Origin of the sequence: Microcoleus sp. M2_D5 (assembly GCF_036701935.1) — a bacterium.
In the GTDB taxonomy this organism is placed as follows: domain Bacteria; phylum Cyanobacteriota; class Cyanobacteriia; order Cyanobacteriales; family Microcoleaceae; genus Microcoleus.
In genome coordinates, this window is record NZ_JAUBRP010000005.1 from 11,930 (window position 1) to 69,600 (window position 57,671).

General features: G+C 45.9%; 48 protein-coding genes, 2 tRNA genes and 1 pseudogene (1 of these 51 cut by a window edge). 19 read left to right on the forward strand and 32 right to left on the reverse strand.

Annotated elements, in window-relative coordinates:
• Window positions 1-328: 328 nt before the first annotated feature.
• Window positions 329-826: a pentapeptide repeat-containing protein gene (locus tag QUA50_RS03250; RefSeq protein ID WP_333260233.1), complete on the reverse strand. Its 498-nt coding sequence runs from the start codon at window positions 824-826 to the stop codon at window positions 329-331.
• 109 nt (window positions 827-935) lie between these two features.
• On the opposite strand from QUA50_RS03250, the gene QUA50_RS03255 reads away from it, so the two are divergent.
• Window positions 936-1,304, forward strand: a complete 369-nt coding sequence (locus QUA50_RS03255; RefSeq protein WP_333260230.1) for a phage holin family protein — start codon at window positions 936-938, stop codon at window positions 1,302-1,304.
• Window positions 1,305-1,308: 4 nt separating this feature from the next.
• Here the strand turns inward: QUA50_RS03255 and QUA50_RS03260 are convergent, their stop codons facing one another.
• Window positions 1,309-2,184, reverse strand: a complete 876-nt coding sequence (locus QUA50_RS03260; protein WP_333260227.1) for a cobalamin biosynthesis protein — start codon at window positions 2,182-2,184, stop codon at window positions 1,309-1,311.
• A gap of 120 nt (window positions 2,185-2,304) precedes the next feature.
• Between QUA50_RS03260 and QUA50_RS03265 the strand changes: the two genes are divergently transcribed.
• Entirely contained in the window at window positions 2,305-2,667 is a 363-nt protein-coding gene (locus tag QUA50_RS03265) for a hypothetical protein (protein ID WP_333260225.1), read from the forward strand.
• Window positions 2,668-2,735: 68 nt separating this feature from the next.
• On the opposite strand, the pseudogene QUA50_RS03270 reads toward QUA50_RS03265, so the two are convergent.
• Window positions 2,736-2,915 (reverse strand): annotated as a pseudogene (locus QUA50_RS03270) (TetR/AcrR family transcriptional regulator); the annotation flags it as partial.
• Window positions 2,916-2,990: 75 nt separating this feature from the next.
• On the opposite strand from QUA50_RS03270, the gene QUA50_RS03275 reads away from it, so the two are divergent.
• The gene (locus tag QUA50_RS03275; RefSeq protein WP_333260222.1) at window positions 2,991-3,353 is read left to right on the forward strand and encodes a hypothetical protein; all 363 of its coding nucleotides are present in this window, start codon (window positions 2,991-2,993) and stop codon (window positions 3,351-3,353) included.
• An 88-nt stretch (window positions 3,354-3,441) separates the two neighbouring features.
• Here the strand turns inward: QUA50_RS03275 and QUA50_RS03280 are convergent, their stop codons facing one another.
• Entirely contained in the window at window positions 3,442-4,059 is a 618-nt protein-coding gene (locus tag QUA50_RS03280; protein WP_333260219.1) for a helix-turn-helix domain-containing protein, read from the reverse strand.
• A gap of 387 nt (window positions 4,060-4,446) precedes the next feature.
• Here QUA50_RS03280 and QUA50_RS03285 point away from each other — a divergent pair, with 387 nt between their 5' ends.
• A complete protein-coding gene (locus QUA50_RS03285; protein ID WP_333260216.1) occupies window positions 4,447-6,042 on the forward strand; it encodes a pitrilysin family protein in 1,596 nt (531 codons plus the stop codon).
• A gap of 179 nt (window positions 6,043-6,221) precedes the next feature.
• Complete coding sequence (locus QUA50_RS03290; protein WP_333260213.1) at window positions 6,222-7,703, forward strand: pitrilysin family protein; 1,482 nt, start codon at window positions 6,222-6,224, stop codon at window positions 7,701-7,703.
• 80 nt (window positions 7,704-7,783) lie between these two features.
• Here QUA50_RS03290 and asnS read toward each other — a convergent pair whose 3' ends face one another.
• Together asnS and QUA50_RS03300 are read right to left on the reverse strand one after the other, a co-directional pair.
• Window positions 7,784-9,175, reverse strand: coding sequence for an asparagine--tRNA ligase (gene asnS, locus QUA50_RS03295; protein WP_333260210.1), 1,392 nt, complete (start codon window positions 9,173-9,175; stop codon window positions 7,784-7,786).
• 119 nt (window positions 9,176-9,294) lie between these two features.
• On the reverse strand, window positions 9,295-9,660 hold the full coding sequence (locus QUA50_RS03300) for a DUF2203 domain-containing protein (protein WP_333260208.1): 366 nt from the start codon (window positions 9,658-9,660) through the stop codon (window positions 9,295-9,297).
• Window positions 9,661-9,778: 118 nt separating this feature from the next.
• Here QUA50_RS03300 and QUA50_RS03305 point away from each other — a divergent pair, with 118 nt between their 5' ends.
• Entirely contained in the window at window positions 9,779-10,054 is a 276-nt protein-coding gene (locus tag QUA50_RS03305; protein WP_333260201.1) for a DUF6439 family protein, read from the forward strand.
• 246 nt (window positions 10,055-10,300) lie between these two features.
• On the opposite strand, the gene QUA50_RS03310 is transcribed toward QUA50_RS03305, so the two are convergent.
• The gene (locus tag QUA50_RS03310; protein WP_333260198.1) at window positions 10,301-10,789 is read right to left on the reverse strand and encodes an anti-sigma regulatory factor; all 489 of its coding nucleotides are present in this window, start codon (window positions 10,787-10,789) and stop codon (window positions 10,301-10,303) included.
• 696 nt (window positions 10,790-11,485) lie between these two features.
• On the opposite strand from QUA50_RS03310, the gene QUA50_RS03315 reads away from it, so the two are divergent.
• The gene (locus QUA50_RS03315; protein ID WP_333260196.1) at window positions 11,486-12,397 is read left to right on the forward strand and encodes an alpha/beta fold hydrolase; all 912 of its coding nucleotides are present in this window, start codon (window positions 11,486-11,488) and stop codon (window positions 12,395-12,397) included.
• 327 nt (window positions 12,398-12,724) lie between these two features.
• Window positions 12,725-13,711 carry an aldo/keto reductase gene (locus tag QUA50_RS03320; protein ID WP_333260193.1) on the forward strand — a complete coding sequence of 329 codons (987 nt, stop codon included), beginning with the start codon at window positions 12,725-12,727 and terminating at the stop codon, window positions 13,709-13,711.
• 351 nt (window positions 13,712-14,062) lie between these two features.
• Here the strand turns inward: QUA50_RS03320 and QUA50_RS03325 are convergent, their stop codons facing one another.
• Window positions 14,063-14,203, reverse strand: a complete 141-nt coding sequence (locus tag QUA50_RS03325) for a hypothetical protein (protein ID WP_190736053.1) — start codon at window positions 14,201-14,203, stop codon at window positions 14,063-14,065.
• 108 nt (window positions 14,204-14,311) lie between these two features.
• Entirely contained in the window at window positions 14,312-16,003 is a 1,692-nt protein-coding gene (locus tag QUA50_RS03330; protein ID WP_333260265.1) for a transglutaminase family protein, read from the reverse strand.
• Window positions 16,004-16,425: 422 nt separating this feature from the next.
• Here QUA50_RS03330 and QUA50_RS03335 point away from each other — a divergent pair, with 422 nt between their 5' ends.
• From QUA50_RS03335 to QUA50_RS03345, 3 genes are all read left to right on the forward strand, one after another.
• Window positions 16,426-17,304: a DUF928 domain-containing protein gene (locus QUA50_RS03335; RefSeq protein ID WP_333260191.1), complete on the forward strand. Its 879-nt coding sequence runs from the start codon at window positions 16,426-16,428 to the stop codon at window positions 17,302-17,304.
• A 164-nt stretch (window positions 17,305-17,468) separates the two neighbouring features.
• The gene (locus QUA50_RS03340) at window positions 17,469-17,702 is read left to right on the forward strand and encodes a hypothetical protein (protein ID WP_333260188.1); all 234 of its coding nucleotides are present in this window, start codon (window positions 17,469-17,471) and stop codon (window positions 17,700-17,702) included.
• 33 nt (window positions 17,703-17,735) lie between these two features.
• Window positions 17,736-19,856 carry a ShlB/FhaC/HecB family hemolysin secretion/activation protein gene (locus QUA50_RS03345; protein WP_333260185.1) on the forward strand — a complete coding sequence of 707 codons (2,121 nt, stop codon included), beginning with the start codon at window positions 17,736-17,738 and terminating at the stop codon, window positions 19,854-19,856.
• Window positions 19,857-20,017: 161 nt separating this feature from the next.
• On the opposite strand, the gene QUA50_RS03350 is transcribed toward QUA50_RS03345, so the two are convergent.
• On the reverse strand, window positions 20,018-20,416 hold the full coding sequence (locus QUA50_RS03350) for an alr0857 family protein (RefSeq protein ID WP_333260182.1): 399 nt from the start codon (window positions 20,414-20,416) through the stop codon (window positions 20,018-20,020).
• Window positions 20,417-20,576: 160 nt separating this feature from the next.
• Complete coding sequence (locus QUA50_RS03355; protein ID WP_333260179.1) at window positions 20,577-21,092, reverse strand: HNH endonuclease; 516 nt, start codon at window positions 21,090-21,092, stop codon at window positions 20,577-20,579.
• 592 nt (window positions 21,093-21,684) lie between these two features.
• Between QUA50_RS03355 and QUA50_RS03360 the strand changes: the two genes are divergently transcribed.
• The gene (locus QUA50_RS03360) at window positions 21,685-22,020 is read left to right on the forward strand and encodes a ribbon-helix-helix domain-containing protein (protein ID WP_039886507.1); all 336 of its coding nucleotides are present in this window, start codon (window positions 21,685-21,687) and stop codon (window positions 22,018-22,020) included.
• Between the two features lie 366 nt (window positions 22,021-22,386).
• Entirely contained in the window at window positions 22,387-23,736 is a 1,350-nt protein-coding gene (locus QUA50_RS03365; RefSeq protein ID WP_333260175.1) for a D-alanyl-D-alanine carboxypeptidase, read from the forward strand.
• A 303-nt stretch (window positions 23,737-24,039) separates the two neighbouring features.
• On the opposite strand, the gene QUA50_RS03370 is transcribed toward QUA50_RS03365, so the two are convergent.
• Window positions 24,040-25,146 (reverse strand): N-acetylmuramoyl-L-alanine amidase-like domain-containing protein, encoded by a 1,107-nt coding sequence (locus tag QUA50_RS03370; RefSeq protein WP_333260173.1) that lies wholly within the window; start codon window positions 25,144-25,146, stop codon window positions 24,040-24,042.
• 179 nt (window positions 25,147-25,325) lie between these two features.
• Between QUA50_RS03370 and QUA50_RS03375 the strand changes: the two genes are divergently transcribed.
• A complete protein-coding gene (locus QUA50_RS03375) occupies window positions 25,326-26,603 on the forward strand; it encodes a serine hydrolase (protein WP_333260169.1) in 1,278 nt (425 codons plus the stop codon).
• Window positions 26,604-27,167: 564 nt separating this feature from the next.
• On the opposite strand, the gene QUA50_RS03380 is transcribed toward QUA50_RS03375, so the two are convergent.
• Together QUA50_RS03380 and QUA50_RS03385 are read right to left on the reverse strand one after the other, a co-directional pair.
• Window positions 27,168-27,239 (reverse strand) — tRNA-Gln (locus QUA50_RS03380).
• Between the two features lie 101 nt (window positions 27,240-27,340).
• The gene (locus QUA50_RS03385; RefSeq protein ID WP_333260166.1) at window positions 27,341-30,148 is read right to left on the reverse strand and encodes a GAF domain-containing protein; all 2,808 of its coding nucleotides are present in this window, start codon (window positions 30,146-30,148) and stop codon (window positions 27,341-27,343) included.
• A gap of 741 nt (window positions 30,149-30,889) precedes the next feature.
• On the opposite strand from QUA50_RS03385, the gene QUA50_RS03390 reads away from it, so the two are divergent.
• A complete protein-coding gene (locus tag QUA50_RS03390) occupies window positions 30,890-31,276 on the forward strand; it encodes a response regulator (protein WP_015175702.1) in 387 nt (128 codons plus the stop codon).
• A 148-nt stretch (window positions 31,277-31,424) separates the two neighbouring features.
• On the opposite strand, the gene cheB is transcribed toward QUA50_RS03390, so the two are convergent.
• The 9 genes from cheB to ldpA form a co-directional block, all read right to left on the reverse strand.
• On the reverse strand, window positions 31,425-32,510 hold the full coding sequence (gene cheB / locus QUA50_RS03395) for a chemotaxis-specific protein-glutamate methyltransferase CheB (protein ID WP_333260164.1): 1,086 nt from the start codon (window positions 32,508-32,510) through the stop codon (window positions 31,425-31,427).
• A 163-nt stretch (window positions 32,511-32,673) separates the two neighbouring features.
• Complete coding sequence (locus QUA50_RS03400; RefSeq protein ID WP_333260262.1) at window positions 32,674-35,169, reverse strand: hybrid sensor histidine kinase/response regulator; 2,496 nt, start codon at window positions 35,167-35,169, stop codon at window positions 32,674-32,676.
• A gap of 112 nt (window positions 35,170-35,281) precedes the next feature.
• A complete protein-coding gene (locus QUA50_RS03405; protein WP_333260161.1) occupies window positions 35,282-37,165 on the reverse strand; it encodes a methyl-accepting chemotaxis protein in 1,884 nt (627 codons plus the stop codon).
• 282 nt (window positions 37,166-37,447) lie between these two features.
• The gene (locus QUA50_RS03410) at window positions 37,448-37,579 is read right to left on the reverse strand and encodes a hypothetical protein (protein WP_333298482.1); all 132 of its coding nucleotides are present in this window, start codon (window positions 37,577-37,579) and stop codon (window positions 37,448-37,450) included.
• A gap of 14 nt (window positions 37,580-37,593) precedes the next feature.
• A complete protein-coding gene (locus QUA50_RS03415; RefSeq protein ID WP_333260157.1) occupies window positions 37,594-39,054 on the reverse strand; it encodes a methyl-accepting chemotaxis protein in 1,461 nt (486 codons plus the stop codon).
• Window positions 39,055-39,481: 427 nt separating this feature from the next.
• A complete protein-coding gene (locus tag QUA50_RS03420; protein ID WP_333260154.1) occupies window positions 39,482-40,612 on the reverse strand; it encodes a chemotaxis protein CheW in 1,131 nt (376 codons plus the stop codon).
• 3 nt (window positions 40,613-40,615) lie between these two features.
• Complete coding sequence (locus QUA50_RS03425; protein ID WP_333260151.1) at window positions 40,616-42,292, reverse strand: CheR family methyltransferase; 1,677 nt, start codon at window positions 42,290-42,292, stop codon at window positions 40,616-40,618.
• 389 nt (window positions 42,293-42,681) lie between these two features.
• Window positions 42,682-44,448, reverse strand: coding sequence for a R3H domain-containing nucleic acid-binding protein (locus QUA50_RS03430; RefSeq protein ID WP_333260149.1), 1,767 nt, complete (start codon window positions 44,446-44,448; stop codon window positions 42,682-42,684).
• Between the two features lie 103 nt (window positions 44,449-44,551).
• Entirely contained in the window at window positions 44,552-45,703 is a 1,152-nt protein-coding gene (gene ldpA, locus QUA50_RS03435; protein ID WP_333260145.1) for a circadian clock protein LdpA, read from the reverse strand.
• A gap of 306 nt (window positions 45,704-46,009) precedes the next feature.
• Between ldpA and QUA50_RS03440 the strand changes: the two genes are divergently transcribed.
• Window positions 46,010-46,213, forward strand: a complete 204-nt coding sequence (locus QUA50_RS03440) for a hypothetical protein (RefSeq protein WP_333260142.1) — start codon at window positions 46,010-46,012, stop codon at window positions 46,211-46,213.
• Between the two features lie 46 nt (window positions 46,214-46,259).
• Here the strand turns inward: QUA50_RS03440 and QUA50_RS03445 are convergent, their stop codons facing one another.
• On the reverse strand, window positions 46,260-47,582 hold the full coding sequence (locus QUA50_RS03445; RefSeq protein ID WP_333260139.1) for a four-carbon acid sugar kinase family protein: 1,323 nt from the start codon (window positions 47,580-47,582) through the stop codon (window positions 46,260-46,262).
• 233 nt (window positions 47,583-47,815) lie between these two features.
• Window positions 47,816-48,466 carry a hypothetical protein gene (locus QUA50_RS03450; protein ID WP_333260136.1) on the reverse strand — a complete coding sequence of 217 codons (651 nt, stop codon included), beginning with the start codon at window positions 48,464-48,466 and terminating at the stop codon, window positions 47,816-47,818.
• Window positions 48,467-48,562: 96 nt separating this feature from the next.
• On the opposite strand from QUA50_RS03450, the gene QUA50_RS03455 reads away from it, so the two are divergent.
• Window positions 48,563-49,732, forward strand: a complete 1,170-nt coding sequence (locus QUA50_RS03455; protein ID WP_333260133.1) for an IscS subfamily cysteine desulfurase — start codon at window positions 48,563-48,565, stop codon at window positions 49,730-49,732.
• A gap of 220 nt (window positions 49,733-49,952) precedes the next feature.
• On the opposite strand, the gene QUA50_RS03460 is transcribed toward QUA50_RS03455, so the two are convergent.
• Genes QUA50_RS03460 through QUA50_RS03470 form a run of 3 tightly spaced genes read right to left on the reverse strand, consistent with a single transcriptional unit; the run spans window position 49,953 to window position 51,883 of the window.
• Complete coding sequence (locus tag QUA50_RS03460; RefSeq protein WP_333260130.1) at window positions 49,953-50,102, reverse strand: hypothetical protein; 150 nt, start codon at window positions 50,100-50,102, stop codon at window positions 49,953-49,955.
• Window positions 50,089-51,093, reverse strand: coding sequence for a glycosyltransferase family 2 protein (locus QUA50_RS03465; RefSeq protein ID WP_333260127.1), 1,005 nt, complete (start codon window positions 51,091-51,093; stop codon window positions 50,089-50,091). Before QUA50_RS03465 ends, QUA50_RS03460 begins: the two co-directional genes overlap by 14 nt.
• Before the next feature lie 52 nt (window positions 51,094-51,145).
• Entirely contained in the window at window positions 51,146-51,883 is a 738-nt protein-coding gene (locus QUA50_RS03470; RefSeq protein ID WP_333260123.1) for a C40 family peptidase, read from the reverse strand.
• A gap of 92 nt (window positions 51,884-51,975) precedes the next feature.
• Here QUA50_RS03470 and QUA50_RS03475 point away from each other — a divergent pair, with 92 nt between their 5' ends.
• Complete coding sequence (locus tag QUA50_RS03475) at window positions 51,976-52,914, forward strand: serine hydrolase (protein WP_333260120.1); 939 nt, start codon at window positions 51,976-51,978, stop codon at window positions 52,912-52,914.
• A gap of 154 nt (window positions 52,915-53,068) precedes the next feature.
• Here QUA50_RS03475 and QUA50_RS03480 read toward each other — a convergent pair.
• The 4 genes from QUA50_RS03480 to alr all read right to left on the reverse strand — a co-directional run bounded on the left by QUA50_RS03480 (window position 53,069) and on the right by alr (window position 56,787).
• Window positions 53,069-53,157 (reverse strand) — tRNA-Ser (locus QUA50_RS03480).
• A 97-nt stretch (window positions 53,158-53,254) separates the two neighbouring features.
• On the reverse strand, window positions 53,255-54,394 hold the full coding sequence (locus tag QUA50_RS03485) for a patatin-like phospholipase family protein (RefSeq protein ID WP_333260116.1): 1,140 nt from the start codon (window positions 54,392-54,394) through the stop codon (window positions 53,255-53,257).
• Window positions 54,395-54,441: 47 nt separating this feature from the next.
• A complete protein-coding gene (locus QUA50_RS03490; protein ID WP_333260114.1) occupies window positions 54,442-55,290 on the reverse strand; it encodes a mechanosensitive ion channel family protein in 849 nt (282 codons plus the stop codon).
• A gap of 294 nt (window positions 55,291-55,584) precedes the next feature.
• Window positions 55,585-56,787: an alanine racemase gene (gene alr, locus QUA50_RS03495; RefSeq protein ID WP_333260111.1), complete on the reverse strand. Its 1,203-nt coding sequence runs from the start codon at window positions 56,785-56,787 to the stop codon at window positions 55,585-55,587.
• A 253-nt stretch (window positions 56,788-57,040) separates the two neighbouring features.
• On the opposite strand from alr, the gene QUA50_RS03500 reads away from it, so the two are divergent.
• Window positions 57,041-57,671, forward strand: partial view of a peptidoglycan-binding protein gene (locus QUA50_RS03500; protein ID WP_333260108.1) — the 5' portion only. 1,043 nt of this gene lie beyond the right edge of the window; only the first 631 of its 1,674 coding nucleotides appear in the window; it begins with the start codon at window positions 57,041-57,043; its stop codon lies beyond the right edge, outside the window.

The following is a 57,671-nucleotide window of genomic DNA, read 5'->3' on the forward strand; positions in this document are numbered from 1 at the left end:
CCTACAAAATATGGTTTCGTAGGGGCGGGTTCCACCAACCATAATCGCCCCAAACAAACAATCTCAAAAACCCGCCCCCACCCAACAAACAACCATCATTTAGATTGGGGAATTGAATGCAAATATCAGGTTAATGTGAATTCTTCGCGGTGTGGGAACGGGTCGATCTAAATTGCTGGTAATCGTTACATATTTTTAGTGGAACCCACCCCTACAAAATATGGTTTCGTAGGGGCGGGTTCCACCAACCATAATCGCCCCAAACAAACAATCTCAAAAACCCGCCCTCGCCCAACAAACAATCATCAGTAATTGACCGAAGATGATATCAGCGGCATCCCAAAGAATCGCGAGTAGAAATCCCTGTTTTAGAATTAATCCCGGTAGCCTTTGTGCACAATTCTTTAACTTGCGAGCCGTCCATAATTGCATCAGTAAAGTCAGCACCGGTGATATCAGCTCCATCAAAAGTAGAACGCAGCAAAATTGTTTCTGCTAATATTGCATCGCTTAAATCTGCCTTAGTAAATTTAACTTGATCTATCATGGCATTAGTTAAATTGGCTCCGTGCAAATTCGCCTCAGTCATCACCGAAGCGCTCATAATTGCTCCCCGCAAATCGGCATTAGAAAAATTAGTCAAGTCCATATTAGCGTTAGAAAACTCAGCGGCCCGCAGCATTTGACCGGAAAAATCGCGTCTTGTCAGTTCGGCGTTGCTAAAGGACAGCGGAGGAGCGTAATATTTAGATTGAGCCAGCGCAGGCCGCGGGAGGATGAAGATAGTTAGCGCGAATAGGAATGCCGCTAGTTGCCGGAGTTTCATAAGTCTGATATTCTTGCAAGGTGGGTATTTCGTAGTGTATCCCGAACTTGGGTCGATCGACTAAACAGTTACAATCTTAATAAATAGTAATGGAGATGGAAAAAAAGATATGCTAAGTTTTTTCTTAACTTGGATAGTAGCAGCGGTTTCGCTGGTCATTACCGCTAACATTGTACCAGGTATGGCGGTGGTTAGCTTTCCGGCGGCGATGCTGGCTGCTGTTGTTATCGGATTGGTGAACGCAGTTGTCAAACCGATTATTACATTGCTGACGCTTCCTTTGACCATTATTACTTTAGGTTTGTTTTTATTCGTTGTGAATGCAATTTCGCTTTCCCTGGCTTCCTGGTTAGCGAGTGTGTTCAGTATCGGCTTTGTGGTTAACGGTTTTTGGCCGGCTTTGGTGGGTTCCATTGTGTTGTCATTCGTTTCTGGGTTAATCGGTCGATTTGTGAATGCCAATACTTTGGCTCAGTAATACATTATCCCAGATACTCGATCGGGCAAACTGCAACCGCTACTGTTACCGCAGAACCCGCCCTCACCCCTCCTTGTGAAAGGGGGGGATTTTTAGCGCGAAATATTTGTTTAGGGACTAAAAGCCTTTGCTGGGCGGGCTCTATGCCCACCCCACAAGCAGATTCACTCTTTGTGGAACAGGCATCTTGCCTGTTGTTGAGAATGGTATGGGCGGGCTCTATGCCCACCCCACAAGCAGATTCACTCTTTGTGGAACAGGCATCTTGCCTGTTCTTGAGAATGGTACAAGATATCAGTTCGATCGCACAAAGTGCAGCAGCTTCTGCTACACTGGGCGTCCCGACTTGTTTGACTACAATATTTGAAGGATTGGGGACTTCTACGGAACTTAAAATGTCAGCCGCAAAGGTTTGTAACGGCCAATTTCGCGCTTGACAAAGTTCCAGCAAGCCGACTTCACCTGATTTAGTGTCTATTGTAGCAATACCTGCGATCGCACTTTCGGCTAAATGATAAGCACGGCATACTTGTTTAATCGCAGTTTCGATTAATTCTCGCCCTGTTCCGCGTTCGCAACCTATCCCTACCCACAACACTCTCGGATGCCACTGAACCTTTGGCAAAGCAGATTCCGGCGAAAATCTTCTCTGCGTGAAACTAATCCAAATTCGGGCTTTGATAGTTGATAAATTTTCACCCTCCCAATACAAAGAATGTTTTTCTGGCAGACTGTTTTGCCACAAAGTAGAACCAACTTCTTGAATTACTTCGACAGTTTCCCCTCTAGCAATAGCCGCCGCCACTCCTTTCCAGTCACCTTCGCCCCGCCTCCAACCGCGGGGAATCTCTAGCATATCTAAAGTAAATTCATCGCTCATTATTCAGTTATCTATTCTGTAGTTTCACTGCAATCGCCATGTAAAAAAAAAATTAACAATTTGTTTATTGAAATTTTTGGTATAATTGTAGCATAAACTACAAACAGCTCGATATTTAAGATGGTAAAACTAAATCAGTTACTGTTAGAGTTTGAAAGCAACATCAAATGGGAAGGAGTGACAAAAGAATGGATAGACCGCCGGGAAAGTTGGGTTAGCGATGTGGCAGCATCAGTTAACCTGACATATCTAGCAGAATTGCTAGTTGAACTGGAATATCACTTGAAGTGGGAATCGGTGGATATTCAGTGGCAACAGCGTCGAGACAGTTGGGTAGAAGAATGTCTTGGAGCATCGATTGTTCAAGAAGTATCAAGTTTATTGCTAGAACTTGAAACTAATACAAATTGGGAAGCGATGACCGATGAATGGCAGGAAAATCGCGACCAATGGGTACAGCAAATGAACAACTTTAATGAGTAGTTTCGAGGATTCAGAGCCTGTATATATGCGTTTTCAGACTATAAAATTTCCTCATGACTAATCACTAATTATTCATCTTTCTGCAAAACCCAATTCACAAAAATATCAGCGATTCCTTCAGCCATTTCCTGCATTTGCTGCCGAGAAGCATTCGGCTTCATAATCGTATTTTGACTGAAGGGCGCGACTGCAAACATTCCCAAAAATACCTGAGCCGTTTCCCAAAAAGCCTCAGCCACATAGCTCATTATAAAAAACCAACATTCTCCATCAATAAAATTTGTACAAAAATAGCACAAACTGCAAACAAGACAAAATTTAATATGGTAGAACTAAACCAATTACTGTTAGAGTTTCAAGCCCACCTAAACGGGGACGCAGTGACTGAAGAATGGAAAGAACGTCGCGACTGTTGGATGAGCGAGGTATCAGCAGCAAGTGACGAACAACACCTAGCAAAATTGCTAGTTGAATTAGAATCAAATTTTCAGCGAGAAGCGGTACAAAGTCTCTGGAAAATGATCCGTAAAAGTTGGGTAGAAGAATGTCATGTAGCATCGACTCTGGAAGAAGTATCAAGTCTATTGCTAGAACTTGAAAGCAATACAACCTGGGAAGTAGTGACGGATGAATGGCTGGATAATCGGGAGAAGTGGGTGCAAAAGATGTACGAGTTTATAGAGTAATTGGGGATTGGGGATGGGTGACGGGTTATTGGTTGTAACCAATAACCAATAACCAATAAATAACCAATAACTAATAACTAATGACTAATTATTGATCTTTCTGTAAAACCCCATTCAGAAAAATATCAGCAAGTCCTTCGGCCATTTCCTGCATTTCCTGCACAGAAGCATTCGGCTCCATAATCGTATTTTGACTGAAACCCGCGACTGCAAACATTCCTAAAAATACCTGAGCGACAATCTTCGGATTCATCTTCCGATAAACTCCTTTTTCCATCGCCGTTTCAAAAAAAGCCTCAGCCACATCACTCATTTTTCCGATGACTTCCAACTGAATTCTGTCGCGCAAATCCGGGTGAAACTGCGCCTCCAAAAAACACACCCGCATCATGTCGCTATTCTCCCGGATATTCAGCATCCGCCGCCGCATCACCTGAGCCACGGCTTTGTAACTGCCCATCTCGCTTAATTCAGTCAGCAAATCCGTCAGCAACTCCACCCATCCTTCCGTCGCCACCTCAATCAAAATCGCTTTTTTATTATCAAAATGCCGAAATAGCGTACCCTCTGCCACCCCAGCCGCTGCTGCTAAATCGCGAGTTGTCGTCCCGTCGTATCCGCTGCGGGCAAACAACCGCTGAGCGGCTTGTAAAATCCGCTTCTTGGTTTCTGTTTCAGAAGGAGGAGACTGATTAAAAATTCGCATGGCTTTGCAATCGGTAATTGGCGACTTGGAACTACGGGTTCGGGACTGAAAAACTAAATTATGTTAAGTTTTAAGTTGTGCGTGACTTTAATCTTAAACTGGAAGTGACGCAACATTTCGCTTATGGCCCTAAAAATCTTTATGCTTTTTAAGCATCTCTTGTTATTCGGCATAAACTTCTTGCCGTTTGACAATCCAAAATCTAAAATCTAAAATCTAAAATCCCATGACCCTTTTTGAGATTTGCTGTATCAGCCTAACATCTGGGGCGCAACAGATCGCTGATGCCTCCAAAAATCTTTATCCTGAGAAAAGAATCTCTGGCCGCCGAGCGCAAACATTTTTTGTTTGACAATCCAAAATCTAAAATCTAAAATCTAAAATCGAATGACCCCGCAGTTCCAAAAACCCCGTGAAGCGAAGCTATCCCCTAGGGAATCGCCCGTGAGCCAAACTCGATTCATTGCCTCCCTGCTGGCCGCTGTACTGCTGTGGTGGGGAGTTTCCCCCGAAATAGCCCTTGCCCGCCCCAACCCTGCTAGCGGCTCCCAAGCAGTCTCTGTTCAACCGTCGCTCGATCGAGTAATCAGCCAAGTCAGCGAATTTAAGCTCGACAACGGCATGAAATTCATCGTACTCGAAAGGCCCAGAGCGCCCGTAGCATCGTTTCTGATTCACGCCGATGTCGGCGGCGCAAACGAACCCGACGGCCAAACCGGAGTCGCTCACTATCTCGAACATTTAGCCTTCAAAGGCACGCCAAAAATCGGCACTACCGACTACCAAGCCGAAAAGCCGCTGCTAGAAAAACAAGACCAACTCTTCGAGCAAATGCAAGCAGCCAAGGCCAGCGGCAAAACTGAAGAAGTCGCCCAATTAAAAGCAGAATTTGACAAAGTTGAAGCCGAAGCGTCGCAATTTGTCAAGCGCAATGAACTGGGCAAAATAGTCGAACAAGCAGGCGGAGTCGGACTAAATGCCGCTACTTCCACCGACGCTACGATGTATTTTTACAGCCTGCCAGCTAATAAGTTAGAAATGTGGATGTCGCTGGAATCAGAGCGATTTCTAGAACCAGTATTTCGGGAATTTTACAAAGAAAAACAGGTAATTTTAGAAGAGCGCAGGCTGCGAACCGAGAATTCTCCGATCGGACAAATGGTTGAAGCTTTTGCCAACAAAGCTTTCTCTGTTCATCCCTACCGCCGCCCCGTAATTGGCTACACTGAAGACATTAAAAACCTCACCCGCAGCAACGTGCAGAAGTTTTTCGATACTCACTATGTCCCCAGCAAGCTGACTGTGGCGGTGGTAGGAGACGTGAAAGCTTCGGATGTGAAGCGACTCGCTCAAATTTATTTCGGCCGCTACAAGGCTTCACCAGCCCCTCCAGAATTGCAGATTGTCGAACCTCCCCAAACGCAAACTAAGGAAGTGACGCTGCAATTAAAAACGCAACCTTGGTATTTGGAAGGATACCACAAACCGGCGATGAATCATCCCGACAATGCGGTTTATGAAATGATTGGTTCTTTGCTCAGCGATGGCCGCACTTCTCGGCTCTACAAATCTTTGGTAGAACAACAGCAATTGGCGCTGGCTGCTCAAGGTTTCAGCGGTTATCCGGGGGAAAAGTATCCGAATTTGATGTTATTTTACGCTCAAACTGCTCCGGGCCGCACGGTTGATGAAGTAGCCTCCGCTTTGAGGAAGGAAATCGATCGCCTGAAAACTGAGCCGGTTTCTGATTTGGAATTGGAGCGAGTGAAAACTCAGGCGAGAGCCGATTTGTTGCGATCGCTCAATTCTAATATGGGCATGGCATTTTCGCTGGTGGACTATCAAGTAAACACCGGTTCGTGGCGAAATTTGTTTAAGGAATTGGATGCGATCGCGGCTGTTACTCCCGCTGACATTCAGCGTGTCTCTCAAGCAACTTTCCGCCCGGAAAATCGCACGATTGGTAAGCTTTTGCCGCTGTAATCAGAAGGTTCGGCAACGGATTCTGTAACGGATGTAACGGATGTCAGTTCGATGTCCGGCGGAAGAAGGAAGAAGGAAGAAGGAAGAGGGAATAAACACTCGTTTCCAGGCTCTGCCTGGGAACGCATATCGGCGAGGCTCTGCCTCGAATTGTCAACTTAGAAAACCTTGGAGAAAGAATGAAAAAAACTAAATTGAGACTGAAAAAAGTAAAGTTATTTCTGCTATCGCTGTGCTTTTTTACTGTTTCACTGGGCACGTTTAATTTGTTACCGTCCTTTGCGGCGGCACCCAAACACTACGACGAATTAACATTTCCCCCGCTGTCGGAAATTAAACTGCCTAAATATACTCGCTTCGAGCTGAAAAATGGTATCCGGGTGTATCTTATGGAAGACCGGGAACTCCCGTTAGTCGGGGGAACGGCGCTATTTCGCACGGGCGAGCGTTTTGAACCTGCCGATAAAATTGGATTGGGAGGTTTGACGGGAGAAGTGATGCGAACTGGCGGTACGAGCCGGCATACTGCTGATGAATTAAATCAGTTGCTAGAACAGCGAGCAGCTTCGGTAGAAACGGGGATTGATGTTGCTTCTGGTACGGCTAATTTTAGTGCTTTAGCTGAAGATTTGGAACCCGTGTTTGACTTATTTGCGGAAGTGATTCGGGAGCCAATATTTGCTCAGGAAAAGTTAGATTTAGCGAAGAACCAAACTCAAGGTGCGATCGCCCGCCGCAATGACGATCCTGACGATATTACCGGCCGCGAGTTTCAAAAGTTAGTTTATGGCGATCGCAGTCCTTACGCGCGCACGGTAGAATACAAAACCCTCGCCAATATTTCCCGCGACGATGTGGTGAGTTTCTATCAGAAATATTTCCATCCCAAGAATATGATTTTGGGTATTGCTGGCGATTTTGATACAGCTAAAATGCGATCGCAGATCGAGGAAAAATTCGGCAACTGGGAACCGAATCAAAGTGCAGAAGTGCCTGCACTACCAGCGGTATCGCCAGCAAAGGACGGCGGCATATTTTTGGTAAATCAGCCGCAATTAAGTCAAAGTTACGTGCAAATGGGACATTTGGGCGGAATGCTCAGCAGTCCAGATTACGGTGCTTTGGACGTGATGAACGGGGTTCTCAACGGTTTCGGCGGTCGTTTGTTTAATAACGTGCGATCGCGCCAAGGCTTAGCTTATTCAGTATACGCGGCTTGGAGTCCGAGATATGACTATCCGGGGGTGTTTGTCGCAGGAGGGCAAACGCGATCGGATGCCACCGTACCGTTTATCCAGGCAATTCGCGCCGAGATCGATCGTATCCGCACCGAACCAATTACCCCGGAAGAATTAGCTTTTGCTAAAGATTCCACCCTAAATTCTTTCATCTTCAAATTTGAAAATCCCAGTCAAACTTTGTCGCGATTAATTCGCTACGAATACTACGGTTATCCCGAAGATTTCATTTTTCGCTACCGCCGCAGCATCGAAGCAGCAACAATTGCCGACGTGCAGCGCGTAGCAAAGACTTACTTGAAACCGGAGAATCTGGTAACATTAGTAGTGGGAAATACGGAGGCAATTCAACCGCCGTTATCGAGTTTGGGAACTTCGGTCAAAGTGCAATCTGTTGATATCACAATTCCCTCGGCGACTTAATTTATTTGTGATTGTGAGTCGCAGGTGCGGGTAAGGACACGGCAATGCCGTGTCCCTCCTCTGTGCCGCACAATCCTCAACTAAAAATCAATACTCAAAGGCGCTCTCGGAAACGGAATCACATCCCGAATATTCCCCATTCCCGTCATAAACTGCACTAACCGCTCAAACCCCAAACCAAAGCCAGCATGAGGCACAGTACCGTAGCGGCGCAAATCCAAATACCACCACAATTCCTCCTTATTCATACCCTGCGCTTCCATGCGCCGCTCCAACACATCCAGCCTTTCTTCCCGCTGCGAACCGCCGATTATTTCCCCAATATTAGGAGCCAAAACATCCATTGCTCGCACCGTTTTTTCGTCCTCATTTAAACGCATATAAAATGCTTTAATTCCGACAGGATAGTCGCTGACAATTGTCGGCTTTTTAAACAACTCCTCAGCCAAATAACGCTCGTGTTCCGACTGCAAATCCAAGCCCCAACTTACCGGAAAATCAAACTTTTTGTCTGCTTTTTCCAAAAGTGCGATCGCCTCAGTATAAGTAATCCGCTCGAACTGATTATTAATGATATTTTCAGCAGTAGCCAAAACCGTTTTGTCAATGCGCTCGTTGAAAAACTCCATATCTTCCGGGCATTGTTCCAAAACGTATTTAAAAATATACTTTAAAAACGCCTCAGCCAAATCCATATCTCCCTGCAAATCGCAGAAAGCCATCTCCGGTTCAATCATCCAAAACTCAGCCAAATGCCGCGAAGTATTAGAATTTTCCGCTCGAAAAGTAGGGCCAAAAGTGTAAACATTGCCAAAAGCCATCGCCATAACTTCCGCTTCCAACTGGCCGCTAACTGTTAAATAGGCGCGCTTTCCAAAAAAATCTTTAGCATAATCAACCTCTTGCGAATCAGTGCGCGGCACATTCTTTAAATCAAAATTAGTAACAGCGAACATTTCCCCCGCACCTTCGCAGTCGCTAGCAGCAATAATCGGAGTATGAACCCACAAAAAACCGCGTTCTTGAAAAAATTGGTGTACCGCCGCCGAACAAGCATTGCGGACTCGAAAGACAGCACCGTGGGTGTTTGTGCGCGGGCGCAAATGCGCGATTGTCCGCAAAAATTCAAAGGAATGGCGCTTTTTTTGCAGCGGGTAAGTTTGCGGGTCTGCATCGCCGTAAACTTGTACTTGTGAAGCTTTCAACTCAATTCGCTGTCCTTTTGCTGGAGACGCTACCAGCACACCCGACACTTCTAAAGATGCACCTGTATTCAGTTGTTTCAGTACATTTTCAAAATCTGGCAAATCGGAATTTATGACTACTTGCAAGTTAGCCATCGCCGAACCGTCGTTAACTTCGACAAAGGCAAAATCTTTCAATTCGCGCTTAGTGCGAACCCAGCCTTGAACAGTTACAGTTTCGTCGGGTTCACCAGCGCGCAAAATTGCTGCAATTCGTTGATTTGTCATAATATCCACTCCTGTTTATTTAATATTTTGCACCATATTTCTCTCTTTTATCTTCCTCTGCGCCCTCTGCGCCCTCTGCGGTAAATAAAAAAATCCCAAATTCTAACTCCCAACATCCTTCAACCTGCATAGGATTTCAAAATCCAACCGATCAAAATGCCGAGTCCTCCAAAGCGAACTGCTTGCCAAAAAGGTTGTTTTATGCTTCCCCAAGAAAACAGGCTGCTTTCTAAATTCAACTCGATAGTTTCCAATTCTTGCTCAATTTCCCGCAATTCTTTTTTGAGTTGGGGCAAGGGATTTTGGCGTTTAGACTGGCGGATTTCTTCGCGCCGATGGCCGAGTTCTACTTGGCGCTGTCGATCGACCTGAATTTGAGTGTACCGTTCTTTGACTGCCGCGAGCGCTCGCTCAACTGCTGCGATCGCTTGAACAAACTCACTTTCTTGCTCTTCGGGATTTAACTCTGACGGCTGTTGAGGCATTTCGATCTGCAAATCTGACAATAATAATAAAAAAAACCGATTTCCAATTAAGTTGTTATTATATGCAGTATATTTTTAAAATTCTGAAACGGCAGCCAAATCCGTATAATTGCCAATTATGCTTGAAACTACACAAACAACCCAAACTGTCAACCTCAACGAGCTGAGCACGGTAGAACTAGCCCAAGCTCTAGCCGCGCGCCTCGCCATCCACGAAAAAGATTGGCACCGCCTCAAAGCCAACCGTTCCGCGCGGGCCGGAGAGCAAGCTGCGGCCGCTTTGGTCTTTTTGCTCAAAAAACAGCCAGAAGAAGCTCTCCCGCGCTTACAACAAGCTGCAGGATGGCTGGATCGATCGATATCTGCTCCTCCCTGTCCCACCCACGGCAAATGATTTTGAGTTTTGATTCTGGAGTTTTGGCTTGAGTAGTTGCTCAAAACTTAGACAATCGCGCCGCTCTATCGAGCAGCGCGATTGTGAGTTCAAAAGATTTATACTTTTTTAACTCAAAACTCACATTTTGCATTACGATCAGCTATCAATAGCCATAGCGTTCAAATTCTCACTGCAAACTTCTGTCCGGGAACGAAAAAATTTCCAGGTATAGCTGAGGTGAAAACTGCTGCTTTCATAGCGGTGCTAGCGCAACCCCGGCAGCCGATAGCGACTCGGAAGTTCTTTGCACAGCCGTAACTCGGTACCTTGAGAATTCCACTCAACCCGATCGAATATTTGGTAAAGAATAAACAACCCCCTACCGCATTCCTGTTCCACATGGGGCAGTCCAGAGTCATCTGCAACCTCCTCTGCGAGGAGATTGTCGCAATCATCGGTATAAAGGTTGCAACTGCAAGGAGCCTTAAAGCCAGAACCTTCATCCGATATCACCCACCAATATTGGTTTTGGACGATCGAAAAACGGACTCCAACAGTTTTACCGGGATCTAATTTGTTTCCATGCTTAGCAGCATTTACCAAAGCTTCTTGAAGCCCCAACCGCAATTGGGCTTGCCAGATTTCTGGCACCTCTGCTAGGAGCAGATCCAAAATAGGACAAAGGTATAGGGTAGAAGCGAAGCTAATAGTAATCCAATTGCGTCCGACGGGACGAGGTGAAATAGCAATCACTCAGAAAACTCCCTAACTTTCAGGTGGATAAAGTTCACACCCTGCATAGTTGGCTCCCTAGTATTCAAAATGCTAATTAATTGAGCGGCGCAGCTCTACTTATATCTTAGAGTATCCAAGCAATTAAGAACAGCAAACCACGTCACAAAATATTCAGCGATTCTGAGAAACTTCTGCAGAGAACCATCAGTAATTTTACTTATAAGTTCTCCCACCTGCGAAATTTTGATCTCAGCTTTTGCCAGCTAGCAACCAAACGACTAGCTGCATCTTCGAAGCCGTCAACACCTCTTGAACAAACGATCCCCACCTGGAAAAGCTCTCCAATAACTATAAAAAAGTCGATCCCTTCACCCTCGCCCATCAGGTTCGACCCTCGCAGCCCCTAGGCAAGCGCCATCGCCTAGAACTTGCTTTTGCCGCTAAACAGCAAAATCATCATACCTAGGTATGTTGCAGCCAAAACCCAATTTATTATCCAAAATGCGATCGGGTCAAATATCTCCCATTGCTGCGCCCCTCACAAAATCAATATTCGTTACAAAACTTATTAATTCTGAGTGCGTGAGAACCCGATATCTCAACTCGCCCAAATTGACCAATCCTTTGCTGGCGCAACTTCTGCTCCTTGGTAAAACTATATAAATCTGAATGTCGCGATACAATAGTTAAAGTAAATAATTATTTCTTTACACTATGCAAACAACCCCAGCCATCACCGCAGCCCCCATAGCTGGCACTTACTGGCAGTGGCGAGGGCATTCAGTATACTACGTTCGATCCAGCGATCGGCATCCAGAACGCCCTCCCCTGCTGTTAATTCACGGTTTTGGCGCTTCCACAGACCACTGGCGCAAAAATATCAGCGGCCTGAGCAAAGACTTTGAAGTGTGGGCGATCGACCTTTTGGGATTCGGGCGATCGGCAAAACCCGAATTACAGTACAGCGGCGACCTCTGGCGCGACCAACTCCACGACTTTATCACCAACATCATCGGCCGGCCCGCCGTACTAGCCGGCAACTCCCTCGGAGGCTACGCCGCCTTGTGTGTAGCAGCCGGACGCCCCGAATCAGCAGCCGGACTCATATTAATCAACAGCGCCGGCCCCTTCAGCGAACCGCAGCCCGCACCCGAAGCCCCGCCCTTGCAAAAAGCCATATCTGCGGTAGCTAAAACCTTATTTCAGCAAGATTGGGCAAGTTTTTTGCTGTTCCAGTACGTGCGCCAGCGATCGACAATTCGGAAAACCCTAGAAAAAGTTTATCTCGACCAAAGCGCCGTCACAGACCAATTAGTAGAAGAAATATACCTTCCCTCCTGCGATCCCGGTGCCCCCAAAGTATTCGCCTCCGTATTCCGAACACCCCAAGGCGAAAAAATTGACGTATTACTTAGTCAATTAACCTGCCCGTTGCTAATGCTGTGGGGAGAAGGCGATCCGTGGATGAATTCCACAGAAAGAAGCGCCAAATTTCGCAAACACTATCCGCAGTTAACAGAACACTTTATCAAAGCCGGTCACTGTCCTCACGACGAAGTACCAGAACAGATAAACGAACTGATTCGCGCATGGATAATTGACAAGGGCATAGGGCATGGGGCATAGGGCATGGGGTATGGGTTACTGGTTATTGGTTATTAGAACGAACAAGTAACATAGGACAAATAACCAATAATCAATAACCAATTACCAATGACTGATGACTAATGACTAACCCTCTGCTGTCACTTTCGGTAGAGATGATTATCCTACTCCTATTCTAATTAAAGTAGGGTGCGTCGCCGCCAGAATTCTGATTGTTGACGACTATCAATGAGCGACGCACCATACCGCTATACTCTCGCCAGAAGTGACAAAAGAGAGCTAATGACTGATGACTTCATTTAACTTTCGGGTTAATCTCAACTTACATATTCTGAGGAGACGGAAACAATGATCCGCAAAAAGACTCGCCGCAATTTTATATTGAGCAGTATAGCTGTTGCCAGCGGCATTGCAGGCGCTAAGGCGATCGAACAGCAGGATCGGGAAATCATAGCCGCACCCAATAACCAGGCGGCCGCCACAGTAAAAATGCCAGAACGACTGTTAGGCAACACCGGCGTGAAAGTGCCGATTTTCGGTTTGGGGGGGGCAGGACAAACACCGCTGTCGCAGCCGGGAAGAGAAGCAGAAGCAGCGGTGCAAATTGAACGGGCGATCGAACTAGGCATTAGCTATTTTGACACGGCGGCCGACTACGGGCCCAGCGAAGAAAACTTAGGCAAAGTTTTGCCACCATATCGAGATCGCCTATTCCTAGCCACAAAAACCGCCGCCAGAGACAGAGACGGCGCGTGGAGAGACTTAGAGCGATCGCTCAAAAGATTGAAAACCGATCGGCTAGACTTGTGGCAACTCCACCACGTCTCATTCCAAACAGAATTAGACCAAATTTTCAGTACCAAAGGAGCAATAAAAGCGATCGAAGAAGCCAAACAGCAAAAAATAATTCGTTTTTCCGGCATCACCGGACACCACGAACCAGCCATCATTGCTGCAGGCTTGGAGCGCTATCCTTTCGACACAACATTAATCTGCCTCAACGCCGCCGAAAAACATCACCCGCGCTCCTTTGTTACCAGCGCTTTACCAGTGGCCAAAGCCAAAAACATCGGCGTCATAGCCATGAAAATACCAGCTTACGGCAAATTATTTCAGAACGGTGTTTTAGATGGAATGCACCAAGCAATGGGCTACACGCTTTCACTTCCCGGCGTGCACTGCTGCGTCATCGCCGCCGAGTCAGTAAAGCAATTAGAAGAAAACTTAAAAGTCGCCCAAGCATTCAAACCCCTGAACCCAACAGAAATGGCAGCACTTGAAAAACGCACCGCCGCCGCTTGGCAAGAAAATACATTTTTCCGACAGTGGACTTAAGATATCAACTCCAAAATTCCCTTTTTCATCTGTGTTTATTTTAGTGTTTTTATTGTGTCGCGGGCGTCCCGCCCGCGGTCTCAAATCCACGCTTCCTCGGAATTATTCATCACTCTTATCTCCCTCTGTCTTCTCTGCGTTCTCTGTGGTTAAATCCTTCCGATCCAACCGGAAACGATATGAATCATAGTTTTGTATGAAAACTCAAGTCCTCACTACGAACCTACAACGTTTATGTTACCAAACTTGATATCATCTGCGGTGAAAATACCTCAAATCACAAAACAAGGCGAGCGGGTTGGCTCGCCTTGTTTTTTATCATAAAAAATGCACTTTGTCAACAGCAAAGAGCTACTTTTTTTTCCGTTTAGCCTTATCTAACCGCCTGCGATCGCGCCACTCAACAGAAGTCAAATAAGCGACCCCGCCAGTCACCGTCACCAGTAGTACAAAGGCCACTAAAACGAGAAAATTAGCAATCGAAAATTCCACAACCCCTCTTCCTCTGATTTTACATTTTATACCTTCGATTTTAGAGGAAAAATGTTAACAATTAACAGTTGAATTTAGACGGCTAACTGTTAACTGTTAACACTCCCTTCAAACTGCTGGCAACTCTGACAAAATGGTAAACCTCACATGATTAATTGCCAGACTTCCCACGGAAACCTCTTCCTTATTTAAAGGAAGACCGCCGCTAGTGAGACTTTGAAACCGAATTCCTTTGCCAATTTCTACGTGATACCAAGCCAAACCCATAAAAAATCGCAACGGATAAGGGCCTCTGTCTTGAATATCATCAGGATTAGATTCCATCGGCACCCAGCCAAAACCCGGAATGTAAAATTCCAGCCAAACGTGATTGAAATCCGGCTCTAGCGACACACCTTTTCTGTCACCAAAAGCGGGGCACTTGTAGCGGCCGATAGTGCGGCAAGCAATTCCGTTTAACCTAGCCAAAGCTAACAAAAGTCCCACGTATTCGCCGCAGGAACCGATACCGCGACGCAGCACAATATCGGGAGTGTCAATGTGAGGTCTAATTCCGTAAGAAAGTTGATCGTAAACAAAATTACGAATGCTCAGCAATTGCCTGAGAATGTTAGTTTCCGAGCCAATGGCAGCCACAGCAGCCGATCGCACAATCTCCGTATCCATCGCCAAATTGTCATTATCCACCAAATACTTAGCTGCAAACTCCGGCGACAGCTTCGGAATCTTTTCGACATCCCTAGGTGACAACTGATACTTAATCGATCGAACTTCTAACAAAGCCTTCCAGCCAAAAATTCGGCGTTCCCCCTTAAGCAGGCGATCGAACTTAAACACCGCCACCCGTTCCCCTTCTTGAATTTCCTCAGTAAAAGGCATTCCAATCGGCGTAATTTTCCTAACCTTTTGCCGGTGAGTTTGCGAAGGCAAAGCAATCCGCCACTCCAAATTTTCGATTTCTACCTCATCGAGAGGAGACAGTTCCTCCACATAAGACATTTCCATCAAAAAACCGTTTGACAAAGCGTAGCGATCGGCTTCATTGTAGTGAAAAGACAAAGGCTGAATAAAAGTGCGATCGCGCTTCGTCAACTGAAAAGGATCTTCCGAATTCGGGTCATCCCGGATGTAAAGTTCATCCCCGGCATAAGCCACGTACAGAACCTCCTCCCCGGTTTCGGAATCCTTGTGAAAAGCCAAACCAGAAGGCGACTCAAACGGAGTCAAAACGCTAAATTTAATGTCTCCAGTTCCCCGTTCCAAACAGTAAACAGTTTGCTCAGTCTTGTCGCAAACCCAAATTTCCTCATCCCGGACTGTGATATTTTCTACCCCAATACCGGGGGCGTAAAACCGAGTAATTTCTCTACCATTTTTCAGGTCAAAAACCAAAATAGAGCTCAATCTCTGGCAAGTCACATAAAGCGTAGATTTCCAAACAGCAATCCCGTCAGCAGCATAAGAAAGCGAAACAAAATGTTCCGGTTTGAGTTCAGCGATCGCCCCGTCCCGAACTGCGCCCCGACAGCAACAAATATCCTCATCCCGCGCAAACCAGAGAGTATCTTCCGAAATAGCCAGCCCCGTTGCGCCGGCAAACTTAGCCGTTTGATAAGGATTCAAAACAGTAGTGTTGTCACTTTCTCGATCGATCTCCAATAGCAGCCCTTCGGCGCGATCGACAGCGAACAACCTATTTCCTAAAAAAGCAATGCCGTGCAGTGCCAAGACTCCGATGGGTCTGACCATCCGCAGCCCCGAAGGCTGTTTGTCCGAGAGAACAGGTGAATCGAGATTCATGCTAAATTTCTTGCCGGTATTGTACACAAAAACTGATTTGTAACTTGTAGCCGATCGCTTGAGGTTCACCAGCAAAATTGCCGAGTTTCCTGATATCCAGGACTGACGCATCAACCAGGTGTTTTTACCAAAAGACGCGTTGTAGCCTCTTGCTAGAGTTAAAACATCCCGAATATTAGTCTTTGTCAAAGTTGGGTTTAACAAGCTCAACCCAACCTGCAGCAGTGAATGGAAGTAAGTATAACTACTAAGCTACCACTGACAAACGCGACAGAGAATTCTATGTTGATCGGAGCGACCCAAATAATCGTATCTGCCTGAAGATATAAATTAAGTACAACAGATTACTATATCGGTCAAAACCTTGGATAGAATAAAACCGTGCGATAAAGTTCCTAGGTTCATCAGAAGGCAGGTTCGTCATGGCTTTGAAGTCTGCTCTAAATATCGGTGCTCTTTCCTTAATTCTGTCTTTAAAGGCACTGGCCGCCGGTAGTTTTTTAATACCAGCAGAGGCTCTCAACAGCCCCGCAAACATTCCCGCAAACATTGTCCAGAGCCCATCCAGACCGCAGCTACCCCTCAACTGGCAAACAGTTCAACCCGTCCAAGCAAGCGGAAGTAGACCGAACAGCGAGCAATTGGGAGCCGCCTGGAATAGCTTTCAACCGCCACAGGACGGAGTACCCGGAAGGCGGGAAGGGGGAGGAACCCGCGGCTTAGAATGCCCCACGGCCACCACTGCCTTAACTGCCTTGATTCCCCAATCAACTATGGGGCAAACCATATCAGCAAAGCCAACATTTTTCTACTACCTTCCCGTAGCCCTAGACAAAACAGTTCAGTTTGAGTTAGCAGACGAAAGGGACAAAACACTATACAAAAAAAGTTTTCGCATGGTAACTAGCCGTGCAGGTGTAGTTAGCGTCAGCCTCGACTCCGACGACAACTCGCCAGCCTTGGAAGTTGGCAAAAACTATCAATGGTACTTTACTATCAAATGCAACCCAAAAAATACAAAAGATGATGTTCTCGTTTCCGGGTGGATCAACCGCACCGCAGTCGCCCCAACCGTGAAAACAGAGTTGGATCGATCGTCCGATCTCACCAAGCTCAGCATCTTCGCCCAACAAAATCTCTGGTACGAGTACCTGGCAACTCTAGCTCAATTGCGTATCCAGTCTCCCAGCGATGCCAGTTTAGCGATCGAATGGTCAGCAGTTTTGAATTCAGTCGAACTCGGCAAAATAGCCCAAGAACCCCTAGTCACAAGTGAGTTAACACCCATCACAAGAAAATAATTCAACACCAGTTTCACGCAAAGAATGCAACGGTAGGCCCGTGCCCCAAACCCTGATAGCCATAAGTCAGTCGATTTTAGATTTTAGATTTTAGATTTTAGATTTACTTGCTGCATGGAATCTGGGAGCAGGAACAGGAGTCTAAAATTTTAGGATCTACACTGATGAGCATTCGGGGCACGGTATCCGTTTTTGGGCGAGTCATTGCCAAATCTCAAATCTCACATGGTATGAGGGGTGCAGCAAGTACGAAAAACTCGGTTTCGAGCGCGGTATTTGGCAGCGCCCCAGATGATTTTTGCCTGTTGGGGGTTGTTTGGTCGATCGTCCTAAAGAAATTAAAATTTTTGTACCGAGCAGCAGTTCAGACTTTTGGCATCTTGAAAGGCGGGCGGTGAAAATTTTGACGGTCAAATTTCTCCTAATACTAAATGATAAACTGGCATAGTCAAGCAGCCGACAAACTTATTTTAGAGAAATTATTAATTATGCGCCCGAATGCAAATATTGCACTATTTCGGTTGGGAATTTCACTTCTAACTGCGCTCCCGGTCGCTTGCTTTTATGCCAATAAAGCTATATCCCAAACTTCCGATATTTCTCAGTTGCCCCTCGCGGCTGACAACTCAGCAGATACGGGCAATCAAGTATTAGCACTGCAAAAACTGGAAATCAAGCAGGATGAAACAGCAACAAACTTAAATCCAATCCCCGATTTGAGCGAGACCAACCCTGAACCAGAAACACAATCGAACCGGGCACAGAACAGGCAAGATGCCTGTTCCACAAGCAGTTTGATTGATTGTGGTACGGGCCTGTTGCCCGTAGCAAAAAATCTGGTTGACAACGAGCCCCAATGTCAGAACCCGCTAGATTGCAATCATGTTTTAGCCCAGAACCAACCCTCGCTGCCTCCAAACCTGCCGCCGCCGCCGACGGAGCCCGATCCAAATCGCGATCGATTTCTGCAACCGGCCCCGCAGCCTTCCCCAGAACCTCCCCAAGTACCGCCCACAGTAGCGCCGCAGTCCCCGTCGCCAGTTCCCCCAACGCTGCCGAATACACCAATTGATGTGCAGAAAATTCAAGTTATTGGCAGCACAATTTTAAGCCAAGATGAAATTAATGCCTTAGTCAACCCGTTAGAAGGCCGTTCTAGCACCCTAGAACAGCTCAAACAAATCGCCGACAAAATTACCGAAATTTACCTCAATCGTGGCTACATCACTTCGAGAGCAATCTTGCCGCCCCAAACTATCACCGCAGGGGTAGTCCAAATTCAAGTGATTGAAGGCAAGCTAGCCCGAATTGAGGTAGAAGGAACTAAAAGATTGAATCCAAGTTACATCCGCAGCCGGATTCGACTCGGTGCCGGAATGCCTTTAAGCACAGCTTCCTTAGAAGACCAACTCCGGCTGCTGCGGGTCGATCCTTTATTTGACAATGTAGAAGCCAGTCTGCGGGCCGGGGATAATGAAGCCGAGAGCATTCTGATCGTCCGAGTCTCGGAAGCTAATCCATTTCAACCTAGTTTCAGCATTGACAATTACTCGCCTCCCAGTGTCGGTTCCCAAAGATTGGGAGTTAGTTTGCGGCATCGCAATATAACAGGAAATGGCGACGAACTGGCAGCAGCTTATTACCGATCGCTCGGCGATTCAGACGTGTTTGATTTCAGCTATCGCGTGCCGCTAAATGCGATGAACGGCACTTTGCAATTGAGGGCTGCACCGAATCGCAACAGTATCGTACAAGCACCTTTTGACACTTTTGACATTTCGGGAAAATCGCATTTATTTGAAGTTAGTTACCGCCAGCCGCTGCGGAGAACGCCGATCGAAGAATTTGCCTTATCTGCCGGTTTTACTTATCAGACAGGCAGAACTTTTCTCGAAGGCGAACCGTTTCCTTTTGGCACCGGCCCGGACTCCAATGGTGTCAGCACTACGAGTGCAATTAAGCTGGGACAGGACTACATTCGCCGCGACCCGCAGGGCGCTTGGGCCGTGCGATCGCAATTTACGATCGGCACTAGCTTGTTTGATGCTACTCAAAACGAAGGTTCCGATCCCGACGGACAATTTTTGAGTTGGCTGGGTCAAGTGCAGCGAGTACAGCGATTGAATGACAAACATTTATTAATTTTGCAGGCAGACTTGCAGTTGTCAGCTAATAGTTTGTTGCCTTCCCAGCAATTTGTAATTGGTGGCGGACAATCTTTGCGCGGCTACCGCCAAAATGTCCGTTCTGGCGATAACGGCCTCAGAGTTTCCATCGAAGATCGGATTACTTTGCAGCGCGATGCTTCGGGAAATCCCAAACTACAATTAGCTCCATTTTTGGATGCGGGTACGGTGTGGAACGTTGCGAACAATCCTAATAAATTAACAAATCAGACCTTTTTAGCAGGTTTAGGTTTGGGGGTAATTTGGGAACCGATACAGCGAGTAAACCTGCGCGTAGATTACGCTTTTCCTTTGGTGAGAATTAGCGATAAAGGCGACAATCTGCAAGATAACGGCATTTACTTCAACATAATTTATACACCCTAAAAAGAGCGATTTGCTGCTCTGCTACCCATACAAATTGTCTGTTATGGCAGAGGGGAGATGGGAAGAGTGGGGGAGTGGGAAATGAAGAAAATATTTCCTTCTTCCTTCTTCCCTCTTCCCTCTTCCCTCTTCCCTCTTTCCTCTTCCTTCCACATCCGATATTAATCGCCGACTTCCCCGACAACCTCCGCAGCAGCCTGAGTTTCCAGCCAGAGTTTGAGCAGCAAGAGCTCTGCCCGATCGCCCAAAACAGTCGCAAACACGCCCTGGGCCCCCTCAGACGCATCAGAAATCCACGTACCGCGCAGAGTCACTTCTACAAAGTCAGCATCAGCAACACAAAGGGCGATCGCATCATTGTCGTTTCGGCGCGCCTCAGATTCCAACAGAGACAGCGCCGGCAAATTCGCGGGCAGCAAAAATGCCGCAGTGCTCGGTTCGACGCTGATGCTTTGACCAACTCGCATAGCCAGCACAACTCGCAGCGCCACTAACTGTTCGGGAGATTGAGCCAAACGCTCTAGGTTAAAGCCCGTTTCAGTATAAGTCAACTTCAGCATATTGACAGCCCTAAATTTGGAATTGAAAGTTAAAAATTGGTAATTGAAAATTGGCGGTAGGGAATTGGGAATTGGGATTTAGGGCAGATTTTAGATGAGCATTACGCATCAATTTAAAATCTAAAATCTAAAATCTAAAATCTAAAATTCTTCCCATTCCCTATTCCCCAATTTGGTATTCGTGCCAAAACAGTTCGGCAAAAGCAACAGTGGGGTGTATGGGGGCTTTCGGCTTAGTTCGCAGAGGCATTCCAGCTTCTACGGGAGTTCGATCGCCCTTACGAGAATTGCACCGTTCGCAAGCAGTCACCACGTTGTCCCAAGTATGCGGGCCGCCCTTGGATCGAGGCATCACGTGATCCAGCGTCAAATGCCGGTTGCTACCGCAGTATTGGCAAGAATGAGCGTCGCGGCGCAGAACTTCCCGGCGATTCACCGGGGGCACTTTCCACAGGCGTTCCCTGTTGCCAAAAGTCAAGCGGATTTGTTCGGGTACGTGGATGCTGGTGCTGGGCGATCGCACCAGCCAGCCGTTGCCGATGCTAAAATCCAGAGGTTCAGCCTTGCCTGTTACCAAAAGTACGATCGCCCGTTTGATGTTGACACGGCTCATCGGTAGGTAATTCTGAGAAAATACCACCACAGATTGCCTCAATACATCAGTTACTACGGTCACGGCTTGTTCCTCCTCATTTGGATTTTGGATTTTAGATTTTAGATTTTAGATTTGGGATTTGGGATTTGGGATTTGGAATTTTCGGTGCAACGCCTGCATTGGCTACATCTGATTTTTTGCCAGTTCCCCAAGCGGATCGAATTTCTCAAATATCCAATCAAAATGCCCCCGCTTCTGTTACTTAGAAGCGGGGGCCAGAAAAACTGCTTTCATGCAAATTTTCATCTTGTCTTGGTACAGTAGTTTAGCTGTACCTCCCGCTTCGCGTCTCTCGATCTGGCTGTGCCACTTGCAGACCCTCCCGGTCTACCTCGTTGTAATTAATTTCTGCAATTTGTCCTAATCCACTATAACCAGGTTTAATTAGGCATCTGCCCGCCCACGAAGTCGCTGCCACAGTCGAAAAACCCGTGCTAAAGACGTGCCGTAACGACTCGGAGCGACCCGTGGGGCGATCGCACTTCAGTTGATAGGTGGAGTAGGTGGGGAGAAATTTCAAAGTCGGCAGAAGCTGGTTAAGAGGCTTTCAATCTAGCTGTAAACATACTACACTGATATTACACATATGTCCACCCGTCACGGAGAAAAAATTATGCATACCCTACCTAGAACCTCAACCACTGAAATGGAAGTCACCAGCATTCGACTCGAAAGAGAGCTCAAGGAGAGACTTAAAGAGCTCGCGGGGAATCAAGGCTATCAAGCTTTGATTCGAGATTTGCTCTGGAATTACGTGCAGCAGAAGTCTGGAGAGTATCGGCAGATGTTTTCTCGATCGGATATTCGAGCCAGCATTAATGCCACAGCACAGCAGGAGGAACGCTGCGCCCTTACAGGAGAGTTGATTCGACCGGGCGGGCCGATGTTATTAGGCCTGACAATGCACGGCGAAATGGTGCCGCTGAGTATAGGGAGTATGGCAGGATAAACGAGTTTATCGAGAATTTGTGAGAGCGATCGGCCTGGGGCCTTCACCCCAGGCGCGGAATATAAAATCCCGAAGCATTTCCAGGATATCTATTTAACTAACCGCTTGCGACGCGAAGTGCGCGAAGTCCGATCGGCTATCCAGGAGGCAGAAACCGGGTTTTTCTACGAAAATACTGCATCAAGGCATTGAATATGGCTAAAAAACCCGGTTTCTTTGGTATTGATTCGTAAGTCCTAATTGAGAAGAAGATAGGCAACTTTAGCGGTTCGGGAGTTTGGTAATACAGATCCGGAGGCTCGCCCGACGCGCGAGAAGAGTGCTAAACTTTCCATCGGGCGTGCCGAACAGACGATCGTACATTTGATGAAAAAAATTAACGTAATGCTGAAAAACCGTTACTTGACTGCCGCGAGTTCGATCGCCCTTCTCACAATTATTGCCGGATGCGCCGCTACTAAATCGCCGGAACTTGCATCTCCCTCTCCTGTAGCTGAATCCTCCCCGCCACCAGTTAAACCAAGTCAGCCTCAGCCCTTAATAGTCTCTGCTACCAATCCCGAAACCCCCACAAATACCAAAATCCAGCAATATCTCGACGGGTTGGCAGCCCAAGGTTTTCCCAAAGAAAACCAAGGCGTCTGGATGCAATCGGGCAATACTTTGCTAGCCAATCATCAAGGTACCGTTCCTCTGTCAGCCGCTTCTATTACCAAAGTAGCAACCTCTCTCGTAGCGCTGCAACAATTCGGGCCGGAACATCAATTTATTACCTTAATTGGTACAACGGGAAAAATTGAAAACGGCGTATTAAAAGGTGATTTAATTGTTCAGGGAAGCGAAGATCCGTTGTTTGTTTGGGAAGAGGCGATCGCCCTCGGTAACGCCTTAAGTCAAAAAGGCATCAAGCGAGTCACTGGCAATTTAATAATTGTCAATAAGTTTTACATGAACTTTGAACTCGATCCCCTCAAATCGGGAGAATTGCTCAAACAAGGATTGAACAGTCAAATCTGGCCCAGCGAAGCCGCCGCCCAGTATCAAACTCTGCCTCCAAATACGCCGAAACCCCAAATAGCAATTGAGGGTACTGTACAAGTTTTGCCAGCATCTCCCAACGATGTGCAGCCTTTAGTCAAACATTATTCTTTGCCCCTTGCTGAACTGATCAAAAAAATGAATCAGTACAGCAACAATCTCATGGCAGATATGCTAGCTGATACTGTCGGTGGCGCCCAAACAGTCGCGCAAAAAGCAGCCGCAGCAACCGGAGTTCCGCCCGCAGAAATTCAGCTCGTCAACGGTTCGGGATTGAGCGAAGAAAATCTCATTTCTCCTCGGGCTGCTTGCGCGTTGTTTATCGCTTTAGAACGCTATCTTCAACCTTACAGCATGACAGTTGCTGATGTCTTAACTGTAGTGGGGAAAGATAAAGGAATACTGTCAGAACGACCGCTTCCCCCATTAGCAGTAATCAAATCTGGTACGTTGGATAATGTTAGCGCTTTGGGCGGAGCTTTGCCAACTCAAAAACAAGAAACTGTGTGGTTTGTAATTATGAATGGAGGGGCCAATGTCGAGACATTTCGCACTCAGCAAGAGGTTTTGCTGAAAAGCTTTTTGAATGAGTGGGGAAGTGTTCAAGTTTCGCCGCCGGAATTAACGCCAAATCCTGCTAGAAGTAGTAAGGTATCTCGCAGCGAAATTGTCAATTGATTTGAGGCTTAGGAATGAGAATTAAATAACTTCCACTCTTAAAAGTGGGATGGGCGTCCCGCCCGTCCACTCATGACGGGCCCGACGCCCATCCCACAATAACAATTAAAATTATAAGTTATTTAATTCGCGATCCTTACGCATGGGGGCCCCGAAACCGGGTTTTTTACAAAAAGACGGGTGGCCACCCGCAAAGAAGGCAAAAAACCCGGTTTCTTTAGTTTGTAGCGTGCGTCAGCACAGAAGTTTTAAATTTTCAGCTAAAATAATGCAAGCTGATGCACCCTCGGAGTACAAACTAATTTAATTAGGGGTTTTCGCCCTAGCGACTACAATGCCGATCGCACTTTCGACTCTGCTAATATATCTCTGCAAGTCGTAAGCAACTGTCACTTCCCCAGCCGGCGAAGCGTGAATTAAACCCATATTGCCGTCAGGATTGCGGTAGACTAAACCTGTGTGGGTGACATCCAATCCTTTAACATCCGTGGCTACCGCTACAATATCCCCTGGTTTTAACTGAGAATAAACACTTTTTATGCGATTTGTGGGGATGTAATTAACAGTAGTTTTGGCTAAGTCTGCTTCTTGGCTGACTATGCACTGATAAGTTGCTTCGTCTTTGAGCATTTGCGGGTAACTGCTGCGGTGCTGACTCATGAAATTTAGTGTTTTATTCATGGGCACTCCGCCTAATTCAGCGGTAATATTTTCCACAGTTTGCCGTTTTTGATTGTCGTTAATCCATTCGGAAAAATAGTGCAATCGGCTGCAATAACCGTTCATTTTACCGTTTAAATAGCGCTGTTCTTCTATGCGATTTACAAAATTTTGATAGTTGTAATCTTGTACTGCTACGCCCCTGGCGATCGCCAAAACGGTTTCTACAAATAAAACGCAATCAAATTTATTCAAAGTTACGATCAACTTTTCTTCGCCGGATTTGTCCAGCAAGCCAGCGGCGTAGGGCTTCCCTAGGAAGTTATCGGCGATCGCCTGGACGATTTCTCCGATCGAGCGATCGTGCAAATTTTGTTGTTTTGCATACTGTACAACCTGTTCAAAACGTGCTATGTCTTCAGGCTGTGCAACGGTTTCTCTCTCGGTATTATTGGAGTCCGATCGTCTCGCCAGCACATTCAGCAATTCGGAATAGGAAATTTCTGCTAAATTGTTGAAGTCCCAAAACTGACTCGGGAAACTGGAAACAGTTTGCTTGTTTGTTACTTCCAGATTCTCGCTTTCTCGCGTCAAGGAAAACGCTACATCTGTTCCCTGTCCTGCTGTCTGTCGATCGACAACATATCCCCTAGCAGATTGAGACTGAAATGCCCAAACATCAGGTATCACAACATTATTCACGCTGGCGATCGCAAATCCCAAAACAGCCAGACTCCAAAAATTTTTCATGTTTTTCCAAGGATTTTGCTTCAACTCAGTGCTATCCTGAAAATTTTACAATTACTAGAATTCTCAATCAGCCTGGTAGACAGATAAAATTGGCAACAGCGGACTAGAGCGATACACTTGTCATTTAGATGCCGCCCTATTATAAACTGATCGTGCGAGTTTGATAGCACAAAACTGTAATGCAAGTAGAACGCCGACGCCGCCCACGCCCAATTCCCCCCCGACGCTCAATCGATCCGCGAGGCCCAGTCGGGCCGCGACGCCAAAGCAGCCAGCCTCCTGTCCAATCCCGTCGCCGAGTCAGGACGAAATTTGCTCGCTTAAAATACCGTAACATTCTGTGTTTAATTGCCGGGGCGATCGCAATCGGTTGGATTGTCACAATACCGTTCAGAATTCGCCGCGCCCCAGAACCGCCAGTCATCTTGGCTCAACAGCCCGTCTCGCCTCAAGAAACACTCTCGCCTCCGACAATTGAACCATCGGAAAATTTAGCCTATCGTCAAAGCGAGCCTACCTTTAGCTACAACATAAAAACACCTCCCAATCCAGTTTACTCTCAAGAATTGCAAGGGATTGTTGATGAAGCTGTGAAGATTGCAACCACCAAAGGAATGCCCGCAGAACGGCTATCAATTACCTTATTTGATGTCAGCAATTCCAAAAGTCACACCTTTGCCGGATATCAAAATCAAACTCTCAGATTTCCCGCTAGCGTTGCCAAGTTATTTTGGATGGCAGCGTTTTACTCGGCCATAGAAAAAGGGATCATTACGCAAAGAGAATCTGCCTTTAAAAACGACCTAGAACAAATGATTCGCGTCTCCAACAACGATGCAGCCAGCCGAATTTTAGACAAAATCACAGATACAAAATCCGGCGGCAGGCTCGCAGGAGAAGAGTTGCAAACCTGGCTGAAAAAGCGCACTCAAATTAACACATTTTTCCAGTCTGCCGGCTACAACGATCTTCGTATAAGCACCAAAAATTATCCCATATACTATTTAAGACAAGAAGGGCCAATCGGTCGTGACTTGCAATTGCGGGGCGATGCTTCTGTGCCGATTCGCAATCAAGTAACTACGGACCAAGCGGCGAGATTAATATATGAAATCTATACTAGGCAAGCCGTTTCCAGCGTCGCCAGCCGCAAAATGGCTTACTTGCTGACTAGAGACTTAGACCCCAAGGCATGGAAAAATGACCCTAGCAATTCGATAAAAGGATTTCTCGGCGAATCTTTACCAACTAATATTTATTTTGGTTCCAAAGTTGGCTATACTTCCAAATCCCGCAGCGAAGCGGCCTTTATCAGAACTTTAGACGATCGCGCGATTTATATCTTAGTTGTTTTCGCAGACGATCCGGCTTATGCCAAGGACGAAACAACATTTCCGGCCATTTCCCGATACGTTTTCGATCGGCTAAATGCTCGTGGGCCCAGCACTTTGCAGTGATATGGAGTAGGGCCTGTTGAGTGTTGACTGTTAGTCGAAAAACTGAATGATGGTTGATCTCAAATCCGGTAGCATCGGAATTATTCATCTCTCTGTTCTCTTCCTCTGTATTCTCGGCGTCAACAGCGGTTTAATCATTGCAATGCAACCGGATTTGATATGAGTGTTGAATGTTAACTCGATTTTATAGCAACCGTCAAGACGGTTAGGACGTTGTGAATGGGTGAAACGATTGATTTTATTCCTTCTTCCTTCTTCCTTCTGCTATACAATTCCGGCGCAGTCAGAAGTGCTCTTACGCACAAACAACGGTTTCTGCGAAAAATGGGAACTGGCAACCAAAAAAACCAATTTCTTGACCACACATCTAGGATTTTAGGTAAAACCCGCAGGAATCAACCCGGTTTCTGATATCCTATGATATTATTTCCGGTCGATTACCCCTAATAGGGTAGGGGCTCCCCTCACGAAAAATATCTGCCAACAATCTCCAATCTCAAAAACCCGCCCTTGGTCAGAATATAAACAATCAGTTAAACAATTGATTGACCGGACAGAATTTAACTGGGGCGAAAGGATTCGAACCTCTGAATGGCGGGACCAAAACCCGCTGCCTTACCACTTGGCGACGCCCCAACGTCTTAACCTTCACTATCTTAACATTCAAACACCGCAATCTGTCAAGCATTTTGACAATAAAATTTAAAAAATGTTTTTGGAACCGATCGCCCGCAGGTTTATTCTTTGAGCGCAGGGGGGCGAGCTACCGGGATTTCAATCCTGAAATCCGCTCCCTGTCCAGGTTCGGAGATACACTTCAAACTTCCTCCGTGTTTTTCCACCACTATTTGGTAGCTGATAGACAAGCCGAGCCCCGTACCCTTGCCTACAGGTTTAGTGGTAAAGAAAGGGTCAAACAAGTGGCATTTAGCTTTTTCGGGCAATCCGGGCCCGCTGTCTTGAATCCGAATCACCACAACTTGACCCCTCGACTTTCCTGACTCATCAGCCTCCGAGTCTGGGTTCACCACCGCCGTCGAGATTTTGATCGTCTTGGGTGGAGGCTGATTTTCCAAAGAGTCGATCGCATTTGCCAAAATATTCATAAATACTTGGTTGAGCTGTCCGGGATAGCACTCTACCTTCGGCAAGTCGCCGTAGTCTTTAATTACCTCAATTCCCGGCACTAGCCCGTTTGACTTCAAGCGGCTCTGCAAAATCAGCAGCGTGCTGTCAATCCCTTGGTGAATGTCCACCGGCTTCATCTCTGCTTCGTCGTGCCGCGCGAAGTTCCGCAGAGACAGGACAATTTGGCGGATGCGTTCAGTTCCCATCTCTATGGAAGACAGAATTTTTAGCAAATCCGGCACTATGAACTCAACATCGATTTCTTCGCTTTTGTCGAGAATTTCGGGACAAGGGTCGGGGTAGTGCTTTTGATACAAGTGCAGTAAATCCAGCAGATTTTTCATGTACTGCTTGCAATAAGTCAAGTTGCCGTAAATAAAATTAACCGGATTGTTAATTTCATGGGCGACGCCGGCGACCATTTGACCGAGAGAGGACATTTTTTCGTTTTGGATGAGCTGAGCTTCTTTCTGCTGCAACTGCTGCAAAGTTTCCGTCAGTTGGCGGGCTTGAGTTTGGGCGGCTAAGGCGGCAGCGCGGGTTTGGGCGTAGAGTTCGGCTTGGTCGATCGCGATCGCCAGTTGATCCACCACCGCTTGCAGCAATTCCACTTCGCTCGTCGCCCAGGAACGGTGGCTGCTGTAATGGTTGCAAACTACAGCACCCATTTGACCCGAGTGAGTCTTGAGCGGCAGCAGCAGGTTAGAAACAATCCCGATACTTCTCAAAAAAGCTCGCGTTGGCGGTTCGATGCACAGTGCTGTTGCAGCGTCGCCGATCCGGAGCGTTTGGCGGTGGCAAATTTTCTCGGCCAGCAGCGTTACTTGTTCGATCGGGTATTCTGTGAGCCGCTCTTTGAGTTCGGGATTTGCCGCCTCGTGGGTAATTGCAAAGCTGGGTTGGCCGTCTCGCGAGATAGAGTACCACAAAAAGTAGCACTGGTCAACCTGCAACAAGCTGCGAATTTCGTTGACAGCCGTATCTAAAATTTTGTCGAGGTCTAGGGAATTCCGCATCTGGCTGGCGAGGCCGAAGAGCAGGCCTTCCCGGCGGCTCAACAATTCTTCTCGGGCCGTGATGCGATCGATCGCGACGGCGATGGCGTTAGCAATGCAACCCAGAACTTCTAGCGCTCCCTCGCTTGCCAAAGCGCTACTGCACAGAGCCATCACTCCCACCAGCCGCTCCTCCACTATCAGCGGATAGGCAATGGCGCAGAGAGACGGGTTCGACATTAGGCATACAGGAGCCGTTTGGAGTTTTCCCGGTTCTGCTCGCACCCAATCTTCTATTTCCCGTTCCCACCCTTCGGTGGTGATCCCTGAATCGGCCTGCAATTCTAACTGCTCTGTCTGGGGGTTGAACGTCCAGATGCTCGCCTCTTTGGCGTCGAGGTAATCTACCATTGCCTCGGTGCAGCGGTTGAGGATGGGCGATATTTTGCCGCCTTGTCCGAGGGCTGCACCGACTTTAGCTTGCAGAGCTCCCAAGCGCGCGAGCTCTTGTAGGGACGCTGCCGTCAGTTGGCGATCGGATGTGTCGCCCGGGCCGGCAACGATTTCTCGGATTTGTTGGGTATCGTCCGCGCGCCCGATGTCCGCTGAAGCTTCCGGCACATATTGAGATTTGTCTGTTTCCCCCTGCGTCGCGAGCTTGTTTGTGCCGTATATTGTCCTGCTACTCTGTGGCGTAGGTACCGCAGACAAGCTCGATCCGTTCGAGTCAGGAACTAACTCCGAGATTGGCGGGCTGTCTGAGGTGATATCTTCTACCTCTGGCAACTGTTTCTGGGCTTTGACTAATTGCCAGCGCAGCTCCACCAAACTCGCAACTTGCCGACTCAAAGCTTGCAGAGCTTCTATCGTTTCTTTTGTCAAGTCTCGCGGCACCGAGTCCATGACGGATAGCACTCCCAGCATCTGCCCATCAGAGCTGACAACTGGGATTCCGGCGTAAAATTTCACGAAGGGGTAGGAAACCGTCAGCGGATGCTCGGCAAATCTCACATCTGTGGAAGCGTCTCTAACAATGGCTGCAGGCAGTTCTTTAAAGGAATTTATAGGAAGTTCGATCGCAAATTCGGAAGCAACTGGCGGTTGTTGCAGGGAAATGGCCCGGTCAAATTCCGACTTTGAGTTTGAACTCTGGGCGAAGTATTCGGGAGTTGGGTCTAGGGCGCGAGCGCAAAAATTCAGGTAACGTTGGGTCAAAGTTCGATCGATACCTAACTGCGACTTCAACCAGTGGCGATTACCGTCAATCAAGCTCAAGAAAGCAATAGGAGTTCGGCCCATCTGAGCTGCCAAACCGACCAAATTATCCAAGCAAGCCTCTGGATCGGAGCCGAGAAGCTGATACAAATCAATGTTATGGAGCTTGAACACTTTTTTACCAAGAGGCAAGGGTGCTTTCATCATGTGTAACTGCTCGTCTAGTTGCTGGCAACCGCCCTTCTCAATACTTCCCTTGAAAAACAAGCTATGAATTGTGTGATGGGAGACTGTGGGCGCAACTTCAGCGCAGGCTGCTTGCGCCGAATTCAGACTAACCTCTTGACCGATCTGGAAAATTTTGAGTTATGGGAGTTAGAGCACCCCAGATATAAGACTATATAAATTATACTTCCAGTTGACTATGCTTTTGAATACCTCCGGCTCTCTAAATCTCAGAGCCTCTGTTGGGAGGAAGCAGCTTTCCAAAATATATGACTATTGCTTACCTAGATTTTTTTTATCAGTTTAATTGTATTTTAACAGACTTCTCTAATCGTGGGTAGCTGGCTTGCTGGTAGATTTAAATCAGGGGTTTGTGCCACAATACCAGTGTCCTTTACCGAGCTGTGCCTTAGCCGGGTGTTCAACTACAGTTAGGAGATGAATTACAAAAGATTGGTAAGATGTTAAACTTTGTAACAATAGTTGTTCAAACTCGACCTTATAGGGTTTATGGGCCCGGATGCACATTTTGCAACTGTTGTAATTGCCGATCGACAACTCTCCCAATCGCTTTTTTAGAGTTTGAGGTAAAAAAACAGGGGTAAAGTTTCGACTAACGCTCCAACGGGGTTGACAATTATTGCGTAGAGGCAACTCTCAAAAAATAACTGCAGGAAGTATGTTTTGTATTTTCAAGAACTATAAATAAACAGGGAGAAGAATATGTCTGCAAGTAGCAGTCAAGTACCAACTATTTTGGCCGTTGATGATAGCGTCGTGATGCAAGGACTTGTTAAACAGGCATTAAGTAAAGAGTTTCGAGTTCTTGTAACCGACAATGCAGTGGATGCTTTGTCAACGATTTATCACGAACAAATTTCGGTTTTGTTGCTCGATGTTTCAATGCCTGGTATTGACGGATTGGAACTCTGCCGCACGGTGCGGAGCTTACCTCAGTTTCAGAATTTGCCGATCGTAATGCTGACAGCGCGAGATGGAGCATTTGATAAGGTACAGGGGCGTTTGGCGGGAGCAACAGAGTATTTAACTAAGCCGTTTGATGCTGATAAGTTGCGCGAGGTAATTGGTAAGTTTATCAAAATCAAATAATCGGACTTAGGAAAAAAATCAGTTTTGAGTAATTAATGAAGTAATTTGAGTAATTAATGAACTAAAAAGTTGCGATCGCGCTCTCCGATCCTCGACTTCTTTAACAAGTCGGGGGGCGGGCCCTTCTGCACTATTTGCGAGGTAAGTCCTAAATTTTTAATTTAGCCAAGAGTAGGGGAGCGATCGCGCTGACAGGTAGAACATATTGGGCGGCACCGAGGGCGATCGCCTCCTTGGGCATTCCGAAGACAATGCAGCTAGCCTCGTCTTGGGCGATTGTCAACCCCCCTTCTCTGGCGATAGCCAACATTCCGTCAGCACCATCTCTACCCATTCCTGTCAGCAAAACCCCCGCTGCTGCCCGACTATAAAAATTAGCTACCGACTTAAATGTCACCGTTACAGAAGGGCAGTGTCCCGCAGCATGAGCAGCTTCTGAATAAACAAATCGCCCTTGAGAATCCAATTCTAGATGACGTTTTTCGGGCGGGAAATACACAGTCCCTGCTTGTGGCAATTCCCCAAAAGCAGCTATCTTAACAGGCAGTTTAGATTCATAACCCAGCCAATCAACTAATCCTTGCAAAAAACCTTCACTGATGTGCTGGACACAAATTATAGGCACTGGAAAACTAGCCGGAAGTTGAGAAATAATCGCGTACAGTGCTTGCGGCCCCCCTGTCGAAGCCCCTATCGCTAATACTTTAATAGTTGAAGATTTAACATTTTCGTTAAAAAATTTGTAATTAGGAACTGGTGCTTGTTTGAGTTTTACAATTGGATTATTATCTTCTGTCGGCATTTTTTTGGGATGCCGTGTAAATACTTTAACTCCTGAGAGTATTTTCACCTTAGCTATTAATTGATTAGCTAGGCGATCGTAATCAGATACCAACCCGCCAATCGGTTTCGGAAAAACATCCAATGCACCAGCCTTTAACACTTGAAATACATTCTGAGTATCATTCGCTTGCACTGAAGCACTAATTACTAAAATTGGTAGCGGATATTTCTTCATTACTTCTTCCGTAAATTCTAACCCGTTCATTGATGCCATGTTCAAATCCGTACAGATTACTTGGGGCTGAAGTTTAGGGATTAATTCTAGTCCTTCTAATCCGTTGCAAGCGGTTCCTACAACTTGGATGTCTGGCGAAGACTCAAAAATTCGTTTGAGGACGATGGTAACTACTGGAGAATCTTCAACTAACAATAGTTTAATGGGCAACAACATCAGTTTGCTCGAAAATGGGGAATGGGGAATGGGAAATGATAAATTCGGCATCCATGCACGGGGAATTTTTCACTAGACACAGGGCATTGAGCCTTGCTAATTGGTAGTAAATAACAAATAGCTAATAACTAATGAGTCATGAGTCATGACTCATGACTCATGACTAAACTAACCTTTTTAGTGTCTCTACCAGCACATCTTGATTGAAAGTACCTTTAGGAATATAAGCATTGGCCCCCGCATCAGCACCTCTTTTTTTATCTTCATCCGATGCCAAAGATGTCACTAAAATTATCGGTAACTCACTGTATTCTTTTTGCTCGCGAATCTTAACAGTCAGGGCCAAACCGTCTAAATTTGGCATTTGTATGTCAGAAATCACAGCATCAAAATCGCGAGTTTTCAATTTATGGAAAGCATCCAATCCGTCTACCGCAGTCACAACTTCGTAACCTGCAGCTTCCAGTATGCGCTTTTCTTGAGTGCGCGTGGCGATCGAGTCTTCTGCTAATAGTATAACTTGTTTTCTGCTGGCAGTCTCAAGTTGCGATCGCGCACTCCCAACCCCACGAGACGAAACTTGCTGGCGTACAGATTTTATCAAATCGTGGGGATTGAGTACCATACAAACTTCCCCAGTACCGAGAATTGTGGCACCCGAAACATTTCGCACCCGTTTCAGCAATTGACTTTGAGGTTTCATCACCACATCCTGTTCGTCTATCAAAGCATCTACAAATAATCCCAATCTTTCCTCCCCAACTTTCAAAACAATACAAGGCATTTTTGAAGAACTTGAATTTCGGAAGTAGTTTTTATTTTTTGTCAAATTTTCTCTCCCGGTTTCCTGTCTCAAATACCGATTTTTTGGCGACAGTTTTTTATTGTTTAATTCGAGTAAGTCTGTCAGATGAGCAACTGACAAAGGCTGACCCTTTGAAAGTATAGTTTCCTTACCTTCTATAGCAAATATCTCAGACTGAGACACCAGTTGTGCCGTGTCTACAAACTCGACTGGCAGAGCATAAGGAATGTCTTCAACTATGACAATTAATACATTTGCTGTAGCTAACGACGTGCTGATTTGCAGCCTCAAAGTGCATCCTTTTCCTGGTAAAGACTCTACTTGAATACTACCTTTTAGGGCTTCAACATTAGTGCGAACTACATCCAATCCGACCCCGCGCCCCGACACTTCGGCAACAAATTTTTTGGTCGAAAAACCAGGAGTAAAAATTAAAGATTCTACTTGATTTTCGGTCATTTCTGCCAGTTGTTCAAGCGTACAAATATTACGTTTTAGCGCCGTTTGTTTAATGCTATCTAAATTTAGTCCCCGACCATCATCAGCCACTTCAATAATAATATTGCTAGCCATATTATAGCCTTTAATTCGGAGAGTAGCCACGGGAGGTTTACCTAGTTTTTTACGCTCCTCAACAGTTTCAATGCCGTGGTCGATCGCATTTCTAATCATGTGCATTAAAGGGTCTTTCATTTCCTCTAAAATGCGTTTATCTGCTGTAGTTTCCCCTCCTTCAATCACTAAGGCAACTTCTTTACCTTCCCGTTTTGCTAAATCTCGAACAGTTCGAGGAAATAAATTAAAAATAGTAGACAAAGGCAACAGTCTTAGAGTGCGAATTCCTGATTCTAATGCCTCAGCGATTAATTCGAGTCTGGCAGTATCTTCATAAACTCGATTTCTCAAGCAGTTTACTAAAGTTCCGAGACGTTCTAAACGTTCTTCTGTACGTTGATAGTAATCCTGCAGTTGGCTAAATTTGCCGTTGGCTTTAATACCGTTTTCATCTATTTGCATCCGATCGAAAGTCAAGCTCGTTACAAAATATTCTCTGCTCCACTCTTCCCACAAAGTGGTAATTTGTTCGATCTCTGCAACTCGGTGTCCTAACCTAGTTTTTGTGACAGTAAGTTCCCCTGCTTGAGTCATTAAATCGTCTAAGTTTTTAGTTGCAACGCGAATGGTTTCAATGCGGTAAGATGAGGTAGAGGATGCAGTAACTGCCGACTGCGAAGCCGACGCAGTGGCGGGCCCAGAAGGTGCAGGTAAGTTTTGAGCTTGCAGTAGAAATTCTGGCTGGGATTGTAGGGGTAAAAAAGAGGAATTTTTCTCTAAGTTAATAACTTCTGAAGTTTCAACATTTGTTTCTAGTTCTTTGGTAGAACGCTCAGTAAATTGCATTTCTACCAACGGTTGTTCTGGTACTTGTGAAGATGAGGGCTCTAATATTGAGGCAGCAGCCTGTGGCTGTGGCTGACTAGAAGCACCCATCATGCTAGCGAGAATGTAAAAAGTATTAATGCCGGAATCTTCGCCGGTAACGGCTTCGTTAACGAGTTTCCGCATGGCGTCTAAACCTTGCGAAAGTCGATCGCTAATATCCGAATTCAGTTGAGTTTCTCCCCGCTTGACAGATCCCAAAATATGCTCCATTTGATGAGCTAAAGATGCTACATTTTTTACGCCTAGCATCCCAGCATCACCTTTAAGAGAATGGGTTTCGCGCAACAATTGTTCTAACTTAGCTAAGTCGCTTGGATGTTGTTCTAAGTACAGCAATCCGTCGTCTAGTTTTTGTAAGTGTTCTTGACTAGCAACTTTAAATACATCTCGAAGTTCTTCATCTTCAATCATCATATATGTTTTTTAGTAATAAGTAATTGAGCATTGCTCATGGGTAATTGGTACTGATAATTATGTTGAATACTCAGTCGATTGCTAATGATTAATGAATAATGACTAATGACTACACGACTTCTTTAAGATTAAATGCAGCTTCTGTCAGTTGTTGAGTACCGATTTTAACTTGAGTAATGCCGCTGACTGTTTGAGAGGCAGATTCCTTCATAGAGCTCATCGCATCACCTACTTGCTGAATCGCGATCGCCTGCTGTTTCACATTAAATGAAATTTGCTGGTTGCTAGCAAACACCAGATTGCAAGCTTCCCTCACACCAATAAAAGCTTCTGCCGTATCTTGTGCTGTTTTTACCCCTTCTGCAACCGTTTTGCGACTATCTTCAGTTGCTTTCACCGTGGAGTCGATCGCACCCTTAATTTCTGGAACAATACCATTAATCTTCTGTGCTGCTTGTTGGCTTTCATCTGCTAACTTACGAATTTCGCTTGCTACCACCGCAAAACCTTTACCGTACTCGCCGGCTCTGACTGCTTCAACAGCGGCGTTGAGAGCCAGCATATTAGTTTGGCTGGCTAAATCGCTAACCAAACTTGCGAGAGTCGATATATTGCCAATCTGACTCGTGCTGTCGTCTAGTCGATGATTTTGCTTAGAAATTGCCACCACAGCTTCTCTAAGATTCAGCATTTGATTGAGAGTTTGATCTACCTTTTTAGTACCTTCTTCTGCTAGATTTAAAGCTTGGCGAGCAGCAACGGCAACAGACTCAGCTTGCTCGGCTGTTTGCTGAGAAGAGCGGCCCAAATTTTCGAGAGTTATAGTTGTTTGGTTAACCGAAACAAATTGCCTATCTGCTATTTGCTCTTGCCTGTTCATATTAGATTCTATTTGCAGTGAAAATGACGAAATTTGGTAAATCAGCCCCCGAATGAGAGCAACAATTTGTTGCAGAAAAAACCATCCAAATCCCAGCACCACACCCAGGGAAACAATAGCTATCGTCGCTGCTATTTTTTGAAGAGAATCGATGGAATAAAATAACATTTTTTTGGGTGAAGTATCCACAATTACTAAAAAGTTTTTGGTATTTTGTTTGCTGGGGAAAACTGTATTATAGCTAATCACTAGCTCCCTATTATCAATATTTCCCTGACCACCTGAGAGTATTTTAGCAACAATGTCTCCTGAATAATCATTTTTGACATTTTCCTTAGTTTTGAGTTCAAATCCCCATGCTTTTTTAGGATCGGGATGAGCCAGATAATAGCCATCTTGATTTAAGATAAAAGATTGGTCTGATAATTCAGGATTAAAATTTTTAACTATATCGATCAGAGTGCTACCCAGAGCATTGCTAATCAAAATACCTTGTCTTTCCCCTTTGGGATTAAAAAGTGGAGTTGCGTAGCGAATTGTTGGCTTGTAAGGAATTTCTATTTTCCCATTTTCCTGATTCAGCTCTAAAGAAGACACATAGACTTCTCCCGATTTTAGCTTCATAGTTGCCAGAAAGTAATCTCTGTCTGCTTTATTTTGTAGTTGAGAATCTGGAATAACTTGGATATTTTTGCCGTCCGAATCTACGCGCACGATCTCCTTACCGCTGTTATCTATGTAACGTAATTGCATATAATATGGCTTAGCTTCCATCATGGCTAAAAAGGTGAGTTGCATTCGATAAACCCAATCTTTATAAGTTGAATTAGTTGTTTTGTCTACTCCATTTCCTTCTTTAGCTCTAATCATTCCCTGAACAGGGGGAGTTTTGGGGAGAAACAAAATATCGGCTCTCAGATTTTCCAATTTATTAATCATTTGATTGGCGGTGGAATTAACACTGTCACTAAGGGTTGTTAATGCTAATTTTTGTAGCGCTTCTGTTGAAGAAGAAATTCCATACCAACCAACAATAGATACTGGAATCAAGGTACTTAAAATTAGGAGTAGGAGCAGTCGGTGCTGCATTTTTTGGAAAAATTTGTTCATCATTGGTTACTGGAAATTGGTTGCTGGGAACTTGCACGATCGCGTAGCAGAAGTATTGGGAATGGGCAACTTGTACGATCGCGTAGCAGAAGTATAAAGAATTGGAAATTGGTAGTAAATAAAAAAATAACAACTCCCAAATAATAACTCACAAATCACAACTAACTACACTGCTGAATTGAGATTATAGCAATCCTCGCATCATTTGTGAATTTCTTACTCCCTCCGCAAGACATCGGGGAGGGCTGGGGTGGGGCAAAATTTTTACGACTCCTGCAAGGATTGCTATAGGTTCTGATTTGCCCAGAAAGAAGTTATTACTCCCGTTAATATCGCTGGAATTGTAACGAGGCCGATCGCCAAAGCAATTGATTTAATTCTTAAGGATATATTTGGCATTTTTTGGGAACTACTCATAATTCACCTGTCTCCTACAAAACTGCTTTCAAATCTAAAGCTGCTTCATTCAATTTTTGAGTGCCGACTTTAGTTTGACTGATACCGCAAGCGGTTTGGGCTGCGGCTTGATTGAGAGAGTTCATAGCTTGCACTACCTGTTCGATCGCGATCGATTGCTGTTTGGCATTCAGCGAAATTTGCTGAGAGCTCAAAACCACATTGTTAATGGCATTGGCAACTCCTGCAAATGCCGCTGCGGTTTCTGAGGCAATATTCACGCCCGATTCCACTGTTTTAGTTCCTTCGTCTGTCACCATTACTGTTGAGTTAATTGCCTTTTGAATATCAGCAACTAATAGATTAATTTGTGCTCCTGACTTTTTACTGCGATCGGCAAGTTTGCGAATTTCTGACGCCACCACGCCAAACCCCTTGCCGTGCTCTCCCGCCCGCACTGCTTCAACAGCAGCGTTGAGTGCTAGCATATTAGTTTGATTGGCCAAATCGCTAACTACAGTTGAGATATTACCAATGCGATCTGTTTGTTCGCTCAACTCTATAATTTGTCCTTGGATATCCTGAACTTTAGTTTTCAGAGTTGCCATTGCTTCTAAAGTTTGTTCTACCGCTTTTGTGCCACCTCCAGCTAAATTCAAAGCTTGCATTGCTTGAACTACCGCTGTTTCTATCTGCTGTGATGTCGCCCTGGAAGATGCTCCCAATTCGTCCATTGTAGTAGTAGTTTGATTTACTGAAGCTGCTTGCTGACTTGCCATGCGTTCCTGTTCTTCCACGGTGGCTGCAATCTGAGTGGAAGAAGTGGCGATCGAGCTAATTGCGCGATCGATAGTTTGAGCAATTCCTGACGAAATCAGCCAAGCTATAACCGCACCTAACACCAATAAAAACACGGAACCAAATACCAATGCCGAGATTAAAAAAACTAAAGATTGCTTCGTTTTTGCTGTAGCTTGCTTAATCGATTTTACTTCTATGTCGCGAAATTGCTTATTTATTTCCACAAATTCATCCACAAATTGGGTCTGTTTTCCGGTATTAAACAGAGCCAAAGCAGCAGTTCTATTATTTTTTTGTAATAAAGCAACTATTTCGCTAGAACCGTCATAATATTCGTTGCAGAGTTCTAGCATCTTCTCTAAACGCATCCTCTGTTCAGGATTTTCTATCTTCAATCCCGCACTATTACCCGACTCACGAGCTAATTCTCCACCTGTCTTAAAATCATTTAAAAACTGCGGATTTTTATTAATTAAATACCCGCGCATCCCCCTTACCATTTGTTCAGCACCTGCGGACATATCATTTGTATGTGCGATCGCATTTTCTATCCTTTCTACTTCTGCAAAATTATTCAACACCTGATTAGTAGTTGTATAAACTAGCAGGGGAAAACCCAAGTATATAGTGGCAGGCGCTACATAAGCCAGCAACATTCTATTTCTAATATTTAATTTTATTAACTTAGAAAACATATTTTTATCCTTAATTTAAGCACGTGAATATACGAATTAGATTGCTTCGTCAAATCTGGCTTGAAAAGCAGATTTGGTATAACTGAATACGCTTTGGTTAAAACTATTTATTCCTCAGAGATTCCTTGCAGCATCCCCCGCATCGTTGCGAGGACTTTGAATAAGTTGTTGTTCCGCCCTTCGCAGGGGCGGTGCCAAGAGTGCCAGCCCTAGACGCCGGGGCGATCGAGCTTAACCCAAGCGTATTGTGGTATAACTAACTTCTTTAGTCCTGGACGCATTTCAAGATAATTCTCTCATGCTAAGTCCCGCTTGTTACCAGTTCAGAGCTCTGCGTTGGATCGGGATTGCGAAGGAAATGAAGTATCAAGCCAGATGCTTCACTGAACTCATGATAGAGATGCTTTGCGTCAGTCCTGTTCTGGATTCAAACCTCTTCATCAACAACTACTCCTCCTTTTGTCAGCAGTTTTTGCAAGTTCAGAATAGCCATCATTTTTTCCCCGTAAATAGCTGTACCCCGTAGATATTCGCGGTTGGCAGAATGCAGGGCTGCCGGAACAGCCGCAATTTCCAACACATTTAAGTATATAATATCTAATATTTCGTCAACAACTATACCAGCGACTAAATCCGCCACTTCAACAACGATCGCCTTAGAGAGATCGTTTGCAGTCTCCGACATATTTAAAGACATATTTAAAACACTGCGAATATCAATTAGCGTCACAATTTCTCCCCGTAAATTTATATTTCCCACTATGCGATCGGGAGTGCAAGGAACCGGAGTTACTTGGTTGATATCAGTAAATTCGCGAACTAAATCTAAATGAATACCAAAGTATTCGCCATTCAAAACAAACACCGCCAGGGACATATTAGTGGCAGCATCATTTTCTCCCTCGTTTCGCCGCCTCAAATGATTAGCGCGCGATTGAAAAATTGCTTTTTCTTCGGGGGTAGCCTGCGGGCAAAAAACGTGACGGTTGCTCAAAATTTGAGGATTTTTTCCTAACAATTTTGCACTTATTAGCCCGTGTGAATTTTCCGTCTCGGCCTCACCTGCTGCTGCTTCACTACCTGCATGGCTTGGAGAAACAGACCAGCTTTCCTCTGACTTTTCGGGAGAATATCGAATTAAGCGATCGAGATTCAGCAGCATGATAATATCGGCTTCGCAGCGGGCAAGTCCAGCTACAAAATTATGAGAGGCTTTTGAATTCTCTCGCCCGTAAGATAGCTGCGAAGTGATGGCCTCTTCTGAGAGTTCCTTAACTTCGCGAACTTGATTGACAATTATACCGATTTTCGATTCTTGCGACTCGATGACGATCGTACTATCTGTCACAGCATATCCTTGCCAAGCGTATCCAAAACGGAGATTCAGATCCATCACGGGCAGAATTTCGCCCCGAAGGTCGATCGCCCCAACAATATCTTGAGGTGCTTCTGCAATTGCTGTCAACTCCGGCAGAAAGAAAATTTCCCGAACGTAGCAGGCTTCTATACCGCAGAGAAAACCGTTCTGTTCAAAGATAAGATACGGTTTAGTTTCCATATTTTAGCTTACAGTTTCTTTACTGTATAATTTTAACAATCTTTTTTTAACATTCATCAGCACTTGACTAGCTGTCATTTTCCCCTGTGAATCTATGGGAGTGTTTGGCGGTAGTGCTTTCAGGATTTCACAAGATGAATTGTACATTTTAATAGCTCTTTTTACTTGACCTTCTTTCTGGTATATATTCCCTAGTTCTATATAAGCTGAAACAAAAGAGGGACACATATAAATAGTTCTCTTTAATAATTTTTTAGCTGTTTCTAATTGCCCCTGTTCTTCAGCAATTTGAGCTTGTAAATAATCAGTATATACCGATCCAGGTTCTACTTTCCTAGCTCGATTACAGTATTCTATTGCCTGAGAATAATTGCCTGCATTTGCATGAACTTTAGCGATTAAAAAATAAGCTTCAAAATTATGCCCCTGCAACTCTATTGCCTCTTGTGCCTTGTTGATAGCCTCAGCATAATTTTGATTTTTAAATAACTTTTTAGCCTCTAAAATTAGCATTTGATGCGTTTGATTTTGAGTATTTTCTGCTATTGTTTTTTCTGTAACTGACACGGCATTGTTCGGCCAGCCGTCCTCCAGATAGCGAGATGGCAGCATATTCCCCAGCGGATTACTTATTTTTAATACCGGAGGCATCTCAATCTCTGGAAAATTGCTGTTAGTAGTAAAACGAGGTGGCATAGTTTCCCCTGTTAGCAACTCACCACTGTCATCGCCCATAATATCTGCTTTCGGGAATTCCCGAAATGCCGAGTTGGCTTCTCCTACAGTCGCAACCCTAGACTCTATTTGACACCCTTCCTCCGGTACTGCATTCCGACGCTGATACACCACCGACTCCGGGAAAATCTTGGCTTCAAACTCGTTCATAATTTGACCGTAGACTTCAGCATGACCGGTCATTAAATATCCTCCTGGTTTCAGGGTATTGGAAAATTTTTTCAGTACCAGTGAAATATACTTATGTTCAAAATACACAAAAACGTTTCTACATAAAATTAAGTCTATGTTATAAAGATTTTGGTAAATATTAGGAAACTCATCTGTGATTAAATTTAAACAGCTAAAGTTGACACTTTCGCGCAATTCTAGATTAATTTCCCAATCATTTTGCCTCTGATGAAAATACTGCTTTTGTATCTGCTGGTCAACCAAGCGAAACGACCAATGACTGTAAACTCCCTGGGGCGCTTTTTTGATGACTTTTTCATTGATATCTGTACCTAAAATTAATATTTTCCATTGCTCCCAATCGGGAATCAACTGTTTTAAAACAATCGCTAAAGAATAAGGTTCTTCACCAGTGGAGCAGCCCGCACTCCAGATTCGCAGTGTCGGCTGCATTCCCAAGGTCTTGTGCAAGTTTCTTTTCTGCTCTATCAATTCAGGAAAAATTACTCTTTTCAACAGAGCGAACTGTCCTTTATCTCGCATAAAATAACTTTCAGTTGTTGTTAATAGCAATACTAATTCTGCCCATTCATTTTTACTTTCAAAAGTTTTGGCTGTTAAAAGTTTATAATATTTTTCTGGGTCTGCAATTTTTTTTTCTCTCATCCGACTCATGATTTTGTGAGACAAACCAGCTCGATCTTGAGACCTAATTCGCACACCCATCTCCGCAGTAATTAAGTTTATAAATAGCTGAATTATGGAATCATTCATGTCCACTGAGGTAGATTAATTTAATAATTTGGGAAGTGGCAACTTTTACTGAGCTGCTGCTGAGTTTGGGCTGAGCATAGCTGCTAGCCTGCGGCTCGTCGGTTCGCAAAGCCGCAGGGAGCCGAAGGGAAGTGCGTAGCCGAACTATTGGGAATTGGGGAAGTTTTAAGCTCGTGCAGTAGAAGTATTGGTAATTGGAAATTGGGGAATTTGGAATTAGAAATTGGGAATTTAGCCGATCGCATTAACAAGAACAGTGTCACACCATATCATATCAGAAACTTGCCAGCTACTTAAAGGAAAAAGGCAAAAGGTCAAAGACAGAAGCCAGGAAAAAATTATCCCTTCTGCCTTCCACCTTCTGCCTTCAAAGGCACTAATCTCCCACTTTAAGCTGGATATATCCGCAGGCGGCGATTAGGTTCTTCCCCAAAACTGTGGGATTTCAGGTGATAGTGTTCCACAAGTTCGTGCTGCATTTTGCGGACGTTGGGAGAACGGGGCAGGAGTTCCACCGGCTGTCCCTTGGGAATGACAATTTGCTCGACTGCCAAGCGGGTTTCTTCGAGAGCTTCGAGCTCGTCAGAAGAACCGCTGCGGGCGAATAAGGCGAGGTCTGCCACTTCCGGGGTACCTGGGTCATCCATGTCCAACAGGCGCCGCAAAGCTCTCGCTACGTGGGGAATAGTGGCGGCCTTAATTGTGTGCAGGGGAACTTGGCGAGTTTTGGCCAAGTGCCTCAATTTCGACTGGTTCCGAACGTTCGATCGCAAAGCCAAAACCACGTCAGCACTCTCAATATCCTTCGTCAGCAGCACCGGCAGGTTCAGCGTCGAAATCACCTGTTCGAGCTGGTGACGAGGTATGCCGTAAGGATAAACGTGGAGGGGCAAATCTTCGCCGTTAGGGCCGACATTCTGGGAAAAACGTCCGGGCTTAGGTACCGGCTCGACGGACAGGGATTCTTCGAGCAGTTGCTCGAAATACCGAGTCTCAGAAACCGGCGCGCTTTTAGGAGCGAAGTTCTCGCCTGGAGCGGGCATCGGCACCATTTTGCCAGCACTCCGCCAGCCAGAGAGCGGTGTGACGGGCCGGATTGCTGATACCGCAGCCGTGCTGCTGGAAGCGGCCATCCCCGGAAACCGCGCGGGGGGAGCGGCTGACTCGCGCTCGATAATTACTTCTCCTGTCTCGCTGACGCTTCTGATTTGCTGGCTCGGTTCGCGTCCCCGCAGCAGAGTGTCGATCGAATCTGCAACTCGCTCGTGGATTACCCAGCGCTGGCGTTCCAGCATTTCGATGGCAATTTCAAAAGTGGGCGGTGCTTTGCGCTCCAAAACCGTCTTTTGAGAACCGCGCCGTCTTGCTTCGTCATCTCCCAGCGTCACCGCTTGGATGCCCCCAATTAAATCTGCCAGAGTCGGGTTTTTCATCAAGTTTTCGATCCGGTTCCCGTGGGCGGTACCGACCAACTGCACGCCCCTTTCGGCGATCGTCCGAGCCGCCAAAGCTTCGAGTTCCGTGCCGATTTCGTCAATCACGATCACTTGCGGCATATGGTTTTCCACTGCTTCGATCATGACTTGGTGCTGGAGTTCGGGGCGGGAAACTTGCATTCTGCGAGCTCTGCCGATCGCTGGGTGGGGAATATCTCCATCTCCGGCAATTTCGTTGGAGGTGTCGATGATTACCACCCGTTTTTCCAAGTCATCGGCGAGCACGCGGGCAATTTCGCGCAGGGCCGTGGTTTTGCCAACACCGGGGCGGCCGAGCATCAAAATTGACTGACCGGTTTCCACCAAATCGCGGATAATGCCGATCGTCCCGAACACAGCGCGGCCCACCCTCAAAGTCAAGCCGATAATCTCGCCGCTGCGGTTGCGTATGGCGCTAATTCGGTGCAGGGTTTGCTCGATACCGGCTCGGTTGTCGCCGCCGAAGTGGCCGACTCGCTCGATGCAATAGTTGAGGTGTGCCTTGGTAATCGGCGTTTGGGAAAGAGGTTCGGCCAAGGATGGAAAACGAGCTTCTGGTTGGCGGCCCAAATCCATGACAATCTCAATGAGATTGTTGCGCTGCGGGTGCTGCTCTAAGGGCTGCCGGATCTCATCTGGCACGATGTCTAATAATCTGTTGAGGTCGTCTGTAATCTGCATTCGCCTCGATGTGTTCGGTGACTTTTTCAACTTTTTAGTCATTAGTCATTAGTCATTAGTCATTAGTACCAATGCCCAATGCCCAATTCCCAATTCCCAATGACTAAAATTCTTTGAGCTGGGAAACTAGAGAACAAGCTAAACTCACGGCCTGTGAGAGAAGTTCTGGGACGGCTTCGAGCTGAGGTAGCCGAGATGTTTGAACTCCGGCTGCTGGCCGCGCGAGTGCCACCGGAACGGCACAGGCTCGATCGGTCTGCATTGTTTCTAATTGTTCTAAAATTGGCGATAGCAAAACCCTGGCATAGCTGCCGTAAGCTACACCTGCAATGTATGGGACAGGGGGAACTGACAAATTTTTCCCGCCATCCAACAGCAGTCCGTCGGCTCTCAGCTTGCTGACAGTGTGAGCATTAGTGCCGCCTGCAAGTTGCACGTATCCCGGCAACTGGGCAGCCAAAACTTTTTGACCGAGTTTGACTGCGGCTCTAGTAGTTCCTGTGCCGATATCTCCGCTCATTGGCCTACCGTCGGTTTGCCAAATTAGGGGACAAGGAAGGGGGGAAATTATTTGATAGAGTGTCCGCAAATAATCAATCAAACCGTCTCCATCGGGGCAACTAATTGCTATTACCTTGAGTTGAGCGACCCAGGGAGCTATGCTCGACCAAAGTCGCGCAAAATCTGCCTCTCTGCCTACTTGCGTGTGGATTTCTAGGGCGTCCGCACCGGATTGCAAGATTAAAGGTGCGATCGCGGCGGGAGCAGACACGTAAGAACGAGTGTAAATCAGTTGGCTCGGACAAATCGGCAGACAGCGACCGCAGCCATAGCAGTGCTGGTCTATCACCCCGGAAAAACCACTGCCAGCACTCTGAAAAACTATTGCTTCGGCTGGACATATTTTTTCGCACGGCCGCCAGCAGTCCGCCGGACAATCGGCTGGGTTGAATTCGGCTTTGCGAAAATGCGGGTCTTCCCCATCGTTTAAACTCACCATCAGCAACGGCAACCCTTTGCCGCCAAACCTGCGGTTGTGAGTTCTTGCCTGTAAGTCGCTGGCCACTTGTAGGGCTTCTTTCGCTGCGGCGACGGCGGCGGGATCTGCCGCGACATCGATACAGTCAGCGCCTGCTAAGGTGTAAGCCAAGGTGAGATTCCGTACAGCCGGTAGGTGCTGAAAGCTCGCCCCACAGATCAGCTTGAACCAATGGCCATCTTTTAATGAGTTTAGGGGATGATAATGTTCTCTCACCCTTATATGCTAATCCTTTCAGCTAAAAATTACGAGGTGCAAATTTCTACTTAATTTTAAAATTTAGGCGGGTACAAGCTGGAAACGCTACTGATAGCAGTAGCTCTGGTGCTGTTTGCCCTATATGTAGAGTTCTGACGTAACTATTTTTGAGAAATCTAATTTTTTTGATAGTGACTTAGGATGACGCGATGTTCAACTTTGGCGATCGGCTTGACTTACAGACAGACCCTCTATCATATCCTATTTGAGTGGATTTGGCAAGGAAAAAGTAGGCGAGAGATTTTTTTTTGAAGTTGCCGTGCAGTGACAGTTGCCATAAAGTTCGATCGAGCTTTGAAACCCATCGACCAACCGCAGATGAACATTCTCCCTGACTTGAAGCTACATTCATCTCCGTTAATCTGCGATTCAACTCACATCTTGCACCATTCTCGCTTAACAGGCTTTTCGGCCTGTTCCACAAAAAGTGAATTTTCTCGCTTCACAGGCCCCAAAGCCTGTTCCTAAACAAGTAATTGAGAATGGTGCAACATCTCAGATTCAACGAGCTATACTACTTGCTCAGCCGCTTGTAAACCGTAGCCAAAGCATGGCTATCCCCCACATTTCCCGGAAACAAAACTACAGGTAAATTGGGAAACAGAGGATGATCTGCCTCCGTTTTTACCACCGAACAACCTGCGATAATTTGACCGATTTGCCTGACACTTTTCAGCGACAAACCTGTACTCAAAACATCATTAGAAGTAATGCCGCCCTTGCTAATCAAAAACCCGATATCGGCAGGCAGTCCCCGCACGATATCCATCAATAAACCTGAAACCGCCTCTCCAAATTTTAACCGGATTTCCGCATTTTCAAATTCGAGTTCCTTGCGGCTGGTATAAATTACAGGCGTTTTACCATCGGCATGAGAAGTGCGGACTTGTTCGAGAATTTCATCGAGCATTTGGGTGCGATACTCAGGTGAATCTTCTAACAAGTGAGATACATCTATTTCAATGCTAACTATATTGGGTTCTTTTAACAAGCGCTCCAATTGTTCAGTAGTTTTCTTAACGTGGGAACCAACTATGACTGCACCGGGTTTGCCATCCCTCACATATTTTGCCATTTCGTCGGCTGCTACTGGCTGCGGGCCGAGGTCAGCTAAGGATGTTAAAATACTCGCTGCGCTGCGGAATAAAAACTTTTTGCCTTGACTGACTGCATTGAGAATGTGTTTGGCAAATGTGTCTAAATCGCCTTGGCTTTGGCCGTCAACAACTGCACATTGGTTGTCTGTCATGTCCATCAGTCGATCTAAACTTCCGTAGCGAATGTCTCCGAGTAAAATGCGATCGACTGCATCAGCCCGGATGCGACCTTTGGTTTTTTCTTCTACATAGTCGGGCAGGTAACTGTGACTGTAGCCGAAGACTGAATCTTTGGCAAATTCGGTTTCGTGTACTGGTGTCGGGACGCTGTTAACTATTAGGTAGTGCACGCTGTGGCGGGTAATTCGGCCTCCTTCAAAAAAGGCCGGAATTAGAAAATGGGCGTCGAAGGGGCCGAGTTCTTCGGCGATCGCGTCGGTTTCGATGGGATAGTGACCGCGCAGGGTAGAATCGGAACGGCTAACTATTAGGAAGTCTTCGATTTTTTCGCTGGCGATCGCCCTTTTTAAATTTTGGCACACTTCGCGGGTGACGGAGGCTGCTTTTTCGGGAGTTAGCGATCGAGTATTTGTCAGTATGAAGAAAATCGGACACTTGTCCCGCAGCCCCAAACGCAGGGTGTCTTCGTCCCAACGTGTCAGCAGCAAGCAACTGTGCACGGTTTGAGAACCTGTCGGATCGTCGTCGAGAACTATAATCTTGGGTTTGGCAGAAGACATACTGACCTGGTTGTTAACGTCACTTTTCCAAGATATCCTTACCTGTTACGTAACAGCAAAAAATTTACAATAATTATGATATTTTTTTAACTATTCTCCTCATTCATAATTTAAAAAATGTCTTTGAGTTCGAGTGGAACAGGCATCCTGCCTGTTGCGGTTCAGTAAGCTGTCTATTGCTAATGGGTAAGAGGCGCCCTCCGCCGTGTACGCTACTAACTTTTGGCATTTTTTTAATTAGCAGCCTTTCGATCTTGCAACTTTTTCATTTCTGCTTGAACCCCCACGGCTATCTGCAAAGCTTCGTTGAGCAATCGCCCTTGTTCTGTGGCTCGATCGCTAATTTGCAGGGAATTCAAACTTTTCAAATTATTGGTAAACAATTCGGAGTTAGTAGCGACAAATTTTTTGTTTTCCCTGAGAATCCTCTCGGTTTTCAAAGCTCGAACTAAATCCTCTCTGATTAGCTGCAAGGCTGCAATAACTTTTGCTCGATCGCCGATTTTGACTCCCGCATTGCCGGCATCTTCTATCCTATCGTTAATTTCGATTGCTTCGATTATACCATTATAGCGATCGACATCATCAAAAAGATTAATTAAATGTTTGTTTTGGCGGCTGCACTGAATTTTCCACGCATCCTCAAGCATTAAACCGACGATCGCAGCGAAGTGGAGGGCGAACCACAACAAATAAGCTCTAGGAAATATCGCAACTAGCAGCCAACAACTGATTAGAACCAAAACTATTAAACCGGCTGTTTTCAAAGCTTCGCGGGCAAACTTAGTCGCTGTCGGCGGCCGGTATACGCGATCGGGCCCCGCGCCGGTGAGGTGCTTGAGTTCACCAACAGTAATTTCTAATCCCTGAATGTCAGCTCGCATAAATCTTCACAAATATTTCTTAATTATAAAGTTTTGTAGTAGAACAAGGGGCTCGTCTACAATAAACCTAACACTTTTTTCAACCAAAACTGCACTATGTCCGCACGTCCTATATACCTCGACAACCACGCCACAACCCCCGTAGACCAACGGGTACTTGAGGCGATGCTGCCGTATTTTACCGAACAGTTCGGCAACGCAGCCAGCATCAGCCACGTTTACGGCTGGGAAGCAGAAGCAGCGGTTAAACAGTCACGACAAATCATAGCGGAAGCGATCAACGCCTCCCCCGAAGAAATTGTTTTTACCAGCGGTGCAACCGAAGCAAATAACTTAGCGATTAAAGGTATCGCTGAAGCTTATTTCAGCAAAGGAAAGCACATTATCACAGTAAAAACCGAACACAATGCTATTCTCGACCCCTGTACCTATTTGCAAAAATTGGGGTTTGACATTACTGTTTTACCAGTGAAAAGCGACGGGCTGATTGATATAGGCGATTTGATCAAAGCGATTCGGGCAGAGACAATTTTGGTTTCAGTGATGACGGCAAATAATGAGATTGGCGTCATTCAGCCGATCGCAGAAATTGCAGCAATTTGTCGCGGAAATGACATTCTTTTTCACACAGATGCGGCACAGGCGATCGGCAAAATTCCCCTCGACGTAGAGGAGATGAATATCGATCTAATGTCCTTGACAGCCCACAAAATTTACGGGCCAAAAGGCATCGGTGCTCTCTACGTGCGCCGCAACAAACCGAGAGTGCAGCTAGCGCCGCAAATGCACGGAGGAGGCCACGAACGGGGAATGCGATCGGGAACTCTCTACCCGCCGCAAATAGTCGGATTTGCCAAAGCAGTAGAATTGGCAATTGCGGAAATGCCATCGGAAACAGAAAGAGTGGTTAATTTGCGGCAGCGTTTGTGGGAAAATTTGAGTGAATTGGGCGATGTTGTTCTCAACGGTCACGCTACGAAGAGATTGCCGGGGAATCTCAATATTAGTGTAGGTGGCGTTGACGGTCAAGCGTTGATGTTGGGTTTGCAATCGGCGGCTGCGGTTTCTTCGGGCTCTGCTTGCACTTCGGCGAAAATATCTCCCTCTCATGTTTTAGCAGCGATCGGGCGATCGGACAAATTAGCTTATGCTTCAATTCGGTTTGGTATTGGCCGGTTCAATACCGAAGCAGAAATAGATGCAGTTTCCCAACACGCGATCGCAACTATTCAATCTCTCCGACAAGCACAAAAAGTAATGAGTTAGACAGTTGACTGTTGACAGTTGACAGTAATCTGTAGGGTGCGTCGCTATGAGATACTAAATGAAACTTTCAGATTCAAGCGTGGCGACGCACCTTACCATTTGAGATTGGACTGTTCAATATCGTAGATGAGTTAAATCGTATAAGCTGTGGAGCATTTAAACCAGTAACTAGGCTAGTAGGGTGCGTCATTCGCGAACCCTTACGCTGAAACGCAAAACCTTAGATGCTGACGCACATTACGCAAGTCCTTTCAATGCCGAACAGCTTAACACCAGATGCCCGACTGCTGCAACCGTTTCCCAGACTCAACATCAAAGCTAATGCTAGAAGTCGGGCATCTACTAACACCAATCCTTTACTTAGAACCAAACACCTCGCGTACCCGATAAATCGGTTTTCCCTGCGACTCGTGATAAGTCCGCATCATTACTTCCGCCAGCAAACCAAAACAAAATAACTGCACGCCAGTTAACAGCAAAACCACAGCCAAAATCAGCAAAGGACGGTTGCCAATACTTTGACCAAAAGCCAATTTCAGAAAAGTCAAATAAATCCCTAAAACCGTTCCCAACGTCATAGAACTCAGTCCCAAAATTCCAAAAACGTGCATCGGTCGAGTCAGGAACTTTTTCATAAAAGAAATAGTTAACAAATCCATCAACACCCGAAAAGTCCGCCAAATTCCGTACTTACTTTGACCGAAACGGCGGGCATGGTGTCGCACAGGCAGTTCTGCAATTCTCGCCCCTTCAATAAACGCCAAAGCAGGCAAAAAGCGGTGCAATTCCCCGTACAGATTCAAGTCGGCTACCAACTCGGATTTATAAGCTTTCAAAGAACAGCCGTAGTCGTGCAAAGTTACGCCTGTAACGCGACCAATTAACCAGTTAGCAATTTTAGAAGGAATCAACCGGCTAATAGTATTATCCTGCCTATTTTTGCGCCAGCCGCTAACTAAATCGTAGCCTTCATCTAACTTTGCCAACAATAGCGGAATATCAGCCGGGTCATTTTGCAAATCGCCGTCTAGGGTAACAATAGCACGACCGCGAGCGCGATCGAAACCTGCCGACATCGCAGCAGTTTGCCCGTAATTGCGGCGCAAAAGTACAGCACAAAGGTCATCGCGACTGCTGGCTAATTGCTTGAGAAGTGTACCCGAACCGTCCTTAGAACCGTCATCTACACAAATAATTTGATAGCTGAGTCCAGATGGTTGGATAGAAGAGGCGATCGCCTCAATCAAATGAGGCAAACTTTCCACCTCATTATACACCGGCACCACCACTGAAACGTCGAGAACAACCTCAGCCTCAGCTTGCTGTCTCGCCAATTTTTCCAAAAATAATGCAGCGTCCATTTTTTTATTCGATAATATTAACAGTCAACCGTCAACAGTCAACCGTCAACAACTAACTAGGTTGATAACTTGCCACAACTTTACCATATCCCCGCAATTGCTGGTAATAAGCTTGACTGACTCGATCGCCATCCTCCGACAAAACATCGATACCGATACCGTTGCGACCTTGTGCTTGTCCCGAACTGTGAATGTAGCGATTATCTCCGAGATATAATCCTACATGAGTGGCTTTTTCTGGCGTACCAAAAAATACTAAATCCCCCGCTTCTAAAGCACTGATACTAATCGGTTTAGTAAAAGCTTCCTGCTGATAAGCATCCCTCGGCAACCAGATGCCTGCAGCCACAAACGCCGCTTGCATCAAGCCGGAACAATCATAATTTGGCCCGACTGTACCGCCCCAAAGATAATAATTGGATTGGTGCATAGCCTCGCGAGCAAAAGTAATTGCAATTGGCAATTTTTCCCTAACTTCCGCCTCAGAAACTACCAAAGGATGATACACTGTTTCTGCCAAATCGAGCAACTCAACATCTCGAATATCCAGCCATCCCGGATAATCATCTTCGCACAGCCGCACCATCACAGCCGTTGTATCCCCCTCAACAACCGAGTCTATGCCATTTCTCCCCTCCTTAATCAGGGGGGGCTGGGGGGGGTCAAAAAGGAGCAAATGTCGCCCTAGGGCTGCTTGAGTTGCCAATCGATCGCACTTTGGGGAATCGTAAATATTTATGTGCGATCGGGCCCGGTACTCCACAACATCAGATAATTGATAATTGGCCATTGCTAATTGCTAATTTTTTGCTGTTAATTGTTCGCACTTAACGATTTATTGCCATTAGTTAGCCGTTAACCGTTAACCGTCAGCCATTAACCATGACATTTTTCCACAAAGACGAACAATTAGAAACCCTAGGCAGTAGCATTATAGACGCAGCCAAAGCAAAATTTACAGGATTAAGCGGCGATCGTACAGCCCTTACCTGGATAGTCTACGATCCGCCGGTGCGAGTCAATACAGGCGGTGCCCTGAGTCCAGAAGAATTTTGGAAGTATCAACCGCGAGGTTTTAGCGCTAGAGCTTCCGAACGAATTTATCCAGCCAGCATCGTCAAATTATTCTACCTCGTTGCCATCTGGGAATGGGCGCAAAAAGGCATGATTCAAACATCGCCAGAATTAGAACGCGCCGTGCGAGATATGATCGTTGATTCCAGCAACGACGCCACCAGTTTAGTAGTAGACGCCCTCACAGGCACCACTAGCGGCCCAGAATTATCACCCGCCCCCTTTGAAACCTGGAAACAGCAGCGAAACCTCGTCAACCGTTACTTTCAATCCTTGGATTGGTCGGAATTACAAAATATTAACGTCAATCAGAAAACCTGGTGTGACGGCCCCTACGGTCGCGAGCGAGCATTTCTGGGAGAATTAATGGAACACAGAAATATGCTGACCACCAATGCAGCGGCGCGTTTGGTGCACAGTATAATCGGCGGCGTAGCTGTTTCTGCCCAAGCATCGCAAGAAATGATGGGTTTAATGAAACGCAGTTTAGCACCAGTAGAATTAGAGGCAGATCCTGAAAATCAAGTAACGGGTTTTTTAGGCGGCGGATTGCCAGAATCAGCAAAATTGTGGTCAAAAGCCGGACTGACAAGTCAAGTTCGTCACGATGCTGCTTATATTGAAATATCGGGTTTGCGGCCGTATTTGTTGGTTGTATTTACCGAGGGGAAAGAGAATAGCAAGAATGAAGAAATTTTGCCATTTATCTCGCGACAATTTGTCGAAGCGATGAAAGTGCTTAATTAGATTTAGTAGTTGATTATTGCGGCTAGACTAGAGTTGAATTGCCAAAATAATTTGGACGGGCTAGAAGCCCATCCCACAAAATTTTCTTGTGGGATGGGCTTCTAGCCCGTCCAAAAACTTGATTAAAAGGAACTTTTTCCTAGAAGCTCTAAAACGGAGAGGGAGGGATTTGAACCCTCGAAGGATGTTAACACCCTTAACAGATTAGCAATCTGCCGCTTTCGACCACTCAGCCACCTCTCCAAGATGACAGTAACTAACTATAGCACACACATCTTATTCTTGCCAACCCCTAATGTAAAAATTCCTCAATTCCTTACTCTGTATACTTTTCGCGACCTCAACCGCCCGCCTCTTCCCCAAAGCCCCTAGCCTTCAAGTGCTTTTCCCAACTAAAATTGGAACTCAAAAAGAACCTCTTAGTATACAAATACCCCAAGCGGTACAGGTGAGCCTTGCGATCGGCATCGAGATTAAAGTCCGTCGTCGTCACCCCAGCGTCAGTCACATCAATATTAATCACCCTGCCCTTATCCATTTCTCGCTGGTGATAGCGGTCTCTTGCTTTCATCATCGTTCGGAACATCCCCGCCAGCATCGACAGCGGAGTATCAATCTTAACTTTAGTTTCAATTCCGGTATCGACTAATCGAAACCCAAAGGTAAACCAGCGGGGCATAGCGGGAGTGGCACCGACGGATTGTTTGTCATAAATCCACAGGGGGAAATTGCTCAAAATTCCGCCATCTACAATTAAGTCATCGCCGAGTTTTCCCGGTTCAAAAAATAGCGGAATGCTCATCGACAACCGAACGGCTTCAGCAACGCTAAAATCTTCAGCCCTTTTGAGTCGCAACTGCTCGTACAAAGGATCGGAATCGGTCGATTCGCGGCGGTGTAAGTCGTCGGGCAGCACCAACATTTCACCGCGACTGAGGTTGGATACTACTACTTTTAATTCCCTGTCTTTTACGATTTGTTTGACATCGGCAAAAGTGTGCAATTTACCTCGACCGAGCATTGCTTCCAGCCACTGCCGGAACGGCTGCGCCGAATATTCTCCCATCTGACGGCTAACTGTTAAGAAAAGTAGAGTCCAAGCAGGAGATTGCAAGTCGTCTGCGGGGTCGCCGTTTAAAATTAGAGGACTATTTTTTTTTGTTAAAAATATGCTGTAATCGAGCTGTCCTAAAATTTCCTCTAAATCATCAATTGACAAGTCGGTTGCCAATACTGCGGCAGTAATTGCACCGGCAGAAGTGCCGGCCAATTTTCGCCACTGGATGCCCAAATCGCTGCAGCACCTGAGTGCTCCTAAAAACGCAACTCCGCGCACGCCGCCGCCTTCAAAAACGCCGTCGGCATAGATTTGACCGTTTTCGTCGGGAGAGGGAAATTTGCTGAGAATTGTTTGTTTTTCGGTGGCGGTGATTCTGACACCGGGTTCTTGCAAAATTTGCTGCGGGTACCACTTGCTCATGGGAAATACCTCGGATAAATGTTGGGTTTTAGATTTTAGATTTATATCTATTGTTCTTGATTTTTGTCGGCATCCATTGCCTCTTTGACGTATTGTTGAACTTGCGATCGCACTTGTTCGTAGGCCACCGACGCGCACCAAGGCCGGAGAGATAAAATAGTTGTATCTGGAGTAATCTCGATCACCAAACAAGTCGGGGGCGGATTCTCCAAAACCAGCGGGTGAGAGTGGGCAATTTCTAATAACTCAGCCACTGTCGGACGGATCGGCCGATCGCCGATATCAATCTTCAAGTCTACTCGCCTCGTTCCCATTGTCGTTGTATTTTTCAGTGTACCGTTAAACAACTGATTGTTCGGGACAATAATTTTTATGCGATCGTCTGTCACCACCGTTGTTGAAAAAATCCCGATGCTGTCCACCACTCCCTTAACATCCCCAGCTTCAATCCCATCCCCGACTTCAAAGGGCCGCAAACTAATCAACATTACCCCAGCAGCAAAGTGCGACAAAGTATTTTGCCACGCCAAACCGATGGCCAAACCCGCTGCACCCACCACCGCAACCACACTGGTAGTTTGAATTCCCAACTGACTCAAAGCGGCGACTACTCCCACTACCAAAATCGTAATCTCAGCAGCTTGAACTAAGAATTTCCGCAGCGTGGCTTCGGTGCGACTCAGTGCTCGGCGAGTCACGCGGCCCGCAAAGTTGATAGCAAATCGCGTAATTAACAAAATGCCGATCGCCCACAGCAGTTGAGGTACAATTTTAAACCCCAATTCTACGAATCTTTTCGAGAATTCTTGGGCTACTTCCAAGGCTTGTGTTCTTTCTGCATTTAGCTGAGAATAGAAGGTTTGGGCTATTGGTAAAAACGTCTGAATAACTGTCATGTTAATTGGGAATTGGGAATTAGAAATTGAGAATTGCAGTCTCAGTCTTCTGCATAAGTCGGAGAGTCCGACAGGGGTTGAAAACCCCTGTCTCATAGCGGAAGTCCTCTAGAAGAGGACTAAAGTCGATAATTTTATCCTTCAAACTCTTGAGTCGGTTTCAACCGACTTTTGCTATGAGGCAGGGGTTTCAACCCCTGCCGGACTGTCGATAATTTTATCCTTCAAACTCTTGAGTCGGTTTCAACCGACTTTTGCTATGAGGCAGGGGTTTAAACCCCTGCCGGACTATTGTTAATAGTGTACCGCTACGCGGGGCAATCGGTGTTTAAAACCGCAGAGAATTTCCCACGAAATAGTTCCTAAAGTCGCGGCCCAATCGTCAGCACTAATGTGATATTCCCCATCTTTGCCCAAAATAGTCACCACTTCACCGACTTCTAAATCGGGAATATCAGTTACATCCAGCATTAATTGATCCATCGTCACCGCGCCCACTTGCCGCACGAACTGACCCCTGACTAAAACCTGCATTTTATTAGAAAGATTGCGCGGAATACCATCTGCATAGCCGATACCAATTACGGCAATCTGTGTCTGCCGCTCAGCTATAAATTGATAGCCGTAACTGACTCCGGTTCCTGCTTCAATTGTTTTCACCTGGGTTACTCTAGCTTTTACCTGCATTGCGGGCTTCAAATTGGATCTCGACTGCAAGTGAGGAGCTGGATAAAGACCGTAGGTAGCTAAACCGACTCGCACTAAATCGTAGTGCAAATCCGGGTCAGCGAGGGCTGCAGCAGAGTTTGCCAAGTGGAGGCGAGGGGGGTTAATTCCTGCTATTTTAATTTGCTCGATCGCCTGTTGAAACCGCTGGTGCTGCTCTCTCATAACTGTGGGGTCGGGACTGTCTGCAGTCGCCAAGTGAGAGTAAATACTGGCTAATTTTAAATTGGGCAACCGCTTGACTAATTGCACAAATTCTGTTGCTTCTTGCCAGGACGTACCCAAGCGAGACATTCCCGTATCTAACTTAGCGTGAACTGGCAAAGATTGGTTAATGCCTGCGAGAACTTCCGAAAAAATTAAGGCTTGTTTGGCAGTACAAATAGTGGGCTGCAAGTGCCAATGGGCGATCGCCTTTACCTGTGGGGCTGTATGGGTTGCCCCCAACAACAAAATCGGCGCTTCTATCCCAGCTTCTCGCAATTCTATTCCTTCGGGAATTGTCGCCACTCCCAGCCAACTAGCACCTGCTTGCAATGCTGTTTGACTGACTGCAACAGCACCATGCCCGTAAGCATCCGCTTTCACAACTGCCATCAGTTGTGTGTGAGGAGATAAGAGCTTTTTAAGCTGTTTTACATTGTGAGTTAAAGCTGCTAAATCGATTTCTACCCAAGCCCGCTGGCATAGTCCCCCGTAACCGTCCCCCAGCAACGTCTGGCGGGATTCTTTTGTCGTTGATTCTGCGGTTGTTTGTTCCCCACTCCACATTGTCGATCGCTCCTACTTGCTTACACCATTAAAAACTGCTCTCAAAACTGCTAGGATATTTTACCCTAAGTTTGATTATAAGATTTTTCCTTTAATCAATGTTATACAAGTTTGAAAAAAGAATGCAACGGTCGGCAAGCTGCAAACCCATATTCCATAAGTCATTCCCCATCTAAAATCTAAAATCTAAAATCTAAAATCTAAAATGGTATTAACTGGTGTATCATAGCACCAAAAATACCCGGTAAAAACTATGGACGGACTAGCCTACCTACATTTAGCTAAAACTTGGGAAACGGCTACAAATCAGGCTTTCAAGGGCGGGCAAGATGCCCAACCCCTACTCCCCACAAACAACAACTTAAACTCTTGTGGAACAGGCATCTTGCCTGTTCATGAAAATGGTACAAGATGTCTGCTTCAAAGAACTAACTCAAAAATGCACCTAAAGTTAGCCTCTGCTCCTTTACTTTTCTTTACGATCGCTCTCACAATTTTAAATTTAGTCAATCCCGCACTCGCCATCAAAAAAGGTGATTCAGGCCCCCAAGTAGCCCAACTTCAGAAAACTCTACAAAACGCAGGCTATTTTCGCGGTAAGGCTACAGGATTTTACGGTGCTCTCACCCAGGCTGCTGTGAAAAAGTTTCAAGCAGAGAACAACCTGAAAGTTGACGGAATTGTCGGCCCTAAAACCTTGTCAGCGCTGAAAGGTAAGCCGGAAGAGGGGAGTATTGAAGCTGCGGAAAAAATCGCGCCAAATGTCGATAAATCTTCGCCATCTCCTAGCGCCACAGAAAACACAAACGAACTCGAAACTCAAACTAAAACTCAGTCCCAAGAACCCTCTTTGCCACCATTTAAAACAGAAACTTCCGAAGATA

Excerpts from the sequence above, each read along its gene's own strand:
- QUA50_RS03250 (WP_333260233.1), bottom strand. The coding sequence starts at position 826 with ATGAAACTCCGGCAACTAGCGGCATTCCTATTCGCGCTAACTATCTTC.
- QUA50_RS03255 (WP_333260230.1), top strand. The coding sequence starts at position 936 with ATGCTAAGTTTTTTCTTAACTTGGATAGTAGCAGCGGTTTCGCTGGTC.
- QUA50_RS03260 (WP_333260227.1), bottom strand. The coding sequence starts at position 2,184 with ATGAGCGATGAATTTACTTTAGATATGCTAGAGATTCCCCGCGGTTGG.
- QUA50_RS03265 (WP_333260225.1), top strand. The coding sequence starts at position 2,305 with ATGGTAAAACTAAATCAGTTACTGTTAGAGTTTGAAAGCAACATCAAA.
- QUA50_RS03275 (WP_333260222.1), top strand. The coding sequence starts at position 2,991 with ATGGTAGAACTAAACCAATTACTGTTAGAGTTTCAAGCCCACCTAAAC.
- QUA50_RS03280 (WP_333260219.1), bottom strand. The coding sequence starts at position 4,059 with ATGCGAATTTTTAATCAGTCTCCTCCTTCTGAAACAGAAACCAAGAAG.
- QUA50_RS03285 (WP_333260216.1), top strand. The coding sequence starts at position 4,447 with ATGACCCCGCAGTTCCAAAAACCCCGTGAAGCGAAGCTATCCCCTAGG.
- QUA50_RS03290 (WP_333260213.1), top strand. The coding sequence starts at position 6,222 with ATGAAAAAAACTAAATTGAGACTGAAAAAAGTAAAGTTATTTCTGCTA.
- asnS (WP_333260210.1), bottom strand. The coding sequence starts at position 9,175 with ATGACAAATCAACGAATTGCAGCAATTTTGCGCGCTGGTGAACCCGAC.
- QUA50_RS03300 (WP_333260208.1), bottom strand. The coding sequence starts at position 9,660 with ATGCCTCAACAGCCGTCAGAGTTAAATCCCGAAGAGCAAGAAAGTGAG.
- QUA50_RS03305 (WP_333260201.1), top strand. The coding sequence starts at position 9,779 with ATGCTTGAAACTACACAAACAACCCAAACTGTCAACCTCAACGAGCTG.
- QUA50_RS03315 (WP_333260196.1), top strand. The coding sequence starts at position 11,486 with ATGCAAACAACCCCAGCCATCACCGCAGCCCCCATAGCTGGCACTTAC.
- QUA50_RS03320 (WP_333260193.1), top strand. The coding sequence starts at position 12,725 with ATGATCCGCAAAAAGACTCGCCGCAATTTTATATTGAGCAGTATAGCT.
- QUA50_RS03330 (WP_333260265.1), bottom strand. The coding sequence starts at position 16,003 with ATGAATCTCGATTCACCTGTTCTCTCGGACAAACAGCCTTCGGGGCTG.
- QUA50_RS03335 (WP_333260191.1), top strand. The coding sequence starts at position 16,426 with ATGGCTTTGAAGTCTGCTCTAAATATCGGTGCTCTTTCCTTAATTCTG.
- QUA50_RS03340 (WP_333260188.1), top strand. The coding sequence starts at position 17,469 with ATGAGCATTCGGGGCACGGTATCCGTTTTTGGGCGAGTCATTGCCAAA.
- QUA50_RS03345 (WP_333260185.1), top strand. The coding sequence starts at position 17,736 with ATGATAAACTGGCATAGTCAAGCAGCCGACAAACTTATTTTAGAGAAA.
- QUA50_RS03350 (WP_333260182.1), bottom strand. The coding sequence starts at position 20,416 with ATGCTGAAGTTGACTTATACTGAAACGGGCTTTAACCTAGAGCGTTTG.
- QUA50_RS03360 (WP_039886507.1), top strand. The coding sequence starts at position 21,685 with ATGCATACCCTACCTAGAACCTCAACCACTGAAATGGAAGTCACCAGC.
- QUA50_RS03365 (WP_333260175.1), top strand. The coding sequence starts at position 22,387 with ATGAAAAAAATTAACGTAATGCTGAAAAACCGTTACTTGACTGCCGCG.
- QUA50_RS03370 (WP_333260173.1), bottom strand. The coding sequence starts at position 25,146 with ATGAAAAATTTTTGGAGTCTGGCTGTTTTGGGATTTGCGATCGCCAGC.
- QUA50_RS03375 (WP_333260169.1), top strand. The coding sequence starts at position 25,326 with ATGCAAGTAGAACGCCGACGCCGCCCACGCCCAATTCCCCCCCGACGC.
- QUA50_RS03385 (WP_333260166.1), bottom strand. The coding sequence starts at position 30,148 with ATGATGAAAGCACCCTTGCCTCTTGGTAAAAAAGTGTTCAAGCTCCAT.
- QUA50_RS03390 (WP_015175702.1), top strand. The coding sequence starts at position 30,890 with ATGTCTGCAAGTAGCAGTCAAGTACCAACTATTTTGGCCGTTGATGAT.
- cheB (WP_333260164.1), bottom strand. The coding sequence starts at position 32,510 with ATGTTGTTGCCCATTAAACTATTGTTAGTTGAAGATTCTCCAGTAGTT.
- QUA50_RS03400 (WP_333260262.1), bottom strand. The coding sequence starts at position 35,169 with ATGATTGAAGATGAAGAACTTCGAGATGTATTTAAAGTTGCTAGTCAA.
- QUA50_RS03405 (WP_333260161.1), bottom strand. The coding sequence starts at position 37,165 with ATGATGAACAAATTTTTCCAAAAAATGCAGCACCGACTGCTCCTACTC.
- QUA50_RS03410 (WP_333298482.1), bottom strand. The coding sequence starts at position 37,579 with ATGAGTAGTTCCCAAAAAATGCCAAATATATCCTTAAGAATTAAATCA.
- QUA50_RS03415 (WP_333260157.1), bottom strand. The coding sequence starts at position 39,054 with ATGTTTTCTAAGTTAATAAAATTAAATATTAGAAATAGAATGTTGCTG.
- QUA50_RS03420 (WP_333260154.1), bottom strand. The coding sequence starts at position 40,612 with ATGGAAACTAAACCGTATCTTATCTTTGAACAGAACGGTTTTCTCTGC.
- QUA50_RS03425 (WP_333260151.1), bottom strand. The coding sequence starts at position 42,292 with ATGAATGATTCCATAATTCAGCTATTTATAAACTTAATTACTGCGGAG.
- QUA50_RS03430 (WP_333260149.1), bottom strand. The coding sequence starts at position 44,448 with ATGCAGATTACAGACGACCTCAACAGATTATTAGACATCGTGCCAGAT.
- QUA50_RS03445 (WP_333260139.1), bottom strand. The coding sequence starts at position 47,582 with ATGTCTTCTGCCAAACCCAAGATTATAGTTCTCGACGACGATCCGACA.
- QUA50_RS03450 (WP_333260136.1), bottom strand. The coding sequence starts at position 48,466 with ATGCGAGCTGACATTCAGGGATTAGAAATTACTGTTGGTGAACTCAAG.
- QUA50_RS03455 (WP_333260133.1), top strand. The coding sequence starts at position 48,563 with ATGTCCGCACGTCCTATATACCTCGACAACCACGCCACAACCCCCGTA.
- QUA50_RS03465 (WP_333260127.1), bottom strand. The coding sequence starts at position 51,093 with ATGGACGCTGCATTATTTTTGGAAAAATTGGCGAGACAGCAAGCTGAG.
- QUA50_RS03470 (WP_333260123.1), bottom strand. The coding sequence starts at position 51,883 with ATGGCCAATTATCAATTATCTGATGTTGTGGAGTACCGGGCCCGATCG.
- QUA50_RS03475 (WP_333260120.1), top strand. The coding sequence starts at position 51,976 with ATGACATTTTTCCACAAAGACGAACAATTAGAAACCCTAGGCAGTAGC.
- QUA50_RS03485 (WP_333260116.1), bottom strand. The coding sequence starts at position 54,394 with ATGAGCAAGTGGTACCCGCAGCAAATTTTGCAAGAACCCGGTGTCAGA.
- QUA50_RS03490 (WP_333260114.1), bottom strand. The coding sequence starts at position 55,290 with ATGACAGTTATTCAGACGTTTTTACCAATAGCCCAAACCTTCTATTCT.
- alr (WP_333260111.1), bottom strand. The coding sequence starts at position 56,787 with ATGTGGAGTGGGGAACAAACAACCGCAGAATCAACGACAAAAGAATCC.